Below are 57,671 nucleotides of genomic sequence, written 5' to 3'. Positions count from 1 at the left end.
GGCAGTCAGAAGCAAGGAATACTGCAGTTGAATATTAGTGAAGAATCACGGAATCCGGCTGCGGGTTCGTAGGGATACAGTACAGGCAGGCTTTTAACTAGTCTGGGGCGGATCAGGCTCCTGGAATACAAAAGATTGCGAGGAAACAACAGAAGTATAGGGAGGGAATAAGAGACGGCTCTCATGTGGTGCAGCCAGATGCTGCTTTTCTACCGGTATTACCTGTAAAGATATGTTGCAGGTAGAGGAAACAGCAGTTGCTCCCTGAGAAGGAGTTGACTGTTCCTCATTTTGCCGAACTCCGGATGGGTGATTGTTAGCTTTCACGAATGAAGCCTGAAGTGCATTTATACACAGGGAGCCTTGCTGGCTGGAGTCATAAGAAACAGCAACAGATGGGGATACGCCTTCCATGCTGTATGAGAGCAACACTGCTGTCATCAGAAAGGGGAGAAGCGCGCCAGATATATTTTCCGTATTCATATATTTTTTCATTGCTGCCTGTTAGGCCAGAAAGATACTAATATTTTAACTTGAAGCCTATTTTGTTAACTTGTGTCATACAGATTTATTTTGATTTTATTTAATTTCCACCCCTCCGGACAATAGAGAAAGCGGATCAAAGACCTGCCCAGAGACGGACAAATTGCAGCCTGTTGCCGGGGACCTTTGTGTGCGATGGCCGATAAAGCCGTAGAACTGCGCAAGCAGCACAGTTTCAAATAAAAGCGGTTGGAAGACGGTTGTCCCGGGTGGATGTTGCAAAATCCAGCTGTTGAATAAATGGTTCTACGGCGGAGTTGTCTGAGTGGACGACCGAAAGTGACAGGATGCTCACTTTTTTAATATAATCAGTATAATTACTATGGAATCGCTTCTTCAGCAGTTGCAGCAAACCCAGGTCATCCTGATGGGAGCCGGACTGGTTGTGTTATTTATGTGGGAAAGCGTCCAGCCGTTTTATGCCTGGTTTAATAATTCGTTCAAGATCCGCGGCCTTCATGCATTTCGAAACCTGGTAATTGGTGCGATTAATGCGCTGCTGGTCAGTGTGGTATTTGTCGGATTGTGGATGGTTGCCTCGGTTTGGGCAGAAGAGAACGGCTTCGGAATGTTGCATTGGTTGGGATCATTTATCACCATGCCCCTGTGGATCCATGGCATAGGAGCCGTACTCTTGCTTGATTTTTGGATGTATGCCTGGCACCGGATCAATCATGAAATCCCCTTTTTTTGGCGTTTTCACCGGGTGCATCATTCAGATACCGAAATGGATGTAACCACCGCCAGCCGTTTTCATCTGGGTGAAATTTTCTTCTCTTCCCTGTTCAGGATACCCCTGATTGCCTTCTTCGGAGTCTATCTCTGGGAACTGGTGCTCTATGAAACGATCATGTTTGCCGTGGTTCAGTTTCATCACGCCAATGTCGGGCTGCCGGAAAAGTTTGACCGTTACCTGCGGACAGTCATTGTTACGCCCAACATGCACCGGGTGCATCATTCCCGGTGGCAGCCCGAAACCGACTCCAATTACAGCTCGCTGTTTTCGTTTTGGGATCGCCTTGCCCAAACCTTCCGCCTGAATCCCGAACCTAAAAACATCAGGATCGGACTCGATGAATTTGATAAGGATGAAGACCAGACCATAAGGGGCATGATGAAAACTCCATTGGCAGATAATGAGCCGGATTAGATTTTGACATTGATTTTAAAAACCGATGGCATGCCCAGCCCTTTTTAGCATGGAGGGCTTAACCCCGATGATCCGCAGCACAATTTATATTTCCTGGGGAGGAGCCGGTGTTCCCCGGATCATAGAATCGTCTCCGCCGTCATATAAAAATGTATCAAATCCATTAATGCGATTGCCAGTGATATTGTTTTCTGATGTTCCCGGAAATACATAAACACCAATTGCCCCGGTACTTTCTTCACTGTTAAAATTGTTGCCGGCCAGGTGGTTATCTGATCCGCCAACCAAAGCGCCATATGCTTTAAAGTTATAACTGGACTGACTCTCTATTTCAGAACTTGTCCGGTTTCCGGTCACTCTGTTATCGTTGCCCACAAGATAAATACTGAATTCGTTGTTGTGTAACGTATTATTGGTGACTTTGGAATTCGTCCCCAATATCAAGAGCGCAGTAGAGCCGAAGTTCGATTCCCCGTCCCACCAATGTCCGGTAATTTCATTATTAATTACTTCTGCAGCGGCCCCCTGGTCAATCTGAATACCATTTTCGGCCCATCCGCTTGTTTTAGCTCCACTGCCGACAATGGAATTGCTTTTGATTCCTACACTGGTTTCAGTCCCTCGTGCAAGTATGCCCACGCGATGAGTGCCGGTAAGCTCATTTGACGATATTGTTCCCTTTGCTCCCTCGTCGAATCGAATAGGAACAAACCGTCCGCTAAAATCAGTGATAAATGTGGAGCGTGTAACGGTGACATCCGCTCCGTTATTCCAGACACCTGTACTCTCGCCGCTGTCGCCGGTTTCCTGTATAACCGTGGTATTACGGACAGATGCTTTCCTGGGAGCATTCTCATCAAAATAGATGGCCATATCACAATTGTGATTATCAAAATCGATGGTGACATCCTTTAACGATTGGTTTACATATACTGCCGTCATACCGGTATCACCGGCATTTTTACAAGTACTCAGGGCGCTTGTTGTCTTGTTACTATTAGCTTTGCCGGCAATGGATTCTATGTTATTTGCATTATCTGTACTGCCTGAGCTACTTGTGACATTGTCGCAACTTAAGGTAAGAAAACCGGTGATTGTGAATATTCCTATGGACATGATGAAATGTTTAGCGATCATATTTATACCCCGTTAGTTTGGTTTTTGTTTTTTGAGCGTAACTGTGAGCGAATAGGAAACCGCATCCCTGAATGTAGACAATACAGCCACTTTGAGGATTATTTGTTCATGTAAGCAACTGAATTATTCACTCCAATGTTTGCCCTCTCATAATTTTAAGTATAACCAATGTAATAATAAGGACTTAGCCCTCCAAATTCTTATAGAGCCTTTGCAAAGTCGCTGTTTTGCCCAATTGCTATATTTTCGTGATTTCAACATCCTCATGTATCGTCTATACACTGCGGTTTTGACATCGATCAGGGGTTGTTGTTGAATAAAACCCCAGGTTTTTCCAAGACCTCTTAAAATTTTAGAATTTATAATCCCAACATTCCAGGAGTGTGAGCAAGAACCGGTCTGATAATCGGACGCAGGCTTCCGTACTTCGGAACGACTGTTTGTCCGCAGATAAAATTGTCGACTCCCGCAATTTCAGTTATCTTATTGAGTTATGTATTATATAGACTGATTTTTTAATTCTGATACGATTTAACTATGATTTGGCAGCAAAGCCTCTACCTGTGGTTACTGTTGATTATTCCCCTTCTGATCGGGCTGACTTACTGGTACAACAGGCGATTGGATGAGAGGAGAAAATCTTATTTCGGCGAGCAATTACTGCAGAAGTTGCGTAAGGGATTTTGGCCACTGGGTAAACGAATCCGGCATATTTGTCTTTATGTGGGACTGGCTTTACTTATCATTGCTGCAGCGGGACCGAAGGTTGGGACGGAAGTTCGCGAGGTGAAACGACAAGGTGTAGATCTGCTGGTAGCTCTTGATCTTTCCGCCAGCATGAATGCGGAAGATGTTAAGCCGAGTCGACTTGAAAAGGCCAAATATGAAATTACCCGCATGGTTGAAAAATTACAGGGGGATCGGGTGGGACTCATCGTCTTTACCGGGGAGGCCTACCTGCAGTCGCCGATGACGCTGGATTACTCGGCTTTACGACTGTTTTTGAATATTGCGGAAACGGACCAGATGCCAACGTCATCTACGGATTTCAGCGCAGCGATGGAAACCGCAGCTGAGGCCTTTGATTCCGGGGACGGGGAAGAACAGAGCTCAGGTGCGGCCAAAGTATTAATGATTATCTCGGATGGCGAAAATCATGGTGATGATTACAGCTCGGCACTTGAACAGTTGAGAGAGCAAAACGTATCGATTTATACGTTGGGGTTGGGTACGGAGTCCGGATCGACCATCCCGTTGTATGACGACTCAGGCTCCCTGATGGGGTACAAAAGAGGAGAGGACGGCAAGGTGGTAAATACGCACCTCGAGGCAGAAGTTCTTCGATCGATTGCGAATGAGGGGGATGGGGAATATTATGAGATCCGGAGTGGAAGTTCGGGGATCGATGCGTTTTTGGGACGTCTGGATGAACTTCAACAGGGAGAATTTGCCAGCCAGGAGTATGCTGATTTTAAAAACCAATTCCAGTGGCTGGCCGGCTTCGGACTGTTGTTTGTCATCGTCGGCATCACCTTTCCATACTATACCGCTAAAGAATCTTGAACACGCGCTTTTAAGTATTTGGAAGAAACAGGCAGCGACCAAGCATAATTTTATTAAACGTAACTTTTTTAACCAATGATCAAACTCTTTATCACGGACCTCGATGGTTGTGTTTCCACTCCTTTTAAATCACCCGATTGGAATCTTCTTTCCGAAATCCGGAGGCTGAATGACCAGCATGTCAATGATATCGCTGTTCCGCCACTGACTATCTGTTCGGGACGCCCGCTGCCTTATGTAGAGGCGGTGGCGCAATGGCTGAATGTTACACATCCGGCGGTATTCGAAAGTGCGGGTGTATGCAGTATTGAAAACTATGAAGTTCAATTTTTGCCGGTCTTTGATGAAAAGGCGCAGCAGCAGGTGGATGAACTTAAAGCATGGCTTGAACGGGAAATAATACCGGAATATCCCGGAATGATTCTTGAATTTACCAAAAAAATGGATGCCGGGTTGATTCACCCGGAAAAAGAGGTGATTGACGATGCATTTCCCGCTATTAAGGAATATGTCGCAAAGGGTTATCCTATTTTTGAAGTACACAAAACGGAAGTATCGATAAATATCATCCTTGCGGATAACAATAAAGAGAACGGCATCCTCCGGCTTTGTGAACTGATGGACATCACTCCCCGTGAAGTGGCCTATATCGGTGATAGCAGCGGTGATATTCCCGGATTGAAGATTGTGGGACAGCCGTATGCCCCTGACAATGCTGTGTCTGAAGTGAAGGAACACGCAGAAGTCCTCAATGCGAAAGTAACCGAAGCTGTGTTAATGGCTTATAACCGCGTTATTAAAAAAAACAGGGAAGGTCTGTCAGAAAAAATGTCAACGAAGGTATAATAATTTGTATAGTTACTTTTTTCCTTGATAAACTCTTTGCACCTTTTGGCTTGAACCAAAAGGTGCGGAAAAGATCAAGGCTGAGAAAACTCAGCGCCCGGCGGTCGCATCGCCTCCGGAGAAAAATATAAACTCACCCGACACGGTCGGGCTCAGACAAATATTTTTCTTATTCCTCCGCCTTACGCCCGCCACCCAGGGCGCTTACTTTTCAAGGCCGGATTATTTATCCCATGAAAATTATTCTTCCGGCCTCGGGTTGTGAGCCGCCCGGAGTGGAGGACGCGAACCGGCCGTAAATAGGCTTGTTTGAGCGACCGGAGGGAGTGAGTTTTGCCTTTTTACAGGTTCGCGCAGGCTCCGCTCAGGCGAAGAACCCTCAGCCGGTCGTTTTTGCACCACTTTTGGAGAACCAAAAGTGGTTAAGAAAAGCCTAATAACAACCTCATCTACTGACAAAATACATAAAATAAAAAAAGGGGACTCCTTTCCAGAAGTCCCCTGTAGTAGAAAAAAGAAGATTTTTATACCTTCCCGGTATTTTTCCATTCTTGTATTTCCATACGAATTTCTTGTGCTTTTTTCTTCATTGCCTGAAGAGTTTTTCGAGCACGGGTACCGGCAGCTTTATTGCCTTTTTCGTAGAACTTGGTAATGTCAGGTTCCAGCTGATCTAATAATTCATTCATTTCATCGTATCGGCTCATTGTAGACTCCGTTTTATTTTGTATTAATATTAATCAAAATCACTCGATGATGATCATAGCTATCATCATTGATATGGTCGAATCTATGTATATGCAATTGGCGTGTCAAGTTAAAATCCCCATTTTAATACATTATGTAGGCTTTTTTTTGTTTTTAGGTGTTAAAATTGTAAAAATAATGGGTCGAAGAGTTAAAAAGTAATGGCTAATCGATTAAAATAGTGTGATTGGTCCCCGGTAGGCGGTGGAAATCCCGGGCTGTTGTGAGGCGTACGCGGTGGTTGAATGTTTTAAATTCATCGGGAATTTGCGTTTCCCGGAATGACGGCTCCATCGTATCCCATTGGATGTTATCGGGATGATCGGAATTCGTGAAGATTTCGGCCTCATCAGATTTCGAAAAGATAAAAAGTTCATCCGGCCTGATCTCCTCCCGCAAGAAGCGGAGCATGCGTGGCAGTTCAATGGTCGTTTGCCGGTTCCGTTCGAGATCCTGGACCAGCGTAGAAAGCAACAGTACAGGTTGACGGGGGAGATCCTCTAAAAATGAGTGATCCAGGGAAAGCTCATTATCTTGCAGGGTGATGAAGTTTCGCTTATAGGGATTAATACCGATGGTCGAAACCCCCTGGTCCGCGAAGAGTGCCACAAGCCTTTTATTGAGATCTTTGAGACTTCGTACGGTCGCTTTTTCACGCATCACGCCCGTTTGAATGATGCGGTCGGTATAGGCGCTGTCGGTATGTACGATAACAGAGCGCTGTTGCCGGTCTTTTTGTTGTTCCGAGAGCGACCGTGCCAGCGAAGTGAGAAAAACGCCGTTGTCAAGGTGATCATGATCTAACGCAGCAAGATAGCGCATAAAGGGTACGAAAGGTTATGAATTCGAAAGTGAGGGTGAATAAAAGCTAAAAGGAAGCAGATCTTCGCTAAAATGGATAGATCGCGAATGATCAGTGTTATAAAGGTGAACCCGTCGGCTGGACAGATGTTCGTTGATGACTTGCCGGCAGGCACCGCAGGGACTGCTGAATTCACCGTCACGGCTCTGGATATGGAGGTCTCCAAGCTCGGCCCGGCTGTAGGTCAAAGCTTTCATGATGGCTACCCGCTCGGCGCAGAGTCCCATATTCCAGGAAGAGCACTCAATATTCACTCCGCCTATGTATCCCGTTTCTGTTTCGACAAGTGCGGCAACCGGGAAATTGGAATATTCGACAAGAGCGCGGTCCAGCAGGGACGGTAAAACAGCAGCAGGGTCAGATTCTTTATTTATAACGACGCCAAAAAAGTTAAAATCAGGGAAGTCTTCTGCATCCAGCGTACTCAGACCAACGCCATATTCTTCTTTCCAGTAAGGGAGCAACCGGTCGCCGGGATCGGTGGTCATCAGTTCCTTTGGCGTATCCCCCTCACTCAGACAGCAAAACAGTGCATTTTGGGCAGCACCGATCGATAGGGGATAGGAAACATTTTCTATGCGCTTGCCGGCAAAATAGCGTCCCTCGCTGCTGTAAACTACGGCCGCTTCAGGCCGCCGGGAATACGGGACATAGCTTGCTGCAAAAATATTACGGATATCCATATATCAATACCATTACTCAATAATTGAAGAAATTACGGCATCCGCCACCTTTGCCCGTATCTTGCTGATGTTCCTACCATAAGAGCGATAGGGATATGTTCGGTTGGTCAGGATGATAATCGCCAGGTCGCGCTGTGGATCAACCCAGAAGCTGGTCCCGGTAAAGCCGGTATGTCCGAAAGCCTCTTCACTGGCGAGCGTTCCCGCTGTGCTTTCTCCTTCCTCGTCCTTACGGTCAAAACCGTATCCGCGGTTGACAAGTTCCGACTGCCGTTTGGTGAACAGTTCTATCGTTTTAGGCGCCAGGTACTGTTTTCCTCCGTATGAACCTTTGTTAAGCAGCATCTGGGTAAAGATGGCGATATCCGAACCGCTGGAAAAAAGTCCGGCATGACCGGCAACCCCGTCCATGTAGTAAGCGCGTTCGTCGTGAGCCTGGGCCCGTACGGTTTTATGGCGATAGATAGTATCTTTTTCGGTGGGCGGAATCCGTTTAGCGAACGTTTCTCCTGCCTCAAGCGGGTTAAATCGGGTGTTATTCATGCCCAATGGCTGGTAAAAGGTCCGCTGCAAATAGTTATCCAACCGCATGCCCGTTACTTCCCTGACTATTTCCCCCATCAGGATGAACCCCAGGTCGCTGTATTTATAAGTCGCCCCGGGCTCATAGATCAGCGGCTCATTTTTGACTGCCTCGACAAGGGCCCGGCGTGTTTTAAGCTTGTCTATATAGATGCGGAAGGGAGGGAGTCCCGAAGTGTGCAGCAAGAGGTGGCGAATGGTAACCCCGCTTTTTAGACCCGCGCTAAACTCCGGGAAATAGGCACTTACTTTGTCATCCAGGCGTATCTTACCCTCGTCGACAAGCTTCATCATTGCGGTTGTGGTAGCCATGATTTTGGTAAGCGAAGCCAGGTCATAGACATCATTGGTATGCACCGGGTTGAGCTTTTGATAGGTTTCATAACCAAAGCCCTTTTGGTAAGCGACCACCCCGTCTTTCAAGACGGTGACCACCCCGCCGGGAAAGGTTGAGTCATAGATAGCTTCATGCATGATCCTGTCAACCTTGTAGAGGGAATCGGCCCAAAAGTTCACTGATTCCGGCTTGTCGAACCGGACCGTAGTTTGCGGAAGGGATAGTCCCTCATTCATGGCGTACTCCCCCGGTATGTCAATGGGAAGACGACCCCCGATGGCAGAAGCTCCGAAGAGGGCGGGAGCCGTATTTTTAAGCTGGTGCTCGGAACCGTCCCATGCCAGCAATTGTACGTCAGCATCCGGCAGGTCCCCGACGGCATAAGGATTGCCAAAGGTAACCAGCGCTTTGGGAGTTTGGGAGGGAAGCTGGTGGAGTAGCCGGCGCTGGGAGGAGTTGAACTGGTTATTTCCGCTGGCGTTGATATACATATGCGCACCGATGACAATAAGATCGGCCCAGCGGGCCTGTTGCAGGATATTTTGTTTTTCCCTTGCACTAATTCCCCGGTAGAAAACCCGGTGACGGACGGCAGGATGATAAGTGCGCATCTCTTCGGCCAGCGCAGCTCCCTTCTCGTCGTTGTCCGTGTCCGTTACAGATACAACCAGTACCCGTGGGTATTCATTGGGTCTGAGGGGTATGATATCATTATTGTTTTTCAGCAATGTCAGTGACTTCCTGCTTATTTCATCTGCGATTTGTCGGTTTTCCGGGCTGTTAACCCTGAAATTAAGCAGATCGATATCGGTTTGCCTGCTTTGGAATAATCCCGCTTCTTTTTTCTTTGCCAGAATTTTTCGGACCGACCGGTCAATGCGTTCTTCGGTGATATTCCCGCGTTCGACAGCCCGCTCCACCTCCTGGATGGCCGTTATTTCATCCAGGCTCAGCAGCATCATGTCGGCCCCGGCTTTGAGAGCCATGACCACCGCTTCGCCCGGTGAATAGTGAGCCGATATCCCTCGCATCTCAAGGCCGTCCGTTACGATAAGACCGTCGAAATTAAGGGAATCAACCAAAATACGGTTAAGAATGGACGGGTCGAGCGTGCCGGGCAAACGGGGATTGGAACTTATCCTGGGAAATGCGATATGGGCGCTCATCACGCTTTCTATGCCTTCGTCGATAACTTTTTTAAAAGGAAGCAGTTCTACCGATTGCAAGCGCTCGTAGTCGTGGTTGATGACCGGGAGGGAGTGATGCGAATCGGTATCTGTGTCGCCGTGACCAGGGAAATGCTTTGCCGTGGAGACGATACCCTCCGACTGTACCCCCTTCATAAATTGCTGTCCATACAGGGCTACCGTATCGGGATTGCCGGAAAAAGAACGCACATTGATTACCGGGTTGCGGGGATTGTTGTTGACGTCCAGCACCGGTGCGAATATTTGATGTACGCCCAGGGCGTCGGCTTCCCTCGCGGTAACCTTGCCGGCCAGGTAGGCGTAGTCGGGATTCTGGGTTGCTGCAATCCCCATTGCCGGGGTAAGGCGCGTGGTCTCTTCAACACGCATGGCGGCCCCGAACTCCATATCCTGGGTGATCCAGAGAGGAGTATCACTGATGGTTTGGAGCCGGTTGGTAAGGACCGTCTGCCCGTAAATACTTCCTTTGAAGAAGACGATTCCACCTACCTTATAGTGTTTTATTTTTGAAGCCAGCTGCCGGTACGACTCGTCGCCGACGTTTTTAAAATGGCCGTTGGCCCGAATAAAGAATAGCTGCCCTATTTTTTCCCGCAGCGTCATTTCGTCAAGCAGGACATCAACCGAAACATCTTCAAATGGATCCTGTTGCGGGAGGACTTTTTCGGAAGAACGAATCTCTCCCAAGGCTTTTTCCTGTTCTGCAGCCTGTAGAACAGGAATATTCGGGCTGTTTGACTTAGCACTAAATGTGCAAGCCTGGGTGATGAATGTAATCACCAGCATGAAAAAGAACCCCTGTTGATGTCGGTAAAATTGTTGTAACTGCATCGGTCAATTGGTTCTTAGACGTTAATGAATAACATAGCTGAAAGCTGCTGTCAAGTCAACGTTTTTATTTTTTTCGATTGCGGAGGTAATTATTTTTTCCGTCCGGGTACAAGCCTCATGGTATTGTACTGTGTTTCATTAAAAAGGGTACTGTCCTGGTACAGGAATTTGTATTGTCCGTTGAGCCAATCTTCGGTTTGATCACCGTAGTAGGTGGAGAACGGGTTGCCGGATTGGCCTGTGGGCAGAACAGACAAGCTGTAATTCGTTTGGGAAAAATCAATGATTCGCCGGAGAGAGGGACCCAAAATCATTTCATAGGGATCATTCCAGCTGTATTCTCCATTGTTTATACTCATTCCGTGTCCCTTCACGGGATAGGGACCCAGGTTCAGCAGGTTGCGGACAATAAGTTTCAGAGAGGTTGGTGCGGTGGGTGACTGAGCGGCCTCTCCGAAGAGGGGAGGGCGGAGGGTTAGCGTATGCAGCTGCTCCCAGCGCCATTCAAACGGCTCCGCTCCGAATCGTTCCCGCAGAAACGAGATTGTTTCCTCCATACTTTGCGTGATCACCTGAGCCCGTGTCTCCCGTTTCGTGGTCGAAACATCATCGAAAAGGGATCCGTTGTCCCTCAGTAGACGCAGCATGGTCCGTTCCGGGAGGGCTGAAAACCGTATGAACTTCTGGTAGACCGATTCCGAGAAGTCATCCTTCAGGGTATTTTCAGCGAGATGAATCAGAAATACATCGATGATGGATGCGGCCGTTTCGGAGGCGTCGTAGGAGTAGTCCCAGTTTTCCAGGTACGAGATTACAGTTTCAAACTGTTCCTTGTGCTGCTTTAGAACCGGCAAAATGCTGCGGGTAATATCCCGGGCGTACAGTGAGTGGGAATCGTACTGCATTTGCCGGAAGTTTTCGAGCGAAAGCTGATCAAATTCCGTCAAATACTGACGGATTCGTTCATACCGGGCATCGGGCTCCCAGTAAACGGAAAGATAGTACGGGTAATCGTCGCCGGCCGGGGGATTATTGGCATTGGCAATCCAGTTGCGATCGGGATTGATGACCGAGGGCAGCTCTTCATAGGCAACATATTCCTGCCAATCCCGGGAAGGGTCCCAGCCCTCGCGCAGGGTTATAGGATTACCGCTGCGGACAGGCACATTTGCCAGGGAGAGCTGGGCGATGGTTCCCTCCCTGTCGGCATAGATGACATTTTGGCCGGGTACTTTGAAATTGCGGGCCCCCTCCTGGAATTCATCAAATGACTGGGCCCAGTTCATGGCAAGAAGTGCTTCAATTTCCCGGCTGACCTCATGGCCGGTCCATTTCATGGTAATAACCCGTTCTTCTGTAAGCTCCTGGTCGGGATGGATATCCGAAATGACGGGGCCGTGGTTGGTCAGGCGGCGCGTAAAGACCGTATCGTCCCGGTTTTTAATGCTGATGACTTCGCGCTGAAGGCTGAAATTTTCATATAGTGGTTCGCCCGCAAGCGTATCAAGTACAAACTGGCGCTCATTTTGGGGATTTACGGCCTCCGCAAAAAAGTCCGTATCGTCAAGCATGATATTGGTCATCGACCACGCCAGGTGGTCATTTTGTCCCAGTACCAGCATAGGCGCCCCCGGGATTGAAGCCCCGGAAAGATTTTGTCCCTCCACATTCAGATGCACCTCGTACCACTTGCCCGGGACACTGAGTCCCAGGTGCGGGTCGCCGGCCAAAAGCGGAGCCCCTGTGGAAGATTTTTCGCCGCTGACGGCCCAGGCGTTGCTTCCCTGGTGGCTGCCCCGGGAGCCGGTGATTTTGCGGAGCTGCTCGTCGGTTTGCAGCATGGGAAGGAGGGCCGCCGTTAACGTATCCGCCGTATCGGAAGGCACCGGATCCGGTAAAAAGCGGTTGTTGGGACGAATTTGGAGGTATTTTTCGCGCGGGAGCTGTTCGGAAAGATAGGCATAGATCAACTCCGACTTCCAGGCCAGATTTAAATCCCAGGCCATCAGCCGGGCAAGGGCAATGGAGTGAGTGGGGGTCCAGGGAATCGGCTTCATATCCGCCAGTGAAAACTGGATCGGCAGGCTGTTCGGATGCTGCCGGCTATAGGTATTGACGCCGGCGGAGTAGGCTTCGAGATAGCGCATCGTCGTATCGGAGAGCGTCGCCTCAATTTTTTCCGCAATCCTGCGGAACCCTATGGTTCGCAGCATAATATCCAGGGAAAGCATGTCCTTGCCCAGGAATTCCGCAAAACGTCCCTCTGCGGCCATCTGTGAAACCGTCATTTGCCAGAGTCGATCCTGCGCATGGGCATAGCCCAGGCTATAATACAGGTCCACTTTGTTTTGAGCATAAATGTGGGGGACGCCGTAGCTATCCCAGTGGATAGTGACGGGTTTCCTGAGTTCCGGCTGTACCAGCGTAGCATTGTAGTCGGGAAGTGGCTGGTAGAAGGTCCAGTACATGCCAATGGCAACAATGCCGGTGATGAAGAGGAACAACCCGAGCAGCATGCCCAAAACTTTTTTCATGGAAACGATCTGTCGTTAACGTTAAGCGGGAAAGTAGCAAACATAGTGATTAATCAATAACGCTAAAAATGGTTTCCGGAAAGTGCTGAGAATTTGGTTACACGACGCCCTCAGCTATTGATAATGACGGCAAAATTCGATACCCTCTGCAAGGATATCAATATAGATTTTGCTAAACCCGGACTATTCACGTATGAATGTGAAATAATCTTAACTGTGTAATATTATTGAGCTTATCTGATAGGTGAGTTAACTTAGATTTGAGGAAATAGCAATGCTGTGAAGTGTACTCGTGAGCGGCGTTGAAGTATACCAGGTGTAATCAATCTATAGATTTTATGGGATTTTATTTACTGGTTTGACTTCGTCTTACCATAATTCAATTTTTTGGTGAATAATCCGGATTAAGCAGGATTATAATTTTAAAAAAACAGAACGGATATGAAAAAAATCAGGAAAGCGGCGGTCATTGGTGGCGGCACGATGGGCAACGGCATTGCGCATGTCTTTTCAATGCATGGTATTACCACTCACCTGGTGGAAAGGAACCTGGAGCTGGCTGAGAAAGCCTTAGAGACGATCTCAGGGAATCTGGATCGCATGGTTGGCAAGGAAAAAATTGATGCTACCCAAAAAGAAGAGACGCTGGATCGCATCGTCACGTTTACAGATATCGTCAAGGCAGTGGATGAGGTTGAACTGGTCGTAGAGGCAGTGTCCGAAAATTTTGATCTCAAGAAAGAGGTTTTTACCGAGATCGACAGGGCTGCGCCCGCCGAGGCGATTCTGGCTTCAAATACCTCATCCATATCTATCACCAAGCTGGCGGCTGCTACCACGAGGGCTGACAAATTTATCGGGATGCATTTTTTCAATCCCGTGCCGGTGATGAAGCTGGTGGAGGTGGTAAAGGGATTGCAAACCAGCGCCGCTACGGTAGCAGCGATTGAGAAGACGGCGCGAGGGCTGGACAAGAATCCGGTGGTCGTATCCGACTACCCCGGCTTTGTATCCAACCGCGTGCTGATGCCGATGATCAACGAGGCCATATACTGTGTGTATGAGGGAGTGGCCGAGCCCGAAGAGATAGACCAGGTGATGAAGCTCGGTATGGCGCACCCGATGGGACCGCTTCGGCTGGCGGACTTCATCGGGCTGGATGTGTGCCTGGATATATTACACGTACTGCATGAAGGATTTAAGGATCCCAAGTACCGGCCTTGTCCTCTGCTGGTGAAAATGGTGGAAGCGGGCAGGCTGGGTGACAAAACCGGTGAGGGATTTTATAGTTATGATTAAGATTGTTTTGCCCTTTTTGGCTTGACCCAAGGTAGAGTTGTCCATTTTTTGTCACCAAAAAATAGACAAAAAAAGTGCTGGGGAATAGCAAGATTTTGTACTCCTTATACTTTTTCGTCAGGGATAGCTCTTCGGCACAAGTCATCCTTAACACAGGTCTTCCGCTATTCCCCAGACCCCAAATTGGAGCTTTCTTGTATCCGTTTTGAATACAGCTATCATAGGAATGGTCATGTGTTCTGTTCAATACAAAAGACAAGCCCGGCTAAAGTAATCGCTTTTGGAATTTTGGCTATTCGTTGATTAAGAGAGCTATCCTTCAGGCCTGGACTGTGAGCCGACCGGAATGAGTATGCGAAAACCGGCTGTACATAGGTTTGTCTGAGCGACCGGAAGGAACGAGGGGCGCTTTTACTTGCGTAAGAAAATTAATCCATGTGGCTAAGGTACGATTTTATATGACAGCCTTTAAAATCTATGGTTATATTATGTTACGAAATGCCACAGAGCAGACGCAGAGTCACACAAAGTAAGTATGAATTAACATAAGAGACAGAAGCTATGGTCGACCTGAGAAGTGATACCGTGACCAAACCAACCCCCGGAATGCGAAAAGCGATGTCAGAGGCCGAGGTGGGGGATGATGTTTTTGGAGAAGACCCCACGGTGAATGCCCTTGAGGATAAAGTATCGGCTATGTTTGGTTTTCAGGCCGGCCTGTTTGTACCCAGCGGAACAATGGGCAATCAGCTGGGTCTTAATGTACTTACGGAAGCGGGGGATGAAGTCCTGATCGACGAAACGGGACATATTTTCAATTACGAATCCGCCGCTGCGGCTCATCTTTCTTCGGTTCAGCTGCATCCGCTCAGGGGAGAAGGGGGAAAGCTTTCGGTAGTGATCCTACAAAATATGGTGCGCGGGGGACACGACTGGGAACCCAACACCAAAGTGGTGGCGCTTGAAAATAGTACCAATAAAGGCGGAGGCTGTTGCTACAGGAGGAAGGAGCTTGAGGCTATTCGATCGTATGCCGACAACCATCAGCTGTTTATTCACCTGGACGGCGCACGAATTTGGAATGCGATGACTGCCACGGATATTAGCCCTGGCTTTTTTGGCTTGATTGCTGATACGATGTCGGTTTGCTTCAGCAAGGGACTTGGAGCCCCGGCCGGATCCATGATCCTTTCTTCCCGTGATCGCATCAGGAAGGCACGACGGAGGCGCAAGATGTGGGGAGGGGGCATGCGGCAAGTGGGTGTGCTGGCTGCTGCAGCGGACTATGCGGTGGATAAGCATCTTTCGCTGCTGAAAGAGGATCACAGGCGAGCCCGCGAGCTGGCCCGAACCATTGATTCCTGTGACGGGCTGTCTATTGATCCGGGTGGTGTGGAAACCAACATACTCATCTTCGATGTCAGGGAAGGCACCGCCAAAGCAGCCACCCAAAAGTTACAGGAGAAAGAAGTTTACCTGTCACCTTTTGGTCCCGGGAAACTACGAGCCACTTTTCATTTTCAGGTTACGGATGAGGATCTCAAAAAAGTAAAGGAGGCCGTTCAAATCTGTTTTGGGTGAGTACGGCTACTGGATTTCATCATCATTGGTATAGGACTCGAAGAGAGGATTATCGCGATCGACCGTAGAATTCATATCATAGATCTGGTAGAAGCCGAACTCAAATTGATTATTGATGAAGGGGCTTACTGTTCTCATAAACTGGCTGAGCCAATCGGGACCGATATGCTTTTCCAGCTCTTTCCGGTAGGCTTCTACAGCCATATCCAGGTACTCCTGTCCCTTGAAAGGCAGCTGGTAATACTCGGTCTCTTCCGGCACCTCATAGCTCCCCATGTCTGTCATCACCCCGCCCGCGGCCGGCCTGTCAAACCCGGGACGGAGATACTGTGGAGTAGGCGTTTCCCGCTCCAGCTCCAGTTCCTGACGCGTCGTATCAGTCTCCTGGGCTGCCGCCATAAGCGGGATAAGGGAGAGTGTCCCTGCAAGGAGAACGAATACAACCTGATATGGATATCTATTGGTCTTTGACAAGTCGTCCCGATTCAGTTGGTTTTAGAGCGCTTTACAAAATAGTACCTTTAACCAGCTTCTGCATTTTCGCGCATTCAAGACCCTCACATACGTTACGTGCAGTGGTTTTGGATGCATTCGGGCTTTGTTATCGACCAACGGTCCTGGTTTTTAAAGCCCTGTTTTAGATAAAATAACAGAATAATGATCAAATTGTTGTATTGCCACAAATAAAAAATGGGAACCCAAAGCTTTGGATTTTAGCCGGTTGTCCCTCTCATACAGCAGTGGGCCCGGAGATTGCGGGGAGTCATGATCTGCAAATCAAGGCGAATAGCCGGATAGATATTCGATTTTTTATCCGATGCACTCAAAAAAAGGATCAGAAAGCCGGTTTTAAGGAAGAATCTCGGTCAGAGGCATATATAACATCAGGCAAGACTGTTTAAAAGCTCTCAGGCGATTATATAAGGTTATTTTTCGCTGTTTGGCGGTTTTTTTGGGATGAACCAAGGTTATTCACGTTAAACTCCCCCATTTTTATAATGCCGGCCGATTTTTCATATGCCATTAAATGTGTAAAGGTTGAGCATTATCAAGACATGAAATGTCTGTTAATCCTCATTCTCATTCGCCTGGAACAGCCGGAATCACCGCCGTGAAGCCGGTCCCTATCCTGCATGAAATACTTGCGATTACCCGGGGACTTTCAGAGTGTTTTTGTCGTGAAAGTTTATATAGTTGTTCGCCGAATTCATGATCTCAAATCCTTCAGAAGAAATAGGGTCGAGCAGGTTTGGAGCACCCGCAAACAGATTAATTTGAGGAGATATTACTGCGGGAGAATTCAGGCTGCCAATACGGAAAAAACCAGCACCGATCCAAAATTTCCTGCCGGTAAAAAAAGGAAAAAGCATCGCAAATCAGATAAGATTTCCATAGCAAAAGAGAAAATGGATCCTTTAAACAGGTGCTTCAAATTGCGCTTCTAACCGGTGACGGACAGCGTAATTTTACGAGTTCATCGGCATCCATTTGAGAACTCGATTCTTTAATTATTACGAGCGGAGTGAAGGGAGAAGTTACCGTCCTATGCAGAAATCAGGCGTAGCACTGGGCAGGAGAGAGACCGGCTATTTATATCGTCGACCCTATATAACGATGAGGGAAAAATTTTAGGATGGAAGACAGGTATATCAGTTCTTGTACAAGATAGGTGATTCGGTAGAACAGATAGTAGGTATGCTCCGGATTAAATAGTAGAGAAGAAACGGAGCTGTAAAAAAATAGTCGTTTATTATTATCGAAAGACAGGATGCGGGGTCGGAAATAGAGGGGAAAACCGAGGGTGGAGTGGGGACTGGCAATTTGACACAGAGATAAGGGTTTGATGAAGTTATAATGGTCTATCTCTTTGGTTACCAAGAGATTATGGGTATGATATAAAATATGGGTAGTTTGGTCCCCGTAACTCATTAAAAAGCATCGAAAAAAAATGAGTCAAGCTCTAATTTTCACTGTTATAATATAGTGTAAATATTTTTGTAACAACAAGTTGCAAGGTTTATATAATGTATAATTATATAATGGTCCAATACCCCTTCTGTGCGCTGCCTAAAAAAATAAGGCGGGATTTTATATGTAAATGGAATGGCAAGATATGCATAGAAGTACTTATAACGTAAATTATTTAATATCAATAAGTTATGGGAATATTATCTCCTGAAGAATGCGGTAAAGAAACGCTGTGTTTTCAGCCTAAATAATTTAGGTTTTTAAAAATTATGATTGTCCCGACAATTATTCATAAGGTTTTAAAAATATGTAATTATATGTATAACAGTAAGTTACAAAATTTACATAAAATTTTTTTAATATAAATCTTATTTTTTGGAAGAATAAAACGGTTTAATTTGGTTTGAAGGAATTAAAAAAGGTCGTCAACCGGAGCGGGTCAACGACCTGGTAAGAGAAAAGAGTGGTTATGAGTCTTCGGTATTATCCCGAAAGTATTACTTGATCGCCAGACCTATGCGACCGCGCTCGAGATCGAGAGAAACAATTTCAACTTTAACAATATCTCCCACCGAGACGATATTGTGAGGATCCTCAACCTTCCGGTCTGCCATTTTTGAAATGTGAAGCAGTCCGTCTTGCTTGACCCCGATATCGATAAAGGCTCCGAAGTCAACGACGTTTCGGACAGTCCCCTCTACAACCTGCCCGGTACTGAGATCTTCCATCTTCATAATGTCATCCCGGAGTACCGATTTGGGCAGCGATTCCCTCGGGTCGCGCCCGGGTTTCTGCAGGTTTTCAATGATCAAGTCCAGCGTCGGGATACCCACATCCAGCTGCTTCGCGACCTGCTCTTTATCGATGCCGGAAAGTTTTTCAGCAACTGTATCCTGTTGCTGTTTTAGATTTTCGAGATCGATGCCAAAGAGGTTGCAAAGTTTTTCGGCCGCGGCATAACTTTCCGGGTGAATGGCGGTATTGTCCAGCGGATTTTTCGACTCCGGGATCCGCATAAATCCGGCGGACTGCTGGAAGCGAAAATCACCGACGCCAGTGATCTCCCTGATCTGATCGCGGCTCAAAAAAACACCTTCGGTTTCGCGGCGTTTAACAATGTTTTTAGCCACGCGACGGGTGAGCCCGGAGATGTGCGAGAGCAGCGGTGCGCTGGCCGTATTCAAATTTACGCCTACTTTGTTTACGCAGCTTTCCACCACATCATCGACGGACTGCGCCAGCTGGTTTTGATTGACGTCATGCTGGTACAATCCAACCCCGATCGACTTGGGGTCGATCTTCACTAGTTCGGCCAGTGGATCCTGTACCCTTCGTGCAATGGAGATGTTCCCCCGTTGGGCCGCTTCCAGATCCGGGAACTCCTCGGCGGCTACTTTGGAGGCCGAGTATACCGAAGCCCCGGCTTCATTCACGATCAGGTAATTCAGCTCTTCTCCGGGATGATTCTTTTTTCGCTTTTGAATAAAACTTGCTACAATCTGCTCGGTCTCTCGGCTGGCGGTCCCGTTGCCGATAGCAATGAGGTTGACGCCGTATTTGTCGATGAGCCTGTCGTAAATCTCCTCTGCTTCCGCCACCTTATTTTGAGGGGGCGTGGGATAGGTGGTGGTACCCTCCAGGTACTTTCCTGTTTCGTCCACAACCGCAACCTTGCAGCCGGATCGGTAAGCGGGATCGATGCCCATCACGACTTTGTGATCCAGCGGCGGCTGCATCAGCAAGCTGGAAAGGTTCGTGGCAAACGTTTCGATCGCGTGCGCGTCGGCCCGTTCTGTAAGATTATTGCGAAGCTCTCGCTCCAGCGAGGGGAAGAGCAGCCGCTTGTAGGCATCCTCCACGGCATCCTGCAGGTGGGGGACAAAAACACTCATGTCGTTGGTTATGACGATGTCGTCAATATTCTCCAGCGTCACTTCGTCCCAGAGCTCCACGTTTACGAACAATACGTTTTCGCGCTCGCCGCGATTGATAGCCAGGATTTGATAGGGTTTCAGCTGTTTGGCCTTGGCTGAGAAATCGTAGTAGTCCTCAAAATTGGTGCGTTTGTCCACAGCGGGATTCTTTTCCGTTTTTACCACGGCATGTTCCTGAAAGATCTCCCGCAGTTTATTCCGGACGTCCACCGATTCATTGACCCACTCGGCGACAATATGGAGGGCGCCGTCCATCGCCTCCTCGGCAGAGGCCACTTCCTGTTCCTTATCCACAAATTTTTCGGCATGTTCCATAGGGTCGCCCTGTTCGATCTCCTGCTCCCAGATAAGCTCGGCCAGGGGCTGCAGTCCTTTTTCCCTGGCCATATCGCCTTTTGTGCGGCGCTTCGGCTTATACGGAAGGTAGAGATCCTCCAGCGTATTGAGGTCGGTGCAGGAGGTGATCTGCTCCCTGAGCTCATCGGTCAGTTTATCCTGTTCATCAATGGTTTTGAGGATCGTCTTTTTGCGATCCTCCAGCGTGCGGTGGAACTCCAGCTGATCCCGTACCCTGCGGATCTGCTCTTCATCGAGTCCCCCGGTTGCCTCCTGGCGATAACGAGCCAGGAACGGGACGGTGGCGCCGTCGTCCAGGAAGTTCGCCACGGAACTCACCTGTTTGGATGTGAGGTTGAGCTCCCGGGCAATACTGCTAAAAATTTGTGAGTCGGTCATACGTGAGATTGGAAGTTGAAGTTGGGAATTAGAAAATGAGTATTACTTTGGATTATTCATGAATAGTATGGAATCATTCGTCATACTGTTATTTTTTAAAGCATATAGCATATAGTTAAGTCTTCTTTGTGAATAATCCTGGTTAAAGAATGTTCAAAAATTCTGAATTCTGAATTCTGTATTCTATATTGCAACCCTGAAAATAATCACCTTAAGACAATAATACACATGAAAGCGGATCTTGATCATATTCACCAGTCAGCCATTGATATTGCCCGGCAGGGGGGACAGCATACGCTCACCTATTTTAAAAAATCAGTAGACATAGAACGCAAGTCGGATGATTCGCCGGTGACCGTTGCGGACCGGAAAACAGAGTCTGTCATGAGAGAAGCCATAGAAGACCTGTTTCCGGATCACGGGATCATTGGCGAGGAGCATGGTCACACGAATGCATCGAGCCCGGTACAGTGGATTCTGGATCCCATCGACGGCACGAAGTCGTTCATCCACGGGGTGCCGTTTTACACCACTCTGATTGGCATCGTGGTGGACGATGACCCGGTGGTAGGTATCGTTTATGCCCCCGCGTTGGATGAGCTGTGCGAGGCGGCCCGTGGAAAGGGTACCCGCCTGAACGGGACTGCCTGTTCGGTCCGCGAATGCGAGACCCTTTCCGAAGCCACGTTTCTGAGTACGGATGTCTATACGGCGGCCGGGAGCGGATACGGGGATGCCTTTGATACGCTGATTGAGAAGACGCGCATCCACCGGACCTGGGGGGATGCATACGGGCATATGATGGTGGCGACCGGGCGTGCGGATTTGATGTTTGATCCCGAGCTGCATATTTGGGATGCCGCCCCGCTGTTGCCTGTTCTCCGGGAAGCCGGCGGGATTTTTTGTGATACCGACGGACAGGAAACCATCGAATCGGGTAATGGGTTTTCATGCAGTCGGTCACTGCTGCCGGAGGTGCTGGAGGTGTTTAACCCGGATTATTCATGAATGGGTTTCTAAGGCTTCTGTTAATAAATAATCAGGCTTATTTAGGGTGGAATGCAGAATATAGATTTTGATTGTAACAATGATATTAAATAGATTTTCGTTATTACAACAAGCGTATCTTAGGTTAAATTAAGAAATGAAGCTATGATAACTGTAATAAAAAAAGGTAGTTCCGCAGAAACCGTCCGGGAACAATATCGGAAGCATAGAAAGAGTGAGACCAAAAAAAAATAATATCAGAAGACTTTGTGGAACTATTTCTCTGGAAAAAGATCACCTTGAGCTGCAAAGAGAGTGGCGGGATGAGTGGAAATAGTCTGTTACTTGCTTTGTCCTGAAATAGATTATCGAATTTAATTCTCATATATGCAGACTTCCTTATATCTCATCGACCTCTTTGAAAAGACCCTTGCGGCTTGCTCTCCCGGGAACGCGGTCTCACAGAACTTATCAGTGAACGGGGAGCAGGTGAGGGTAGGAGAATCGGAATTTTCCATGGACGATCATCCCGTATATCTGCTGGCGGTGGGCAAAGCGTCCGTCCCGATGTATGAAAGCGCACGGGATATACTGGGTGAGCGGGTAGCGGGCAGCCTGGTGATCACCCCGGATGCCGGGGCAGCGTCGGGCTGCAGTGCCGATGAGGTGATTACGGCTGCCCACCCTGTACCGGATGAGCGAAGCCTGGAAGCGGGACGAGCGGCGGCCGAATTCCTGGATCACGTGCCGGAAGAGGCCCTGGTGATAACACTCATCTCGGGGGGCACCTCATCGCTCATGTGCCGGCCGGCCGAGGGCATTGGGATCCAGGAGCTCAACAAAACTTATGATCTGCTGAACAACTCCGGGGCTACAATTCACGAGATCAATACGGTGCGAAAGCACTGCAGCCGGATAAAAGGGGGACAGCTGCTCCGCAGTGTGCCGGAGGGAGCCACGCTTGTTGACCTGATTATTTCCGATGTGCCGGGTGATGACTCCGCCATCATCGGAAGCGGTCCCACGACCCCCGATTATTCTACCTTCCAGGATACCTATCATGTGCTGCTGGAGTATGAGCTGTGGGATCGTATCCCCGATGCCGTGCGGCTTCATATGGAAAAGGGGATTGACGGTGAGATACCGGAAGTGGTGCGGCCGGAAGAGGAACCGGTACGGGAGCACAGGCAGTATATCATAAGCTCGGCCCGGAAGTTTGTCCGCCGCGCAGCAGATTTTGCGCGGGACGCCGGTTACGGGACCGTAGTCGCTGACGAGCCGTTTAATGAGGACGTGGAGAGGGTAGCACTTCATATCACGGACGTAATAAACTCCCATATCTCACAGGATATGACTGACCCCCAGCTAATGCTCTTTTACGGAGAAAGCACGGTGCAGGTCACCGGCGGGGGCAAAGGGGGACGCAACCAGGAGCTGGCGCTGCGCGGGGCGCTGAAGATTGCGGATATCGATAAACATATCAGCTGGCTGAGCGCCGGCACCGATGGCGTTGACGGTCCCACGGACGCCGCCGGCGCGGTGGTGGACAACAATACGGTCCGAAGGGCCCGGGAACGGGGACTGGATCCGGGTGAGTACCTTCGAAATAACGACGCCTACCATTTTCATCAGCAAATGGACACGTTGCTGAAAACGGGTCCCACAGGCAATAACCTTATGGATGTGGTTTTTGTAGCCGTGAAGTAAGGTATGTTCCATTTTTTTCAGCGACGAAAAAAACGGAACCCAAAAAAAGTCGCCGGCTGAATACATTGTGCTGACGTTCCCTTCGTCTCTGCTAAAATCATTTAACTCGTCCCTCACGGTCCTCAGACAGAAATGATTTTTGCGATTCGGCTCCGGTCACTTGTTTCAGCACAATGTATTAGGCCGGAATTGAATCTTGTCCGATCGTAAAAATGCGAGTTCAATTATAGCGTCTTTCCTTGCGTCCGCCACCCGGGACGCTGACTTTTCAAGGCCATGGTTACTTTCTCTTGAAAAAAGTATGTCCCACCGGGAGCGTTCTGTCTGAATACGGACATGAGATTAGGACAAAGGAAAACATCCCCACGGCCTTGGATTGTGAGTCGCCCGGAGAGGTTCATCCTCCCATATCCAGGACCACGCGGAAACGGGCTTCGTTGTTGATCATGCGATCATAGGCTTCGTTGGCTTGCTCCAGCGGGAAGGTTTCAATTTTGGGAGTAATATCCTGGAGAGCGCTGAAGTGAAGGGTCTCTTCGGAATCCCTGGCATCGCCGCTGGGCCACCCGGACACGGACTTGCGTCCCATTATTAGCTGCAGGGGCGTCACTTCAATAGGATCATTGGCTGCAGCAACGACCATGAGCTGTCCATTGCGTCCCAGCCCGTCTACCACCGACGAAATAGCCTCGCTGCTGGGAGCCGTAGCCAAGATGACTTTGGCACCTCCCATCGCTTGCAGCTTCTCCGCGGCGTTGTTCGCTTCAGTGTCGATGTACTGGTGAGCCCCCAGTGCAAGAGCGAGTTCTTTTTTACCGTCGCCGCGAGAGAGGGCCACCACCTTGCATCCGAATTTATTCGCATACTGAACGGCCAGGTGTCCCAGTCCCCCGATGCCCTGTACGGCTACCGTGTCGCCGGGTTCGAGCCTGCTGTTGCGCAGGGCGTTAAAGGTCGTAATACCGGCACAAAGCAAGGGCGCCGCTTCAGCCGCGTCGAGCGATTCGGGAATGGCAGCAAGCGCGCTCTCGGGAGCGACCAGGTATTCGGCATATCCGCCGTCGAAATGAATGCCGGTCACCCGGCCGTTTTCGCAGTTGATGAAATCACCGTTCCGGCAGGATTCACATTTGTAGCAGTGTCCCCCGTGCCATCCGACGCCTACCCGCTGTCCTATTTCCCAGCGGTCGATGGTATCGCCGCGCTCTTCGATGGTCCCGATCACCTCATGTCCCGGTACCCGGGGATATTCAATGCCGGGCATCAGCCCCTCTTTTACAAAAGCATCACTGTGGCAGATGCCACAGGCTTGAACTTTGATCAGAACTTCATCGTTTCCTGGTGAGGGGATCTCCTTTTCAACGGCTTCAAAATCAGCGCCAGCTGCCGGTACTTGCATTGCTTTCATGGTACTCATAGGTATTAAAATTATTTAGAGTTACATTCGTTGATGTGATACGATAACAACAAACAGCCCCATATCATTTGGACAGGCGGAACAAACCAGATTTTAAGAGCTTAAAATTTATGCAATTTCGTCAGACTCCTTATATTCTTTTTTTCAATAACAGGAAATAATCTCAAAAACTATTATGAGCCGTACCCATTCGCTTTCGGAACGTTTCAGACGAAGCCTGCTGTCCCTGGCCTTGCTGGGAGGGGTTTTGCTGGGGCTCGCGCCAGAGCTTGACGCCCAATCCTTTGATCATGAACCCTACCCAAAGCTGGATTTTAATTTTACGGAGCTGGAACTTGAGCTGGGGGTCCAGCCGCAGAACCTGCGCTTAGACGCTGCCGCAACGTACCAGATTGAAGCGAATGTAAGCGGGGCCGATACCGTCATTTTGTATGCTTCCCATATGGATATCAGCTCAGCTTCCGTAGATGGCGAGGCGGCGGAGTTCCGGATGCATAACGATTCGCTGCTTATTCCGCTTGCTGAAGCTGCTGAGAAGGGACAGGCATATGAAGTACGGATTCGCTATAGTACCGATCCCCGGTTCGGATTGCTTAAAAACAGCAATAATACCGTCTGGACCTCCCTGCTTCCGCGGTCCCAGCGCCACTGGGTGCCGGTGATCGATAACCCGCATGTTACGCTGAAAACAACCTTTAATATCTCAGTGCCTGCGGGCTATACCGTCTGGGCGACGGGACGTAAAACCGGGGAGGAAGCTGTCACGGAGGAAGTGGTACAGTACCAGTTTGCCTCAGAGGCGGAAGTACCCGCATCCGATCTGGCTTTTGCCATCGGAAACTTCGAAAGTCAATCGACGACCTACGGGATCAAGGGAATCAACCTGGCTGTTGAACAGGAGCTTGCCGGCGAAGTGGATCTCCAGCAGCTGCTGCAACAGGCTTATGACGGGCTGGGGAGCGTTGAAAAGCAGATGCAGTCCGAATTCCCATACGATCGTCTGAACGTTGTGGTTTTGGAAGATCACGGGTGGGAGACGAAATCGTGGGGCGGCTCAACGGTCTTTCTTTATCAAAACAGGGGAGATCTGCAGCAACAGCTGTTGCGCGGAATTATAGCCCAGTGGATAGGCAGCAAACAGCGTGCGGCCCAGTGGAGCCAGGCTGATGCCATCATGGTATACCAGACGCTTCTCCAGCAATCTCTTACGGGAGAAACGCAAGAACTGGAAGTCAAAGATCAGCCTCAACCGTCCCGGAAAAGCATTTATGAGCTCTTCGGACCGCAGCGATGGAATGCCTGGCAGCAACGATGGTCCCGCTGGGAAGAGCAATCGAAAGATTGGATAATCAAAGAAACCCATCCGGAGATGATAAAGCAGCTTTCTCCTGTAATAAGCTGGAGGGACTATGCCGGCTTGTGGTACCGGTCGAGCGGACAGCCGATGTTTGATGTTTCCGAGGTTTTGAACACGGAACGGGCGGATACTTCCTCATCCGGAGCTGCTGATCAGGCGAAGGCTGACAGCGTGCGGTATCGGGTATCCTATCAGCTGGATGAAACCGGGGAACAGTTGGCGCTTGGCTTCAAATCTGTGCAGGGCGTGTATGATGAACTTAAAATGCTCCGGTTGCACAAAATATATGGCGAAGGAAGCGAGACCGAAGATATATCCTTTACCGGCATGACCGACGCCATTTCGGTAGGAGTGTCACCGGATATCCGCACGGCCTGGCTCGAAATTCCGGGTCAGCTCAAGCTCAAGATTGAGGAGCACAAACCCGTCCCGTTTTTGCTATATGAGCTCCGCAATGCCGAATCGCTGGATCAGCGGGCACGTGCGGCAAAGAATCTGGGAGCGCATACCGACAATCCCGACCTGCAGCTCGCCATTACGGATGCCCTGGAAAGCGGGGTGGATCCGGAGGTGCGCGCGGCCCTGCTGACATCGCTTGCCGATATTACCCGGGGTGCGGCCGGCACGGAGCAGCTCTTCCTGGATGCCCTCCGGCATGAGAGTCGCGTGGTGCAACGGGCGGGACTCAAAGCCCTGCGAAACTACCCGGAGAATCCCGATATCCGGAGTACCGTCCAGCAGTTGACGGTCAATACCGATCGTCTCCCCGTGTTCAAGCAGGGGATAGCCACCCTTTCGGCCATCGCTTCCGCAGAACAGTTAGAGGGATTTATCGCTGATATCGTCCGCCGGGATACCGTGGGACACCGCTCGGTGGCAGCCATACGGCAGTTGGCTGACGAGGGACAGACAGGCATTCTCGGTGAAGCTGAGCGTTTCCTGGATGAGGAGTATGATTACGGTGTGCGCCAGGCGGCCCTGAACCTTTTGATCGAATATGAGGATACGTCCGGCATCTGGGAGGAAAGAAGTCGGGAGCTGCTGGCAGAGTCGGCGGATCCCCGCATCCGGTATATGGTTGTTCGGGGACTGCTTAATAACCGGAACCCGGAAATTATTTCGTTTTTGGAAGAGTACATGGAGGATGAATACGATGCCCGGGTGTATCATGCGATAAGGCAGGGGATAGGGGAGTGACGGTGATGTAAAAGATCTTTTGCATCATAGGAATATTCCAATTTTGGAACGACGCTAAAACGGACCCAAAAACGTAGCCGGCTGAGAAAATGCAGCGCCCGGCGGTTCCTTCTGACCTCCTCTCCATAATTTAACCCGACTGATGAAAGCTTGCGCTGGCCGACTGCAGGTGTTGGCTGTTGGGACAGAACAGGTTTTGTTTGGCATTCAATCACTTCTTTATCTGTATGCTGCTCATCCTTCGGCTTTTTGGATTGAACGGATGCGGGTACAGGGGGGGAGGAGTATCCGGGACTTCGGAAAGCGCTACCGGGAGATACCTGCGAAATAGTTCGATTGATTTATTGGGCGGCTGATATTTACTTACGGGTAGCAGCCAATCACCCCTGTTGAAAGAACAGATGGCATATTCTGTATATGTCCCAGGCCTTGGTTACAGCGAGGGAATTTTGAAACTTAATACTTCATTCCAGCTGTCAAGATAGGTTATGGATATGCATGGCACGAAAAAATGAAAGAATTAACCATAAAATGATTAATCCGTAGTGCATAGCATAGATTATTTTGTTGTATGCTTTTTTACTGTTGCTGTTGTTATAGCCGGCTTGTCTTTCGGCAGAGGGAATTCTGACATGGAGTCCTTTTTTGCAGCCGGTGGCGCAGTTCCCTGGCCAATCAGTGGCTTGTCTCTTTTTATGAGTTTTTTTTCTGCGGGTACATTTGTGGTATGGGGTTCCATCGCTTATGAATACGGTTGGGTTGCCGTTACTATTCAATGGACTATGTGTATTGCCGGCCTTATCATAGGGATTCTGATTGCCCCGAAGTGGAGAGAAGCAAATGTTTTGACTGCAGCAGAATTCATCAATAAGAGATTGGGCATTTCTGTCCAACAGTTTTATACCTATCTGTTTTTAGTACTCTCTTTATTTACCACGGGAGCTTTTTTATACCCTGTGGCCGTAATTGTGAATGTAGCTACAGGATTTGGAATCTCCGAAACTACTATTGTTCTGGGATTACTGATCATACTTTATACAACGGTGGGTGGCTTGTGGGCCGTTGTAGTTACTGATGTCTTGCAATTTGTTATTCTTACTGTGGCGGTCCTGATAGTTGTACCACTTTCATTGGAAAGCGCAGGAGGAATAAGTGGCTTTATGACGAATGCACCAGATGATTTTTTCAACCTTCTTAATGGAGAGTATACATTTGGTTTTATGGTGGCCTTTGCACTTTATAACCTTATTTATATTGGCGGCAACTGGGCATATGTACAACGATTTACAATGGTGAAAGATAAAAAATCAGCCCAAAAAGTGGGATATCTTTTTTCTGCCTTGTATATAATTACTCCTGTTATTTGGATGTTGCCCCCAATGCTGTATCGAATAACCGAACCGGGCTTGGCTGGGTTAGAAAATGAGGGTGCATATCTTATGATGGTCAAAGAAGTCTTGCCTGTAGGTATGCTCGGACTTATGCTCGGAGGTATAGTTTTTGCCACCGCAAGCTCGGTAAATACTACATTGAATCTGGCAGCAGCGGTAGTAACAAATGATATCTACAGGAATTTACAACCTTCTTCTTCAAATAAGCAATTAATGTTTATAGGAAGAATAGCTACAATCATTTTTGGAGTGGGTACCATTGGGGTGGCATTGCTGGTACCTGTTGCCGGAGGTATTGTAGAAGTGGTATTGAGCATAGGAGCCATCACAGGAGCTCCCCTGTTTGCACCTCCCATTTGGGCCCTTTTTTCAAAAAGGCAATCAGGGAAATCAATTATTTTAATCACGCTTCTCAGTCTTGGAATTAATCTTTTCTTCAAATTTGTGACCCCTGTTCTTTGGGATTTTAGCCTGGATAGGGCAATGGAAATGATATTTGGCGTGGGAGGTACTCTGTTGATGTTGTCCTGTTATGAAATTTGGGCGATTTATAAGGAGCGAATAAGTCCTCAATATATTGCATACATCCGACAAATTAGAAAAGAAAAAGATGTAAATGAAAAATTAAAAGCATCAGTGGATACTTCATCAGAACAGAATAGGTATGGATTACAAGTGATTAGTATTTCACTGGCATTTACCGGGGGATTAATTGTTTTGTTAAGCCTGTTGGCCGATAATGCTAACGTATTGGTGGGATCGATGGGCGCTTTGATTTTAGTTATCGCTTATATCATATGGAAATTGAACCGCCGTCGATATGAAAAAGTACCAGAGTACCATGATACAAAAATTTAAATACAAGGATGTAGGAGTTGATGATTAAAAAAGAATTTGTAACCGAACGTTCCGTTAAAACTGCAGAGATAGAATCTGACCTTGTTGTGGTCGGTGGTGGGATGGCGGGGGTTTGCTGCTCTCTGACCGCCGCCAGGGCGGGTATAAAGGTGACGCTCGTTCAGGATCGTCCCGTTTTAGGAGGCAATGCTTCAAGTGAAGTACGGCTTTGGATACTCGGCGCTACTTCAAGCATGGGAAATAATAATCGTTGGGCCAGAGAAGGAGGGGTGATTGATGAAATCCTTCTGGAAAATGTTTATAGAAATCCGGAAGGTAACGCCGTGATTTTTGATACCATACTTCTTGAAAAAGTTTCGGAAGAATCCAACATAACATTATTGCTGAATACCGCTGTCTATGAGGTGGAAAAGGCAGGAAAAAAATCCATAAAAAGAGTTATTGGATTTTGTAGTCAGAATTCAACCAAATATGAACTTGCCGCTCCCTTGTTTTGTGATTCGTCAGGAGATGGAATCATGGCTTTTCAGGCTGGAGCTCCATTTCGAATGGGAGCAGAAAAAAAAGAGGAATTTGACGAAGGGTTTGCTCCTGATGTAGAGGATTATGGAGAGCTTTTGGGGCACTCAATTTATTTCTACACAAAAGATGCAGGCAAACCCGTCGATTTTATTGCTCCGAGTTTTGCCCTGCAAAATCCAGAAGAATTTTACAAGATCAGAAATTTTGATATAAACGAACATGGTTGTCAGTTATGGTGGGTTGAATATGGCGGCAGATTGGATACCGTACATCAATCCGAAGAAATAAAGTGGGAGCTTTGGAAGGTAATTTACGGGATCTGGGATTATGTGAAAAATAGCGGGAACTATCCTGATGCGCAAACCCTAACATTAGAATGGGTAGGCACTATTCCCGGTAAGCGGGAGAGCCGCAGATTTGAAGGCGATTACATATTAACCCAGAAAGATATTGTTGAGCAAAGTCAGCATTACGATGCCGTGGCTTTTGGTGGATGGTCACTTGATTTACATCATGCCGATGGAATATATAGCGGTGAAAAAGGATGCAATCAGTGGCATTCAAAAGGAGTTTATCAAATTCCTTATCGATGCTATTATAGCCGAAGTATCGACAATTTATTCTTTTCCGGGCGAATTATTAGCGCCAGCCATGTAGCTTTTGGTTCTTCACGGGTTATGGCTACTTGTGCACATGGGGCACAAGCGGTGGGAATGGCTGCTGCTCTTGCAACCAAACATGGTATAATGCCAAAGGAAGTTGGAGAAAAAGAAACTATAAAGCTTTTGCAAAAGGAGTTAAACAAACGGGGGCAGAGTATTCCGCTTGTTCCTCTTGAGGACGAAGAGAATTTGATTAATAAAGCAGAGTTATCCGCTTCTGATGAATTGAATCTTACGTCCTTGCCTAAAGATGGTCCCTGGCTTGATCTTAACTATTCATCTGCACAGATGTTGCCGTTTAAAAAGAACACGGGATACAAAATTAATTTTGATGTAAAAGCCTCCAAATCCACCACTTTAGAGATTGAATTGAGGACAAGTTCAGAGCAAAACAACTATACACCGGATATAATGTTGGAAGAAAGGGAAATCCATCTTGAAGGAGGGAAACAGAACATTGAACTGGAGGTCTCTTCGATTCTGGACCGAGAGCAATACGTGTTTATCTGTTTAATGAAAAACGAAGATGTTTCAATAAAAACAAGCGAGAAAAGAATATCCGGATTATTGACAGTCTTCAACAAACCCAATAAAGCAGTTTCTAATAATGGGAGACAAGATCCACCGGATGATATCGGCGTGGATTCTTTTGAATTCTGGATACCTGAAAGACGTCCAGGGGGGAAAAATTTTGGGTTTGATATAAACCCGGGTATTACTTCATTTAATGTGAGCAATGTAAATAATGGATATACCCGTCCGACTTTCAAACCCAATGCCTGGATCGCTCACTGGGAAAACAAGTGTGCAAATATAGCTGTTAAATGGAAACAGCCGGAAAAAATTAACACCATCATTCTAATGTTTGATACTGATTTTGACCATCCTTTGGAATCTACTTTGAGAGGCCACGAGGAGCGGGTCATGCCTTTCTGTATACAAAATTTTAAGGTCTTTGATAACGAAGAGAATCTTCTTTATGAAAAGGAAGATAATTATCAAACCATAAGTAGAATCGATTTTAATAAACCTATTATAACCGATTCACTTAAAATTGTAGTAGAGCGTCCGAGTAAGCATACAGGAGCTGCTGTATTTGAATTATTATGTTATGGTCAGGAATAAATGAAAGGGGGCTTTTGCAAAACCGTTCTTTTGGCCAATATCTGCATTTTTACATACTTAAAATCCTTACATATGTTTTATATGCTGCGATTTTGAATTCGCTCAGGCTTTGATATTGTCCAAAACTCTCGGTTTTTCAAAGGTATTATAATCAGAAAAATCTCTTTGCCGGTTGTCAAGTATATGAGCACGATTTTGAGAAAAAGATAGCGATACTTCCGGCCTGTATATAAGATACTTTAGCTCCCCCTGACCCCATCACTTCAATTTATTTGATAACTTTTTGGTAAAAAAAATAAAATTAATTGATTTATTAGTAAAAAAAAGTAAATTTAGAAGCGCTCAAATGCTAAAGGGACTTCTGACGGGATATGGAGAATAGATACATCTATTGATATTGAATGTTATTATTAGCTCAATTTAAGCAAAGAAAAAATAGTAATGAGAAGGATCAAAATCTTTGGTCCGCCTTGAGGAGGGGGCAACGGGAGGCATTATCCGAGCTCTTCCGGTGTCACCACAAGCACCTGTACAATTACGGGATTAAAATAGTATCGAATACAGAAATAGTGGATGGAGCCATCCAGGAACTGTTTCTGAATATATGGAAGAGTCGAAACAGGCTTTCCCCGGCCTCATCGGTCAAAGCCTACCTGTTGTCCTCGCTGCGACGGTTGATTATGAAGGAACTCAAGCGAAACAGGAAGCGTGCTGAGCGGAACCGAAATTATATAGAGAATGAGGAAGCGTTAACCTTTCCTGTTGAGGATTTGTTAATTCGAAAAGAAGTTGCCCAAAACAAAAGAGAGCAATTAGAGAAAGGACTGGAGACGCTCACCCCCCGACAAAAAGAAGCTGTATTTCTAAAGTATTATCACGGCTTGACCAACAGGGAACTGGTAGAAGTGATGGAAATCAATTACCAGTGCGTTCGAAACTTGCTGTATGAGGCACTTGAGCGCCTGCGTTCCCATATAGAGTCCGTTTCCTACCAGGAGTAAATGGACGTGCACTTTTTTGAATGAGCAAAAAAGTACCCAAAAAAACTCACCGGCTGAGAAAACTCAGCGTCTGGCGGTCGCGTCGGCTCCGGAGAAAAATATAAACTCACCCGACGGGGCCGGGTTCAGAGAAATATTTTTCTAAATCCTCCGCCTTGCTACCGCCACCCCGGACGCTGACTTTTCAAGGCCGGTTTTCTTCCTTCAGTAATGGGTACATTGTTTAAAAAAATAATTCAGGGCCGTCTTTGGGATGTGAGCCTTTACTAGGCGCAAGGAACGCCGACATAAGGTATTTAGCCGGTCATTTTTTTGGTTCCGTTTTTTCATGAAAGAAAAAATGGAACAAGCACTTCAAAAAAATTCATTACAGATCATTTCTGACTCTCTCTTACCCAACGAAGACAAAGTACCAAAGAGGAATTGCCTGTTTCTCATGAGGTCGATTCTATTTATTTGGTATAGATTTTTAACCCGAGTTATTGCATAGTGTCTAAGCAGAACGATCAGATTACGCAGTTATTAACCGATGATTCATTTCTACGATGGATTAATGACGAAGCCACACCGCTGGAACAGCAGAAATGGGATCGCTGGCTGGAAGAGGACCCGGCCAATATCCAACTTCTCAGGGAAGCCAGGGAACTGTACCGGTCCCTGCAGTTTGAGGAAGAGCAACCGGATACTACTGCCCAACTCCGCAGGTTAGAGGAGGCACTTGATGCCGAAAAAAAGTATAGGCAAAGGATACCGCTAACAGGGAAGAGAAGCCCCAAAAACTATTGGATGCGTGCCGCGGCCGTTATTGTATTGCTGGTGGCCGTACTTGCCGTCATAGAATATGCAGGATGGGGTCCCGAACAGCAGCCGGTAAAAGAGGAAGTCGCTACAACCTTCGAGACTGTACAAACCGATTATGGAGAAACCCGGATTCTCACCTTCTCCGACGGATCCGAAATTACATTGAATGCTCATTCACAGCTCACCTATCCCACTACGGCCCGGCCCGGGGATGATATGGAAGTGGAATTAGAGGGCGAAGCCTACTTTTCCATAGATCGCAAGTCAGGCGACCGGCAACGCACCTTTTCCGTGAAGACGCCGGAGGGAAGAATAGCCGTACTGGGTACCAAGTTCAACGTGAATACCTATTCTCAAGATACGGAGATCGTGCTGGAAGAGGGTAAAGTGCGGGTGGAAGCAGGTGAGACTTCAGAGGGTTCCGATCAGGCCTATACAATGAGCCCAAACGAGCTGGTCCGCCTGCAGCCCGAAAATCTGGGTCTTGAGGTCGAAAAAGTCGATACGGAATTATATACCTCGTGGACCGGATTTGAGCTGAAGTTTAGGAACACGCCCCTCATTCAAATTGCAGGACGGATAAAACAACTCTATGGGGTGAATGTGGAGTTCAAAAACGAAAATCTGAAAAAAGTGAGGTTTTCAGGGTCGGCGCCCAACAAGAATTTTGCGGTGCTTTTAGAGGGACTCAGAACTCTCCTCGACATTCCAATAGCGTATGATGAAGATACGATCACATTCGGAGGCTAAATGATAACAATCAAACAACCAATGAATAGAAAGTTAAACGATAAGAGAATGGGAAACATGACAAGACAGATAGGGCTAATGTTGGTATTAGTAGGGATGATGTTGCCATTGGGAGCATTAGGCCAGGATACAGACGAGATACTGACCATGAAACGGCAGCAGATGGAGGCTGTTGAACGAAAGACACCACTGGAACAAACGCTCCGACAGCTTGAAGAGACTTATGATGTAAATATCTTTTACAAAAGCCGGGATATTGAGGATAAATTTGCAAACAAGATCACCCAGGAGCTCCCTAATATACAGGTAGAGATCCATCTCAATCTTATTCTCGAGCCTTTGGGTTTGACCTACCGGAAGCTAACGGAAGACAGTTTTGTAGTCTATCAAAAAGAACAATTGAAAAAGAAAATTACTCAACAGGAAACCATAACGGGTCAAGTAACGGACGGGCAGACCGGTGAAACGCTTCCGGGCGTGAATATATTGGTTAAAGGAACTAATATAGGGGCTTCGACCAATACGGAAGGGGAGTTCAGCCTTGATGTACCGTCACTCACAGATACGCTGGTCGTATCTTTTATCGGTTATGAAACAAGGGAAGTGCCTGTAGATGGTCGTACTAATCTGGAAATTTCTTTATTGCCCGAGGCTGTTACTGGAGATGAATTGGTGGTCGTGGGATACGGTGAACAGCGAGAAATCAGTTTAATTGGCTCACAATCTTTTATTGAAAATACAGAAGAGTTGAAAGTATCTTCGGGAAGTTTAACAAATTCATTGGCAGGCCGTCTTTCCGGGGTTGTGGGTGTGCAGCGTTCAGGGCTGCCGGGGGCAGATGCTTCCGATATATGGATACGGGGGATTTCCACATATGGAGATAGCAGCCCGCTTATCCTGGTGGATGGTATTGAACGTCCCATGAACAGTCTAAATCCGGATGATATTGAAAGCTTAACGGTGTTGAAAGATGCTTCTGCTACCGCCGTGTATGGGACCAGAGGGGCAAACGGGGTTATCATTATTGAAACAAAAGAAGGACAGAAAGGAGAACCGACTATTAATGTGGATTTCTTTCAGGGAATAACAGAGCTGACTCAAGTCCCGGAAATGGCTGACGGTCCCACTTACATGAGGCTGGCCAATGAAGCCCGGACGACCCGGGGGCAGCCTGCGTTATATACCGAGGAAGAGATGCAAATGACGGAGAATGGCACAAACCCATTGATTTACCCCGATGTGGACTGGATAGATCAGATATTTAATGACTTTGGTCAAAACCGGCAATTTAATGCCCAGGTTAACGGAGGAGCGGAGAATACACGGTATTTTGTGTCACTGAGCTACTATAATGAGAAAGGATTACTTGTAAATAACGATACAACCGACTACAGCACCAATTCCGATTATAGCAGATACAATCTTCAGTCGAATGTAACGCTGGATGTTACCCCAACGACCGAAGCTAAACTGGGGGTAGGGGGATATTTGGAGGACAGGCAGTATCCGGCGGTAGGCGTAGGAGGAATATTTTTTCAGGCAATGGACGCCTCGCCGGTAGCCTATCCCGTCATCTATCCCGGGGGACTGACTCCGGGCCGAAATCCCAATGGCGGGGAACGGAACCCGTATGTGGAGGCTACCGGACGGGGGTACTCGGATCAGTTTAACAGCCAGTTGTTTTCTACCCTGGAACTCACCCAGGAGCTGGATATGCTCGTGGAGGGACTGTCATTTAAAGGGTTATTTGGCTTTGACACCTATAGTGAGAATACGATTAACAGAAGTAAACGTCCCGATACCTACTATATCGACCCCAGCGATCCCTATGATGTAGACGGGAGCTACTATTATAATCTTACATACGAAGGGGATAATTCGCTGGGGTACGATCCCGAAAATGAAGGAAATCGTGAATACTATCTGGAATCTTCATTGCGCTACAGCAATGATTTTGGGGCAAGGCACCAGGTTTCGGGATTATTTGTATACAGCCAGTCCGATGAGCAGGGAGCGTTTGCCGGTAATTTTACCGAATCGATTCCGCATCGCGAGCAGTCGGTAGCATTGCGCGGAACGTATTCGTATGATGACCGCTATTTCTTTGAAGCCAACTTCGGATACAGCGGATCAGAGAATTTTGCCCCGGAAAACCAGTTTGGCTTTTTCCCCTCGGCGGGAGTCGGCTGGGTGATTTCCAATGAAAAGTTTTTTGAACCTTTGAGCGGCGCCATCGATTTTCTGAAGGTGCGGTACTCCGATGGATATGTTGGCGCCAGTGGGGATGCAGGCGGCCGCCGGTTTGCCTACCTTACGTTTGTTACCGGCGCAAATGGATATACCTATGGGTTAAACAACCAAGCTGGTCGCGATGGGCTTAATATTTCGGATTATGGCGTGAATGTGCAGTGGGCTGAATCGCGCAAGCAGGACCTCGGTATTGAATTGCGGACGCTGGACGACCAGCTTTCGCTTACCGTTGATTTCTTTAAGGAGCGGCGGGATGGAATTTTTCTGAACCGGGCTTCGATACCGAATTTTATTGGACTGGTCAGTGATCCTGTTGGTAATGTGGGAGTTGTTGAAAACAGAGGCGTTGATGGGCAAATCCAGTTTAATGGCAGATTGGGCAAGGACTTTAGCTTAGGCCTGCAAGGTCAATTCACCTATAACAGAGACGAGATCATTGAAAACGATCAGCCGCCACAGCCTTATCCCTGGATGGATCGCAGGGGCGATAACATTCTTGCGATTTATGGGTATGAAGCTGCTGGACTCTTTGAAAGCCAGGAAGAGATTGATAATCATGCTCAGCAATTTGGCACCGTACTGCCAGGAGATATCAAATATAAAGATCTCAATGATGACGGGGTTATCAATGCTTTTGATCAGAAAAAAATTGGTCGCGGTGACGTGCCCTACCTTACACTCGGAGCGGGCATTGAACTGGGGTATAAGGCTTTTGATATGCAGGCCTTCTTCCAGGGGCAATTTGGAGCAGAAGACCAGATAGGGTTTCCCGATGCTTCCAGCATTCTGCCGTTCTCGGGGGGAGGCGGACGCGGTAATCTCTACGCGATTGCCACCGACCGGTGGACCGAGGAAAACCCCGACCCTGATGCGTTTTACCCGCGACTGGCGTATGGAGATGCTGAAAATACGAATAACTTCAAGAATAGTTCTTACTGGACGCGCAGCCTGGATTTCGTACGCATGAAAGAGATGGAAGTGGGTTATACACTGCCATTGTCCATTACCGGCAATACCACCATCAATACGGCCCGTATCTACTTTAGGGGGCGGAACCTGCTTCTGCTCAGCGATTTTGATCTGTGGGATCCCGAGCTGAACACTTCCAATGGTACTTCATATCCCAACACGCGGGTTTACGCTATCGGACTCGATATACAATTTTAAAAAATTAGACGAACACTGTTATGAATAGATTTAAACGAATTGGCATATTTTTAGTGGTTGTGTTGTTTTGTGTATCCTGTTCTGATTACCTGGATCAGGTGCCTGATGATCGCTTAACCCTGGATGAGACGTTTACAAGCGAGAACCGGGTATTGGATTTTCTGGCGAATGTTTACTCAAGATTGCCCAGTGAAAACCAGCGGTGGACAGGCGGCAATAATGGTCCCTGGACCGGGGCGTCCGACGAGGCAGAATTTGTATGGGCGTATTATTATCAAAATTCCGTAAATCTTGGGGCCTGGGATGCTACGACCGGCCATGTAAATGACGTTTGGTCCAATTATTACCAGGGCATTCGGGCTGCCACCTACTTTATGGACAATGTGGACCAGTGTCAGGAGTGCGCTCCCAGTCGTATAGAACGATATAAGGCAGAAGCACGGGCCCTGCGTGCTGTGTTTTATTACAACCTGATGCGTATATTCGGACCGGTGGTGACTTTAGGCAATAAAACGCTCCCGCCTGATGCCAGTCTGGAGCAAGTGCAAAAAGCTCGAACGCCGTTTGATCAGGGCGTGAATTTTGTGGTCAACCAGCTGGATTCTGCGGCGGCAAATCTGCCCGCAACGCCTCCGACGAATGCTTATCATGGCCGAATGACCAAGCCCTATCTGCAGGGAGTAAAAGTGGATTTGCTGCTGATCGCGGCAAGTCCGCTCTTTAACGGCAATACGGATTATGCCGATTTAATCAACCCCGATGGCACGCAACTGGTCAGCCAGCAATACAATGAAAGCAAGTGGAAGCGCGCGGCCGATGCAGCCAAAGAGTTTATCGATGCGTATGTGCCCGGCACGTTCTCATTGTACAGGAAAAATGGCCCCGATGGCGAATTTTCTCCATACTTATCTACTCGGGATGTAGTGCTGGATGAATGGAACAGGGAAATTATTATGGCCCGTCCCGGTGCGACTGTCGACCAGTATGCCAGATATCCCTATCATTCCGGTGAAGATGGTAATAACAGAGGAGCCGGAGGGTTGGGGGCTACCCAATCGATCGTTGACGCTTACTTCATGGAAAACGGCCGCCCGATTGATGATCCCCAGTCGGGTTACCAGGAAACGGGTTTTTCTCAATTCCAGGCTCCGTATGATACCGAGGAGCGAAGGACCTTTAATCAATGGGTCAATCGTGAACCCCGTTTCTATGTCGGTATTACCTATAACAACAGCCTCTGGCTGAATACCGACCCGGAACCTATAATCACGGAAACATGGTTCGAGGGGAATTCCGGTCAGCAGATTGGCGGGAACGATTATACTCCAACGGGTTATATTGTTCGGAAACATGCCAGTACGGGAGGATATAGTAGTGAACCGCAAACGATTGTGATGATGCGCTTGGCCGAGATCTATCTCAGTTATGCGGAAGCACTCAATGAGTACGATCCCGGGAATCCTGATATCCTGGAATTTCTGAATCGTATTCGCAACCGGGCGGGTATTCCTGAGTATGGCTCTGATGAGTTGGAAGCACCATCCTCACAAGAAGAAATGCGGGAAGCTATTCATCACGAGCGACAGGTTGAATTAGCGTTCGAAGATAAGCGCTATTTTGATGCCCGCCGCTGGAAAACAGCCGAAGAAGAATTCGGAGGCCCCATGTATTCCATGGATATTTTTGCTACACCGGAGTCTGAATTTTACAATAAAATAGTGTTTGAAGAACGGGTATTTGAAATGAGGCATTATTTATATCCCATCCCGCAGGATGAAGTAAATATTAACAGTAATCTGGTGCAAAATCCCGGATGGTAATAATTGAAATGCTTCTACGGTTCACTTTTACCAGTAAGAGGGAAGGCATCGGGCAGGTGGACTCATCATTCGGCAACCCCGTGCAGGGCTAACCGGTAACCGCGTTAAATTAACGGCTAAAAACTACAAGTTTTAAATTAAAGCAAATTGACTCATGTTAGAATTAGTACGGAATATTAGATTTATAGTGAGTGTGGTTGTTTTTGGGCTTATGATTACAGCCTGTAACGATGAGAGTCCACCCACCGCAGCAACCACTGAACCCGATGTTACGGATTTATCTGAAAATGCGACCTTAACGGTAAGTGATGAAAATCCCGGGGGACCATTTGCAGGGGAGGGATCGAGCAAATCAATCGACGGTGATAAATACACCAAGTTTTTGATCTTTGATTACGATCCTGATTTTTGGATGCAACAGGATTTCGAAGAGTCCGTAACCATCAATGCCTACACAATTACATCCGGTAATGATGCGCCTGATCGCGATCCACATGATTGGACTTTAGCTGGTTCTAATGACGGAGGTTCAACCTGGGAAACCATACATACTGTAACGAGTGCCTCGTTTACTGGCAGAAATAAGGTGAATATCTATGGACTGGATTCAGAAGCAACCTATAGCTCATTTCGCTTATCTATCACTGACAATGCCGGCGAAACTTCATTGATGCAATTAAGTGAATGGCGGTTACTTTACTACAACGGTGAGGTGCCAGAGTTATAATAATCAACTATCTTTTAGTCAGCTCATAGTTTGAAGTACATTTCATTTTCTATAATGGCCCTGCTTGTGTTGATAATCAGTAGCTGTAGTAATAACGGGGCTGATGGCGATTCTCCTCCGGTTGTACCAACTGAATCGACCTATACGATTAATTGGTATGTTGCCGCCGATAGCAGCACTCGTACCGGGTTAATAGAAAATTACTGGAATTCCCGGCAACACTACTTCAATTACGGAAACAGAGATGATAGGGAATTTCAGTATTGGCCCCAGGCTCATGCCTTGGATGTATTGGTTGATGCATATATTAGAACAGGGGATTCAATATTTGAGCAGTACATTGATGTATGGTATGAGGGAATCTATCAAAAAAATGGTAACACTTTTCTGAATGATTTTTATGACGATATGCAATGGAATGCTTTAGCAATGTTGCGTACATATAATATTACTGGCAAAGAGAAGTTCAAGACTTCGGTTGATACTATTTGGGAAGAAATAAAAACAGGTTGGACTGATGTAGCAGATGGAGGAATTATGTGGGCTAAACATACTCCACATAGCAAAAATGCCATTTCCAATTCTCCGGCCAGCATCTTAGCCTCCCGTTTATACCAGCTTAACGAAAAACAGGAGTATATGGACTGGGCAAAAAAAACGTATCAATGGGTAAGAAATAAACTTGTAAATAAAGAAAATGGAGCTGTATGGGATCATATTGAGGTGTCAGAAGATGGAGAAGAGGATATAGCGAAAGATTGGATATTCACCTATAATCAAGGAGTTTTTTTGGGAGCAGCTTTAGAACTTTATAGCATTACCGGTGAATCAGGTTATTTGGATGATGCTATTAAATCAGCAGATTATACATTGAACAATATGATTAATGATGATGGAGTATTTAAAGAGCGAGGGACGGGGGATGGAGGATTGTTTAAAGGAATATTTATACGCTACCTTACGCAATTAATATTTGAGGAAGAGCTGCCTGACACAACGCGAGAACGTTATGCCCAGTTTCTGGAACACAATGCGGAGGTATTATGGAATAAAGGGACAAATAAGAAGCAAGTCATTTTTGATCCCAGCTGGCAAAAAAAGCCCGGCAATGATGAGGAAATAGATTTAACAGTACATCTCAGCGGAGCCATGATTATAGAAGCCGCTGCTTTGTTGGAACGTGAAAATATTTTGGAATGATAGATTATATTATACACATGATATGAGATATATCACGATCGACAGATAGAATCAAGAGCTGGAATACTTTCACTCAAACAAATTTTAAAATTTGAAGGTAATGCTGAAAGCGCCAAATATATATCGAAAGCTCATTATCAAATAACATCTCATGCAGCAAGGTAGGAATTTCTTTCTTTTTTTATTCTTTATCTCTTTGGGAGCGTGTAGCGCGAGTGATCAGAATACCGAAGAGCCGCCGGTAGATCCACCGACTCAAGAGACCGCATATACCGCCGAAGACGCTACAGAAGCCTTCGAATCCTTTAACAACCACTTTTATGATCATCGCGTGAAACTATATCACGCAACCACAGATCAGGCAGAAATCGGCTCCATATGGACTCAAGCTATTTTTTGGGATATCGTAATGGATGCCTATCAGCGAACGGAAAATCCCGATTATCTGCAGATGATTCACGACATCTACGAGGGGGGATATAAGGAGTATGACGGCTACAACTGGGAGAACAAGAAAGAATGGTTTATATATGACGACATCATGTGGTGGGTTATCGCCTTGGCGCGGGCTCATACCATCACCGGGAAAGAAAAGTATTTGGATCAATCCATAACCGGCTTCGACCGGGTTTGGAGAGATTCCTATGATCCGGAGAATGGAGGGATGTACTGGTCGTTTGATCACAGTGGCAAGAACGCTTGTATCAATTATCCGACCGTGATTGCGGCCATGCGGTTGTACCACATCACAGGTGATGAAGCCTATCTTGATAAGGCTAAAAAAATATATAGCTGGGCCCGGGAAAACCTGTTCCAGGAAACGACGGGACGTGTGGCCGATCACAAGGTGGGGGATGACCCGCCAGGTTATGAAGATTATACGTACAACCAGGGGACGGCTATCGGCGCGGCCGTAATGCTTTATGAGGAGACAAACGACCAATCGTATTTGGATGACGCTGTTTTGGCTGCTGACTATACCAAAGAAGAAATGTCGAATAGCAACGAAATACTGCCGGCCGAAGGCGATTGGAATGAGCAGGGGGTACTGAAGGCCATATTTGTTCGATACATGGATATGCTTATTGAAGACGGGGGACAAGATCAATATCTGCCGTGGCTGCAGAAAAATGCCAATACCGCATGGCGCAATCGGGATAAAACCCGCACGCTGATGTACCGGGATTATGATGTCCCTTGTCCCGATGGCAAAATTCAGTCGTATGAAGCCAGCAGTGCTGTGGGTTTCATGCAGGTTATTCCGCCACCCGCGGACTAAATTAATTGCAATATTATTTTTGCTGCCTATATGTCTACTCAGATAAGAAAAATAACTCCAAGATCTAAGAAAAGTTTTTTAATTTTTATACGATTACTTCTAATTAGTGTCCCACTTAGTGCCATTGCCTATTATTATAATTTTATTCAAATTCAACGCACGGTATTTGGTCACTATTGGTGGGCTTGGATTGTTGTATTTCCTATTTTTTTGTCAATTAGCTTATGGTTTCTGGAAATAAACAGATGGAATTATCGCTTCACGGCGTGGGTCCTGGGTCGCACTGTTACCGTGAAAGAAGCAAATGAAAAGTGAAGATGAAGATTAATTTTTGCAGAAATGTTGCTGAATAAGTTGGGATTAAAGTACTTCTAACATAGTTGTTATCGTTAACATAATTTTAGTAATTTGAAACCAATCAGTGAGGCTGGTAGGGCCGCGGGGTCATGCCGGGTCGTACAGCCTCCATGCGAACTAAAATCCAGAATACTTATAACTCCATAGCAAAAATTAGCTACATGAAGAGCGTAAAGAAATTTATTTTTCTGCTGACACTGAGCCTTTTTTTAGTTCCCTTTCAGTCGAGCGCACAACCTGAACAACAACTGCGTCCCCCTGCCTACCCGTTAATTACCGTGGATCCCAACTTCAGCATCTGGTCCATGCAGGATACTCTTTATAACGGTCCGACCAGGCACTGGACCGGGCAGGAGCACTCGCTGCAGGGTATCATACGGGTGGACGGAGAATCGTATTATTTTATGGGTCAGTCCATTCCCCGTTATAATGTGTTACTGCCGATGGCCCAAGACAAAGGCCAATGGACATTTACTACCTCTCAGCCCAGCGATGGATGGCAAAATAATAACTTTACTACCCAAAACTGGAAGGAGGGAAGGGGCGCGTTTACTGATGGTGAAGAGGTTCCCAATCCATGGAATACCCGTGAGATCTGGGCACGCCGTACGTTTGAGATTGATGACGTGAATGAGGTGGATGCTGAGAAACTGCTGCTGAACGTGCAGCATGATGATGACCTTGCCGTCTATATTAACGGCGTGCCTGCCTTTGAACGGGAAGGCGTAACCAACCCGGCAGCACTGGTTCAGGTTAATCCGGAGGCGTTGGATGCCCTTCGGGAAGGAGAAAATATTATCGCTGCACACTGTATTAATACCGGGGGACTTGCGTACCTCGATGTGGGCCTGGTTGAAGAATTGGAGTCGGCGGTTCAGATCTCCAATGCCAGGCAAACAAATGCGGAGGTGAGTGCCACACAAACGGAATATACCTTCGAAAGTGGTCCGGTGGAATTAAAGGCAACTTTTACCGCGCCCCTTTTGCCCGATAATCTGGAACAGATCTCCCGTCCGGCCAACTATATTTCCTTTGATGTCCGATCCACGGATGGAGCATCTCATGATGTGCAAATTTACCTCAGCGCTGCTTCGAATATTGCGGTCAATACCACCGACCAGGAAGTAGTCTGGCAGCGCATGCCCTCCCGCTCGCTTGATATTATGCGTGTGGGGACTGCGACCCAGCAGGTATTGGGACGAAAAGGCGACAATGTTCGTATCGACTGGGGACACCTCTACATGGCGGCTCCCGGGGTAGAGGGACTAAGCAGCCGGATGACGGCAAACGGGACGTCTGTTGCTGATTTTGTTGACGATGGTAAGCTGAGCAGCCGGGACGAGGGGGCTATGCCGCGGGCGGTCCGCTCCGATCCCCTGACCCTTGCCGCGGCCTATGATTTAGGTCCCGTTTCAAAGGATCCTCAAAGCCGGCATATTACGCTGGCTTATGATGATCTCTATGCCATTGAATATTTCCACCAGCCGTTGCAGGCCTGGTGGAAAACGGGAAGCGGCTCGGCCATAGACATGCTGCACCGGTCTGAGGCGGAATATGACAGCCTGATGCAGGCAGCCACTGAATTTGATCGGAATTTATTCGAAGAGGCAAGGCAGGCCGGCGGGAGAAAGTACGCTGAGCTGACCGAATTGGCCTACCGGCAGTCCGTAGCCGCGCATAAGCTGGTCGCCAGTCCCGAGGGTAAGCCGTTGTTTTTCAGCAAGGAAAATTTTAGCAACGGCTCGATTGGTACCGTGGATGTAACCTATCCCTCATCACCCCTGTTCCTATACTACAACCCGGAGCTTTTGAAGGGCATGCTGCGCCCGATTTTTTATTACCGGGAGAGCGGGCGCTGGGATAAGCCGTTTGCCGCCCACGATGTCGGCACGTATCCCATTGCCAACGGACAAACCTACGGGGGGGACATGCCGGTCGAAGAGTCCGGAAATATGCTTATTATGACGACGGCTATTGCCCGGGCAGAAGGCAACGCGGAGTTTGCCGCAAATCACTGGGAATCACTCACCGAATGGGCCGACTATCTGATGGAACACGGCATGGATCCCAAAAATCAACTTTCCACGGATGATTTTGCCGGCCACCTGGCCCGAAACGCCAATCTCTCCATAAAAGCGATTCTGGGCATTGCCGGTTATGGACAGCTGGCTGACCGGCTTGGCAAAGCGGAGGTAGCCGAAAAATATACAAGTGCTGCTAAGGATATGGCCCGAAAATGGATGAATATGGCCGACGCGGGTGATCACTATATGCTGGCTTTTGGCAATCCCGATACGTGGAGTCAGAAATACAACCTGGTATGGGATCATCTGTTGGACTTGAATGTCTTCCCCGATAGTATCGATGAGCGTGAAATAGCGTATTATCTGAAACAACAAAATGAATACGGCCTGCCGCTGGACAATCGTGCTCTTTATACCAAAAGCGACTGGATTATGTGGACGGCAACGCTTGCCGAAGATCAGGATACCTTCCGGGAGTTTATTTATCCCATGTATCGGGCCTTTGACACGACCGAAGACCGCGTGCCGATGACGGACTGGTACTGGACCGACAGCGGGGATCAGCGCGGCTTCCAGGCGCGATCGGTCGTAGGGGGCTACTTTATCAAAATGCTGGAGGAAAAAATGAAATAGCCTGATCCAACTCCCTATTATTAATTAAACATTCATCGGTAAACAATTTTAACATGTTGGTGGCTGCAGCTTTTGCACAAAATAGTTATGATAAGATTGCAAAGTTTACCTATTCGTCCGGCTGCTTCTGTTTTAGCATACAAAGTAAAACAATAAATAGTTAGAGAACTTTGAAAAACAAGAAATCTTGTTCAGGATCAAGGCCGGAGGAGGTTGATACCGGACATATAGCTTATATGTGAGGATTTCGACCGACCAATAAGTCTGACATCGGGCAAAAGTCGGGTTTTACAAAGCTCTCTGTTAAAAGAAGAAATACAGTTATATGAATAGAAGGATATCTGTTTTGGGAGGGATGCTTATCTGTATGATCCTCTTGTTTGGTTTGAATCATGTTACCAGCGGCCAGCAGGCCCCGGACCCGGAACTATCGCTGCAGGATTTGTCGGCTTTTGAGGAGCCCGGCCAGAGCTGGCGGGTTGCGGGAGGCGTGGCGGCCTCGCTGGACAAGGCCAATCACCTGGAGGTGGAACCGGGGACCGGCATCCTGGTGAACACTCCCGGCGATCGTCAGGGGAGGGATCTGTTTACCAGGCTTGAGCACGGGGATATGGACCTGGAGCTGGATGTCATGATGGCGAAGGATTCCAACTCCGGCATCTACCTGCAGGGACGGTATGAAGTTCAGCTGCTGGACAGCTGGGCGACCCAAACCCCGACGTCGGGGGATCACGGCGGCCTATACGAGCGATGGGACGAGAGCCGGCCGGAGGGACAAAAAGGTTACCAGGGACACCCGCCGCGACAAAATGCGAGCCGGGCACCGGGGCTGTGGCAGCACCTGGAAATTTCGTTCCGGGCGCCTCGCTTTGACGATGAGGGGAACAAAGTGGCGCATGCGCAGATTATCCGGGCGACATTGAACGGGGTTACCATCCATGAAGGGCTGGAGCTGCGGGGACCAACCCGCGGGGCGGTCGGGGATGGCGAGGTGGCACAGGGACCGCTGCGTTTGCAGGGGGATCACGGGGCCGTGGCTTTTCGCAATATAAAGATTACACGGTACGACCAGCCTGCGCCTACTGTTAGCGGGCTCGAATACAACGTCTATGAGGGCGCTTTCAGCGAGGAACCTGACCCGGATACCCTTTCAGCCATGCAATCGGGTTCCCCGGAGCTGCTCACGGCGCAACTGGGACAGCTGCCGGACCAATTTCTGCTGCGCTATACCGGGACCCTGCAAAACAAGAGCACCGGTGATTATACATTTCGCCTGGATGCCGCCGGCGGGGGCGGGCTGTTGCGTATTGACGGGGAGGAAGTGATCCCGATTGATGACAATGAAGGCGAAGTACGTCTGACAGAGGGAGAGGTGTCGTTCGAACTTTTCTATGCTCGTCAGGCCGACTGGGCGGAACCGAACCTCGTATTTTCGGTTTCGGCAGCGGGACTTCCTTCCCATATGCTCAGCGACAGCCGGCTGAGCGGCCAACAGGGCCCCCGTCCCATTTATGTGGAGGCCCGGGATAAGCCGCTGCTGCGGAGTTTTATGGATCTGCCCGCCGGCGAGCGGCTGACACACGCCGTTTCGGTAAGCAGTCCCGAGAAGCTGCATTACACCTATGACCTCAACCGGGGCAACCTGGTGCAGCTGTGGCGGGGACGCTTTTTGGATGCGACACCGATGTGGCACAACCGGGGCAACGGGACCTCCCGGCCGAATGGATCGCTTGAGCATCTGCTCGAAGATCCCTCGCCGGCTGTAAACCGGTTGGAGGATGAACAGGATGCGTGGACCAGCGATACAACAGGAACGGGCTACTGTTCGAAGGGATATACGATGGACAGCAATGATAATCCCACTTTTGTATACGAGATGTATGGTACGAAAGTAGAGGATGAGATCCGGGTGGTCTCCGGCGGCCGGGGCGTCCGGCGTACCCTGGACTTCTCGGAGCCGTGGGATGATCTGTATGTTCGCCTTGCGGCCGGAGACTCGATTACCAGAGAGGAGGGAGATCGCTATCAGGTTGATGACCGCTCCTATTACCTGGAAGTCGATTCGGGGCTCGATCCTTTTATTCGTTCCACGGGCAGCCTCCAGGAACTTCTGGTACCTGCCCGGTCGAGCGTACACTATACCATTCTCTTTTAAACCTACCTGAATAAATGAATTTGTTTATGTATTCCATACGTCGCTGTTTTGCTGTTTTGATTCTGTTACTTGCTGTTAGCGGGGGAGCTTCTGCCCAGGACACTCCCGCCGAAGAGGATTTCTTCCCCATTTTAGATGTTAACAGTCCGGAAGGATACGTGCTCGAAGTGGGGGGACTTGCGGTTCTTCCGAACGGGGACCTTGGGGTTGCTACGCGGCGCGGTGATATCCTGATCGTTGAAAATCCGACCAGCAATAACCCTTATTTCCGGCGTTTCGCCTCCGGTTTGCATGAGGTGCTGGGACTGGCTTATAAAGACGGGGCGCTGTATTGCGCCCAGCGCGGAGAGCTCACACGCCTGGAAGATACCACGATGGACGGCAAGGCGGATGTGATCGAAACCGTCTATTCCTGGCCGCTGTCGGGACACTATCACGAGTACAGCTACGGTCCGCTCATCGCCCCGGACGGCTCCTTTTATGTCTCGGGCAATGTCGCATTCGGCGATCAGCAGTGGTGGCGGGGAGAAAGCCGGGTGCCCTGGAGAGGGTGGATGATGCGCATAAGCGAAGAGGGACAGATGAAGCCCTGGGCCACGGGGATGCGCTCACCGGCCGGACTGGGATGGGTAGACGGGCAGCTGTTCTATGCCGAAAACCAGGGAGACTGGATTGGGTCGGGGGGACTCTGGCACGTGGAGGAGGGAGACTTTATGGGCCATCCGGCCGGTCTGCGGTGGACCGACAGGCCGAATGCCCCGCTTAGCATGACGATGGAAGATCTCTACGCGCATGTGGATCCCCGCTATAACAAGGATGAGAACGGCAACTATATCAAGCCGGAGAACATCCAGCATGAAGAAGACTACAAAACGATGTTTGAACTGCAGGAGCAGCTGCCGGCCCTGAAAACGCCGGCCGTTTGGCTGCCCCATGGCATCCTGGGTATTTCAAACTCCGATATCCTGGAGATTCCGGAGGGACACTTTGGTCCCTTCGAAGGTCAGCTGCTGGTGGGCGACCAGGGACAAAGCAAGATTATGCGCGTGGATATGGAGAAGGTGAACGGCACCTACCAGGGGGCCGCCCTTGACTTCCGCAGCGGCTTTCAGTCTGGGGTGCTTCGGATGGCATGGGCCGATGACGGCTCATTGTTTGTAGGGGAAACCAACCGGGGATGGGGATCGGCCGGCGAGGCGACCGAGGGACTGCAGCGGCTCGTTTGGAACCAACAGGTGCCCTTTGAAATGAAGACGGTCCGCGTCAAGCCCGATGGTTTTGAAATAACCTTCACCAGGCCTGTGGATAAATCTACCGCCGAAGATATTGCCTCCTACGCGGTCTCGAGCTTCATTTATAAGTATCACCCGGTCTACGGCAGTCCGATGGTGGATCCGGCCCCGGGCGATATCCGGGGCGTAAAAGTGTCCGACGACGGACTGAGCGTGCGTCTGCTGGTGGATAACATGCGCAAAAACTACATTCACCATATCGAACTGGATGGCCTCCGCTCCGAGGAGGGCAATCACCCGCTGCTGCATTCCTCCGCCTACTATACGCTGAAGGAGATCCCGGAGGGATCCACGCTGTCGCTGAGCGAGGTTAGCCGGAAAAATACCGACGCCGCCGACCCATCCGCTGCCGGGAAACAGCCCGAACAAAAAGAAGCAAAAGAAGGGGATGACAGTGGTCCTCCCACCTACGAAGAGGTAAAACCACTGTTGTCCCAATACACCTGTACCTCCTGCCATCAGACCGACAAACGCCAGGTGGGACCGCCGTTTGCAGAGATTGCCCGGCGGAATTACAGCAATGAAGAGATGGTCGAGCTGATGTATAACCCGGACCTCTCGAACTGGCCCGACTACGCCACGGCGATGCCGCCGATGACGATCGTGCCGGAAGAGGAGGCCCTGAAAATCGCCGACTGGATCAATTCGCTGGATTAATCTACTCCCATAGTAATGGATTTAGATCTGATAAATGCAAGATAATGGAATATAATTTTGATTTTCAGGTTAAATTATAGAATTTAAATTGGAAAAAAATGAAATAAGTTTAAATGTTAAAAAATATTTGATTCTTTTAATGCATAATTAGTTCACGCAGGGAATGGGTTTGACAGAAAAACAATTGCTGGTGAAAAGGCTTAAAAAAAGTGATAGAAAAGCGTTTGATCGTTTGTATCGAATATATGAAGAAAAGTTATATGCCTTCGCCTACAAGCTGACCCGATCTCATGAAGAAGCCAGGGAAATAGTACAATACACTTTTTTTAAAATATGGGAGAAGCGATCGACCATTGATGAGAATAAAAATTTTGAAGCCTTTCTCTTTACGATTGCCCGCAATAAAGTATACAATAAAGCCCGCAAGCGTACCTATGTTCATGCTTATGAACATTATCTCAAAAATAAGCTCAGCCACCAGCAAAACAACGGCACGGAAGAATCACTGCAGTATCGCGAGACATGGGAAGTTGTCGAAAATGCGATCGAACAACTGCCTCCCCGAAGGAAAGAAGTATTCACATTGAGCCGGATGAATGGCCTGACAAATAAAGAAATTGCCCACCTTACCGATACCTCCGTCAGCAATATCGAAAACCATATTCACAAAGCTCTAAAAGTGTTGCGAATCTACCTTTCGAATCACGGGATCATTAGCCTTTTCATCGTCATAGTATGCTTTAGCTGGTTTCTTATTTAACGGATTTTGGAGCATATTTCCCATGGCGGGGAGTGGATTCAGCCGGAAAGAAGGCTAAAGGTTGGTATGAATATTTTTTACATTCCCGAATTAATTTATTGGTGTCTCTTTCGGAGATGGTACTTTGGTCTGTTTATGTGTATTTAACATAGATCACAGTCATAAAGTGATGTAATATCGTCGATGAATAAAGAAATACTCGAAAGATTTTTTAACAACGAGGCTTCCGAAGCCGAAGTGGAAGAGGTCCTCAAGTGGTTTGAGGACCGGCAGCTGAATCCTCAAAAAAGTCAGTCTCTGGAGGAGCTTTGGCATGAGATCGGTGCATCGGACTATGTGTCGCACGATGGAGACCAGCTTCTGCATGATATTCATCAGGATATAAGAAGGTCAGAGGTCAGCCACCGGGATAAACGTTTATATAGATATAACCGAACATCTCGCCGCCGGGACTACGGTTTTCCCATGTGGGCCAAAGCGGCAGCCGTACTGGTTGTGGCCGTCGGGCTGTTTGCTTTTTGGTCGGTCAATAACTCGCATACCGGTAATAGTGTCGGGGAAAACAGAGAAGTAACAAAAATAGCTGAGCCGGGAGAGAAAAAAACGCTGACCCTGTCAGACGGAACGGTTATACAATTAAATGCGGATAGTCGCATTACCTTTCCGGAAAAGTTTTCGAAAACGGAGCGGGAAGTTTTTCTGACCGGCGAAGCTTTTTTCGAGGTCACGGAAGATTCAAGTCGCCGGTTTGTCGTTCATACGGGAGAACTTACAGCGACTGTTTTGGGCACATCATTTAATATCAGAAACTATCCGGAAGATAAACAGACGGATGTTTCCCTTGCCAGTGGTAAACTAAAGGTGGAATCCGGCGACAACCGTAGCAGATTAAAATCGCATGTCTTGAATCCCGGCGAGGCTGCCGTGCTGGACAAGAGAGATAGTACCCTGACAAAAGGACGGTTTGATCCCGAATTAAGCCTGGGATGGACCCGGGGAATGCTGGTATTCCGGGATGCCGATGTTGACGAGCTTATTACCCGTATTGAGCGCTGGTACGGGGTTACTGTCAAAGTCAAAAACCGGGAAGAACTTGCCCGTCAAAAGTGGCGATACCGGGGGGTATTTAGGGATGAACCGCTCCGTAATGTTCTGGAAGGCATCAGTTATGTCAAGGATTTTACGTATGAAGTTGAGAATCAGATTGTTAATATCACTTTTTAAGGTAGGTAAGCTAAACTCTCGTTTCTTTTCCCATTCTTGCCGGTCTGTTTTGAAACACAATGAGGTCATTTACTAATGAATGTCCCACCGTCTGATTCAACGCGAGTTTGAGCGAAGTATCTCTTCTCATTTTTAGAAATCCAGCCGGGACAATAATTCAAAGTCAACCTCATTTGACCGGGCTCATATCGGATTAAATGGTGTTTCATTTAACTTCATGAGACAAAACAGATATCGGTAGTCAGAAAAAAATAAAAAAAGAGGTGGTGTTACTTCTTCTCTGGTTGTATTTATACATGAACGGGCCCGGTACAGGGATTTTTAAACAATAAGAATCGAGTGGTACAATAGCACAAGGGGATAACAAATGCTGATATGCCATTCAGAATTTAAAAGCTGACTACAATGAATAGAACATTACGGAAGATGTGGTTTTTGGTATCAAGAGGAGCAGTAAAAAAAGTGTTCACCCTGCTCGTTTTGGGTACCTGCCTGGTTTCAGCTGCAGAGGGATATCAACAAGAGGTTGCCACTATACAAAAGGAACAGGTATCGTTAGTGAATTTGGATACTGAGGAAATTTCTGTTTATGAAATGATAAAAATAGTTGAGCGCCAGACCGGCTATCGCTTTTCTTTTGATTGGAATCAGATCGATACGGAAACCTCCTTCAGTGCGGGTTCGGGTGAGCAGAAAGTCGAAAGTCTGCTATCCAAGATGGTTGCCCAAACAGACTTGGTCTATCAAATTATAAACAGCAATATTCACCTGAGGAGGAGTCCAATGGGTGAGCTGGAGCATCGACAACCGGTACAACAGGAAACCGTACGGGGGCAGGTGACGGATGCTGAGTCCGGCGAAACGCTCCCGGGGGTGAATGTGGTGGTCAAGGGGACGACAACGGGTACCTCCACAGATGCAAATGGTATTTTTGATCTGACGGTGGAATCTCTTCAAGATACACTCATTTTCTCATTTGTTGGATATCAAACCCAAGAAATACCTATCGATAGACAAACAGACATTAATGTGGCTCTGCAGCTTCAGGCGATTGCCGGTGAAGAATTGGTTGTTGTCGGATATGGTACACAACAAGCTAGGGAAGTTACGGCTTCAATTACGACTATCAATAGTGAAGACATTACTGATAGGCAACAGGTGCAAGTTACCCAGGCATTACAAGGGACTGTTCCAGGCTTGACTGTGACTCGAAATGGGAATGCGCCTGGTTCGACAGCAGATTTAAAAATAAGGGGTGTTACTACACTTGGAAATAGTGATCCTCTAATCATTGTAGATGGAGTTCCTGCTAATAGTCTTGACAATTTGAATGCTAATGATATAGAAGAAATTACTGTATTGAAAGATGCTGCTTCCGCTTCAATATATGGTGCCAGAGCGGCTGCCGGAGTAATCTTGGTAAAGACAAAAAGAGCAAAAGTTAATGAATTTAATTTGGATTATAACTTTAATTATGGTTTTCAAAGGCCAACGGCTCGCCCTGACTATGTTGATGTAGTGAGATATCTCGAAATCACAAATGAACTTAGATGGAATGATAATGGTAATGCAGGAACAGAGTATCCTACTTATCCTAAGGAAATAGTAGACAATTATTATCAATTGAATCAAGAGGATCCGGATCAATATCCTATTACAGATTGGAATGAATTAGTATTCAATGAAACCGCACCTCGTCAAAGCCATTTTTTAAGTGTATCCGGAGGCTCCGAGAGAATAAGTTCCAAAGGTAGCATCGGATTGGACAGGTCCGATGCTTTATACCCGGGAAGAACCTACAGAAAGATTACAGCAAGAATAAATAATAATTTTAATATTAATAATTATTTGTCTGCTGAACTTGATATCAATTATAAGCATTCAGATTCTGACCAACTATCCTCACCTATTGAGAATATATTATTTTTTCAAACACTAATTTCCGCCCCTATCTATCCAGCTGTTTGGCAAAATGGAGCTACGGCACCAGGAAAAACGGGTACTAATATTTATGGACGTGTAAAGAATGGCGGATTTAATGAAATAGATCGAAATACGGCAGGTGGAACTATATCATTAGACTTTCATCCGTTAGAAAATTTAGAGATTTCAGGCATATTCTCAGCTAACCTTAATTTTGTTTCATCAAAAGATTTCCAAAAACAGATTCCTTACTATTCTGCCAGTAATGAGTCCCTGATACAAGGATATCTTCAAAATTCAAATACAACTGATTTATATGAGTCAAGATATGATGATCAAAACTATACAACACAGCTTTTAGCTACCTATGATAGAAATTATGGAGAGCATTCATTCAAGATATTAGGTGGTTATGAAAATTTTTATGCGAGGTTCGAAACGCTTGGAGCTTCTAGTACGCGTTTCCCCCTTTCATCATTTCCATATTTAAACAATGGCAATAATGATTATCAATTTGTCAATGGAAATGCCTATGAAAATGCATATAGATCCTTTTTTAGTAGAATCAATTATAGCTTCCAGGAAAAATACCTGTTTGAAGCAAGTATTCGCAGAGATGGTTCCTCCAGGTTTGCCGAAAATTATAGATGGGGCAATTTTCCTTCTGTTTCTGCAGGATGGATTATCTCGAACGAACCATTTTTGCAGGAGAGTTCTCCTCTTTCCTTTTTGAAATTGCGGGCATCGTATGGAAGTTTGGGAAATGAACGGATTGGCAATTATCCTTATCAAGCATCAATAGATTTTCGCAATGTATTATTATACCAGGGGGGTGATATCACTTCTGCTACCGCTGGTAATCAAAATACTTATAATATTGAAGATATCTCTTGGGAAACCACTACAACTGCAGGAATAGGTTTAGATGCCAATTTTCTTGATGATCAACTACAGTTAACGGCTGATTATTACCAGAAAAAAACTGAGGATATGTTGTTGGCATTAGAAATTCCAGATTTTTTGGGGTTTGAAAATCCGGATCAAAATACTGGAACAATGGAAACAAAAGGTTGGGAGTTCCAGGCTATTTGGAGAGATAAATTCGGTGATTTTGACTATTCAGTATCATTTAATCTTTCTAATTCAATAACTGAAATGGGTGAGCTGGGAGGGACTGAATTTCTTGGAGATCTAATTGTGACAGAAGGCAGCGAATACAATGAATGGTATGGTTATAAAACTGATGGCCTTTTTCAAACAGATGACGAGGTTGCGAATTCACCGACAATCAATAGTAACGTTCGCCCTGGTGATATTAAGTATGTTGATATCAGTGGACCCAATGGAAAGCCTGATGGGCAGATTACACCGGAGTATGACCGTACTCAGCTGGGAGGATCTTTACCCAAAATGCAATATGGCGGGAATATAAAAGTAGGATATAAAGAGCTTTCATTACGTATAACTTTTCAAGGGATAGGAAAACAGAATAGTCGAACCTATCCATTGATGGTACAACCGTTAACGAACGGGTGGGGGAATATTCCGGAAATAATAGATGGTAACTACTGGAGCACTTATAATACTTCCCAGCAAAATATTAATGCAGATTATCCCCGTCTCACCCAGGTAAACGCAGGGAGTAATTATTTGATGTCTGACTATTGGCTGTTTGATGGCTCCTATTTCCGTTTAAAAAATGTGACATTGGGATATGCCCTGCCCAATTCACTTGTTCAAAAATTAAAGCTTAAGGGACTAAATTTGAGTGTGACTGCCTCAGATCTATATACGATAAGCAGTTATCCGGAAGGGTGGGATCCTGAAATATCTGTTACAGGTTATCCCATTACTACACAATTATTATTTGGAGTATCCATACAACTTTAAAAGTAAAATTTAAAAAAATGAAAAATCTCCTGCTCATAGTTTTATTGACTACATTTTTGGGATGCACGGATTTAAATATGTCCCCACTATCTTCTGCATCTACCGAAAATTGGTACAACAATAAAGAAGAAATAAATATTTCACTAAACGAGTTATACGCTTTCAAATATTGGCTTAAAGCATCTGATTCCAACACAGATGATTGGTTATTTAGATCAAGTTTAACGCCAGTTACATCCGGAACCGTAACATCAGAGTGGGGGGTAGCAAGTCAGCGTTGGTCGGATAGCTACGAAGCCATTACAAAAGCAAATACAATCATAAATCACCTTCAAAATTCTGGAGATATTGCTATTACCGAACAGGAAAAACAACAATATATTTCTGAAGCAAAATTTATAAGAGCTGCCCAATATGCAAAGCTTATTTTTAATTTTGGTGATGTTGTTTACTATACAGATAAGATTCCACTTGAGGAAGCGTATACGACGGGAAGAACGGGTAAAGAAGAAGTGTTACAACATATATATGATGATTTTGATGCTGCCATAGCTAATCTGCCCGTTGAATACCCAAATTCCGAATTAAGCCGGGCTACAAAAGGTACTGCTTTGGCATATAAAGCACGCACCGCCTTATATAATGAAGATTGGAATATTGCGCAACAAGCAGCAAGACAAGTCATAGATATGGATACGTATCAATTGTATCCTGACTATGGCGAACTCTTCCAGCCTTCCACGCGAAAAACAGTAGAAACCATTTTTACTCTACCTCGTTCTGATGAATTTGGAGTTAATAATTATGCCGGTCGTTTACCCTCAAGGAATAGAGGGGGATACGCTGCAGAAAACCCATCATTTGATTTATTCTACACATATTTATGCACGGATGGCCTGCCAATTGATGAATCTCCATTGTTTGACCCTGAGAAGCCATTTGAAAATAGAGATCCCCGTTTGAGTTATACAATTGTTCCTTTCTCGACTTTACATTTAGGTATAGTTTATCAGCCTCATCCTGATACTTTAAGAGTATACAGTTCTTTAACTAATGGTATGATAGATAACCATGATAACCGTGCGGTTAATCAATATGCTTCATTTAATGGCTTACTTTGGAAAAAAGGAATTGATGAAAGTTTCGTTGATGATTATAGCGACGATTCTGATATAATATTAATGCGATATGCAGACATACTTCTAATATATGCCGAAGCTAAAATAGAACTTGATGAAATAGATGGTACAGTATTAGATGCTATTAATAAAGTTAGGGCGAGGGCTTACAAAGTTGATCCGTCAGCTATTGGTAAATATCCAGCAGTCACAACTACAAATCAACAAGAATTAAGAAAGATAGTACGGACGGAAAGGAGGATGGAATTTGCATTTGAAGGGTTACGATATAAAGATCTCATTCGATGGAGGATAGCTGAGAAAGCACTTAATAGGCCAAACTATGGATTATTGGATCCCGAACCGTTAAGACAGAGAGTCGTAAATCAAGGAGATTGGTTCCTCCCCTATGGCCCGGAGATAGATGAAGACGGTATACCCAGTTACACTCAGTTGGTCAATGAACAATTAATTAAGCAGATTACCGATCGTAATTTTGATTCAAGGCAATATTTAATGCCAATACCGGCCAGTGAAATACAGATTAATAAGAACTTGGAACAGAATCCTGGTTATTAATGAATTTTTAAAAGGTAAGGAAGATTGAAAGATCAATTTTAAATTATGTCAGTCTCCGCTATTTGTATTTGTACCAAACTGTAAAAGTCCATTTTTCATACAATTCTCTGAATGAAACTATCTATTTCGTTGATCATTTTATTTACTTTATTTTCTGTGGATTTAATGCTTGCACAGAAGAATTCTTCAAAAATCGAGCAAAAGGATAAAACCAATATTAGCGGTGTTGTCCCAGAGACGGCCATGGTAGCGGATCATGCTCCCCGAACGGAAGCCGGGATCGGGGCGTTGATGCCGTGGG

General features: G+C 47.1%; 35 protein-coding genes and 1 pseudogene. 26 read left to right on the top strand and 10 right to left on the bottom strand.

Annotated elements, in window-relative coordinates; genetic code table 11:
* Nucleotides 1–93 precede the first annotated feature (93 nt).
* Entirely contained in the window at nt 94–495 is a 402-nt protein-coding gene (locus BUB16_RS21250) for a hypothetical protein (protein WP_139240319.1), read from the bottom strand.
* Nucleotides 496–865: 370 nt separating this feature from the next.
* On the opposite strand from BUB16_RS21250, the gene BUB16_RS14415 reads away from it, so the two are divergent.
* The gene (locus tag BUB16_RS14415) at nt 866–1,693 is read left to right on the top strand and encodes a sterol desaturase family protein (protein ID WP_073065890.1); all 828 of its coding nucleotides are present in this window, start codon (nt 866–868) and stop codon (nt 1,691–1,693) included.
* Between the two features lie 84 nt (nt 1,694–1,777).
* Here BUB16_RS14415 and BUB16_RS14410 read toward each other — a convergent pair whose 3' ends face one another.
* On the bottom strand, nt 1,778–2,830 hold the full coding sequence (locus BUB16_RS14410) for a hypothetical protein (RefSeq protein WP_139240318.1): 1,053 nt from the start codon (nt 2,828–2,830) through the stop codon (nt 1,778–1,780).
* 537 nt (nt 2,831–3,367) lie between these two features.
* Here BUB16_RS14410 and BUB16_RS14405 point away from each other — a divergent pair.
* Complete coding sequence (locus BUB16_RS14405; protein WP_073065883.1) at nt 3,368–4,393, top strand: VWA domain-containing protein; 1,026 nt, start codon at nt 3,368–3,370, stop codon at nt 4,391–4,393.
* Between the two features lie 75 nt (nt 4,394–4,468).
* Nucleotides 4,469–5,239: an HAD hydrolase family protein gene (locus tag BUB16_RS14400; RefSeq protein ID WP_073065880.1), complete on the top strand. Its 771-nt coding sequence runs from the start codon at nt 4,469–4,471 to the stop codon at nt 5,237–5,239.
* Nucleotides 5,240–5,763: 524 nt separating this feature from the next.
* On the opposite strand, the gene BUB16_RS14395 is transcribed toward BUB16_RS14400, so the two are convergent.
* The 5 genes from BUB16_RS14395 to BUB16_RS14370 all read right to left on the bottom strand — a co-directional run bounded on the left by BUB16_RS14395 (nt 5,764) and on the right by BUB16_RS14370 (nt 13,023).
* Nucleotides 5,764–5,946: a histone H1 gene (locus tag BUB16_RS14395; RefSeq protein WP_073065877.1), complete on the bottom strand. Its 183-nt coding sequence runs from the start codon at nt 5,944–5,946 to the stop codon at nt 5,764–5,766.
* Between the two features lie 205 nt (nt 5,947–6,151).
* Nucleotides 6,152–6,808: a hypothetical protein gene (locus BUB16_RS14390; RefSeq protein WP_073065874.1), complete on the bottom strand. Its 657-nt coding sequence runs from the start codon at nt 6,806–6,808 to the stop codon at nt 6,152–6,154.
* Between the two features lie 15 nt (nt 6,809–6,823).
* On the bottom strand, nt 6,824–7,531 hold the full coding sequence (locus BUB16_RS21115; RefSeq protein WP_084088313.1) for a cytidine deaminase: 708 nt from the start codon (nt 7,529–7,531) through the stop codon (nt 6,824–6,826).
* Nucleotides 7,532–7,543: 12 nt separating this feature from the next.
* Nucleotides 7,544–10,489, bottom strand: coding sequence for a serine hydrolase domain-containing protein (locus tag BUB16_RS14375; RefSeq protein WP_073065871.1), 2,946 nt, complete (start codon nt 10,487–10,489; stop codon nt 7,544–7,546).
* Nucleotides 10,490–10,578: 89 nt separating this feature from the next.
* Complete coding sequence (locus BUB16_RS14370) at nt 10,579–13,023, bottom strand: penicillin acylase family protein (RefSeq protein WP_073065869.1); 2,445 nt, start codon at nt 13,021–13,023, stop codon at nt 10,579–10,581.
* Between the two features lie 441 nt (nt 13,024–13,464).
* Between BUB16_RS14370 and BUB16_RS14365 the strand changes: the two genes are divergently transcribed.
* Nucleotides 13,465–14,322: a 3-hydroxyacyl-CoA dehydrogenase family protein gene (locus BUB16_RS14365; RefSeq protein ID WP_073065866.1), complete on the top strand. Its 858-nt coding sequence runs from the start codon at nt 13,465–13,467 to the stop codon at nt 14,320–14,322.
* 561 nt (nt 14,323–14,883) lie between these two features.
* A complete protein-coding gene (locus BUB16_RS14360; protein ID WP_073065864.1) occupies nt 14,884–15,903 on the top strand; it encodes a threonine aldolase family protein in 1,020 nt (339 codons plus the stop codon).
* A gap of 6 nt (nt 15,904–15,909) precedes the next feature.
* On the opposite strand, the gene BUB16_RS14355 is transcribed toward BUB16_RS14360, so the two are convergent.
* Nucleotides 15,910–16,377, bottom strand: coding sequence for a hypothetical protein (locus BUB16_RS14355; RefSeq protein ID WP_139240317.1), 468 nt, complete (start codon nt 16,375–16,377; stop codon nt 15,910–15,912).
* Nucleotides 16,378–18,368: 1,991 nt separating this feature from the next.
* Nucleotides 18,369–20,540, bottom strand: a complete 2,172-nt coding sequence (locus BUB16_RS14340) for a Tex family protein (protein ID WP_073065852.1) — start codon at nt 20,538–20,540, stop codon at nt 18,369–18,371.
* A gap of 228 nt (nt 20,541–20,768) precedes the next feature.
* On the opposite strand from BUB16_RS14340, the gene BUB16_RS14335 reads away from it, so the two are divergent.
* Together BUB16_RS14335 and BUB16_RS14330 are read left to right on the top strand one after the other, a co-directional pair.
* On the top strand, nt 20,769–21,548 hold the full coding sequence (locus BUB16_RS14335; protein ID WP_073065849.1) for an inositol monophosphatase family protein: 780 nt from the start codon (nt 20,769–20,771) through the stop codon (nt 21,546–21,548).
* A 366-nt stretch (nt 21,549–21,914) separates the two neighbouring features.
* The gene (locus BUB16_RS14330) at nt 21,915–23,234 is read left to right on the top strand and encodes a glycerate kinase type-2 family protein (RefSeq protein WP_073065845.1); all 1,320 of its coding nucleotides are present in this window, start codon (nt 21,915–21,917) and stop codon (nt 23,232–23,234) included.
* 397 nt (nt 23,235–23,631) lie between these two features.
* Here the strand turns inward: BUB16_RS14330 and BUB16_RS14325 are convergent, their stop codons facing one another.
* On the bottom strand, nt 23,632–24,651 hold the full coding sequence (locus BUB16_RS14325; protein WP_073065842.1) for an alcohol dehydrogenase: 1,020 nt from the start codon (nt 24,649–24,651) through the stop codon (nt 23,632–23,634).
* Between the two features lie 175 nt (nt 24,652–24,826).
* Here BUB16_RS14325 and BUB16_RS14320 point away from each other — a divergent pair, with 175 nt between their 5' ends.
* The 19 genes and pseudogenes from BUB16_RS14320 to BUB16_RS14230 all read left to right on the top strand — a co-directional run.
* Nucleotides 24,827–27,205, top strand: a complete 2,379-nt coding sequence (locus tag BUB16_RS14320) for a hypothetical protein (RefSeq protein WP_073065839.1) — start codon at nt 24,827–24,829, stop codon at nt 27,203–27,205.
* Nucleotides 27,206–27,347: 142 nt separating this feature from the next.
* The gene (locus BUB16_RS14315; protein WP_073065836.1) at nt 27,348–27,536 is read left to right on the top strand and encodes a hypothetical protein; all 189 of its coding nucleotides are present in this window, start codon (nt 27,348–27,350) and stop codon (nt 27,534–27,536) included.
* A gap of 214 nt (nt 27,537–27,750) precedes the next feature.
* Entirely contained in the window at nt 27,751–29,454 is a 1,704-nt protein-coding gene (locus BUB16_RS14310) for a sodium:solute symporter family protein (protein ID WP_073065833.1), read from the top strand.
* 20 nt (nt 29,455–29,474) lie between these two features.
* Complete coding sequence (locus tag BUB16_RS14305; RefSeq protein WP_073065829.1) at nt 29,475–31,763, top strand: FAD-dependent oxidoreductase; 2,289 nt, start codon at nt 29,475–29,477, stop codon at nt 31,761–31,763.
* 401 nt (nt 31,764–32,164) lie between these two features.
* Nucleotides 32,165–32,764, top strand: coding sequence for an RNA polymerase sigma factor (locus BUB16_RS14300; RefSeq protein ID WP_073065826.1), 600 nt, complete (start codon nt 32,165–32,167; stop codon nt 32,762–32,764).
* Nucleotides 32,765–33,253: 489 nt separating this feature from the next.
* The gene (locus BUB16_RS14295) at nt 33,254–34,315 is read left to right on the top strand and encodes a FecR family protein (RefSeq protein ID WP_073065823.1); all 1,062 of its coding nucleotides are present in this window, start codon (nt 33,254–33,256) and stop codon (nt 34,313–34,315) included.
* A 57-nt stretch (nt 34,316–34,372) separates the two neighbouring features.
* Complete coding sequence (locus tag BUB16_RS14290; protein ID WP_170864408.1) at nt 34,373–37,732, top strand: SusC/RagA family TonB-linked outer membrane protein; 3,360 nt, start codon at nt 34,373–34,375, stop codon at nt 37,730–37,732.
* Nucleotides 37,733–37,752: 20 nt separating this feature from the next.
* Nucleotides 37,753–39,552 carry a RagB/SusD family nutrient uptake outer membrane protein gene (locus tag BUB16_RS14285; RefSeq protein WP_073065816.1) on the top strand — a complete coding sequence of 600 codons (1,800 nt, stop codon included), beginning with the start codon at nt 37,753–37,755 and terminating at the stop codon, nt 39,550–39,552.
* A gap of 154 nt (nt 39,553–39,706) precedes the next feature.
* On the top strand, nt 39,707–40,279 hold the full coding sequence (locus BUB16_RS14280) for a discoidin domain-containing protein (protein WP_073065813.1): 573 nt from the start codon (nt 39,707–39,709) through the stop codon (nt 40,277–40,279).
* 30 nt (nt 40,280–40,309) lie between these two features.
* Complete coding sequence (locus BUB16_RS14275) at nt 40,310–41,479, top strand: glycoside hydrolase family 76 protein (RefSeq protein WP_139240316.1); 1,170 nt, start codon at nt 40,310–40,312, stop codon at nt 41,477–41,479.
* A 151-nt stretch (nt 41,480–41,630) separates the two neighbouring features.
* Nucleotides 41,631–42,758 carry a glycoside hydrolase family 76 protein gene (locus tag BUB16_RS14270; protein ID WP_073065806.1) on the top strand — a complete coding sequence of 376 codons (1,128 nt, stop codon included), beginning with the start codon at nt 41,631–41,633 and terminating at the stop codon, nt 42,756–42,758.
* A 518-nt stretch (nt 42,759–43,276) separates the two neighbouring features.
* Complete coding sequence (locus tag BUB16_RS14265) at nt 43,277–45,772, top strand: glutaminase family protein (RefSeq protein ID WP_073065803.1); 2,496 nt, start codon at nt 43,277–43,279, stop codon at nt 45,770–45,772.
* Between the two features lie 325 nt (nt 45,773–46,097).
* A complete protein-coding gene (locus BUB16_RS14260; protein ID WP_073065801.1) occupies nt 46,098–47,927 on the top strand; it encodes a 3-keto-alpha-glucoside-1,2-lyase-like domain-containing protein in 1,830 nt (609 codons plus the stop codon).
* A 26-nt stretch (nt 47,928–47,953) separates the two neighbouring features.
* Nucleotides 47,954–49,876 carry a c-type cytochrome gene (locus BUB16_RS14255; protein WP_073066084.1) on the top strand — a complete coding sequence of 641 codons (1,923 nt, stop codon included), beginning with the start codon at nt 47,954–47,956 and terminating at the stop codon, nt 49,874–49,876.
* A gap of 163 nt (nt 49,877–50,039) precedes the next feature.
* Nucleotides 50,040–50,636 carry an RNA polymerase sigma factor gene (locus BUB16_RS14250; protein ID WP_073065798.1) on the top strand — a complete coding sequence of 199 codons (597 nt, stop codon included), beginning with the start codon at nt 50,040–50,042 and terminating at the stop codon, nt 50,634–50,636.
* Nucleotides 50,637–50,819: 183 nt separating this feature from the next.
* On the top strand, nt 50,820–51,860 hold the full coding sequence (locus tag BUB16_RS14245; protein WP_073065795.1) for a FecR family protein: 1,041 nt from the start codon (nt 50,820–50,822) through the stop codon (nt 51,858–51,860).
* Nucleotides 51,861–52,265: 405 nt separating this feature from the next.
* On the top strand, nt 52,266–55,673 hold the full coding sequence (locus tag BUB16_RS14240) for a SusC/RagA family TonB-linked outer membrane protein (RefSeq protein ID WP_073065792.1): 3,408 nt from the start codon (nt 52,266–52,268) through the stop codon (nt 55,671–55,673).
* A 17-nt stretch (nt 55,674–55,690) separates the two neighbouring features.
* Nucleotides 55,691–57,370, top strand: a complete 1,680-nt coding sequence (locus BUB16_RS14235; protein ID WP_073065790.1) for a RagB/SusD family nutrient uptake outer membrane protein — start codon at nt 55,691–55,693, stop codon at nt 57,368–57,370.
* A gap of 111 nt (nt 57,371–57,481) precedes the next feature.
* Nucleotides 57,482–57,671 (top strand): annotated as a pseudogene (locus tag BUB16_RS14230) (hypothetical protein); the annotation flags it as partial.

The sequence above is a fragment of the Fodinibius roseus genome, from assembly GCF_900129315.1.
GTDB classification, from domain to species: Bacteria; Bacteroidota; Rhodothermia; order Balneolales; family Balneolaceae; genus Fodinibius; species Fodinibius roseus.
Note: the sequence above shows the minus strand (reverse complement) of the source record. Positions and strands in the feature narration are given on the sequence as shown.

Excerpts from the sequence above, each read along its gene's own strand:
- BUB16_RS14360 (WP_073065864.1), top strand. The coding sequence starts at position 14,884 with ATGGTCGACCTGAGAAGTGATACCGTGACCAAACCAACCCCCGGAATG.
- BUB16_RS14395 (WP_073065877.1), bottom strand. The coding sequence starts at position 5,946 with ATGAGCCGATACGATGAAATGAATGAATTATTAGATCAGCTGGAACCT.
- BUB16_RS14330 (WP_073065845.1), top strand. The coding sequence starts at position 21,915 with ATGCAGACTTCCTTATATCTCATCGACCTCTTTGAAAAGACCCTTGCG.
- BUB16_RS14410 (WP_139240318.1), bottom strand. The coding sequence starts at position 2,830 with ATGATCGCTAAACATTTCATCATGTCCATAGGAATATTCACAATCACC.
- BUB16_RS14260 (WP_073065801.1), top strand. The coding sequence starts at position 46,098 with ATGAATAGAAGGATATCTGTTTTGGGAGGGATGCTTATCTGTATGATC.
- BUB16_RS14265 (WP_073065803.1), top strand. The coding sequence starts at position 43,277 with ATGAAGAGCGTAAAGAAATTTATTTTTCTGCTGACACTGAGCCTTTTT.
- BUB16_RS14240 (WP_073065792.1), top strand. The coding sequence starts at position 52,266 with ATGAATAGAACATTACGGAAGATGTGGTTTTTGGTATCAAGAGGAGCA.
- BUB16_RS14390 (WP_073065874.1), bottom strand. The coding sequence starts at position 6,808 with ATGCGCTATCTTGCTGCGTTAGATCATGATCACCTTGACAACGGCGTT.
- BUB16_RS14290 (WP_170864408.1), top strand. The coding sequence starts at position 34,373 with ATGACAAGACAGATAGGGCTAATGTTGGTATTAGTAGGGATGATGTTG.
- BUB16_RS14305 (WP_073065829.1), top strand. The coding sequence starts at position 29,475 with ATGATTAAAAAAGAATTTGTAACCGAACGTTCCGTTAAAACTGCAGAG.
- BUB16_RS14235 (WP_073065790.1), top strand. The coding sequence starts at position 55,691 with ATGAAAAATCTCCTGCTCATAGTTTTATTGACTACATTTTTGGGATGC.
- BUB16_RS14400 (WP_073065880.1), top strand. The coding sequence starts at position 4,469 with ATGATCAAACTCTTTATCACGGACCTCGATGGTTGTGTTTCCACTCCT.
- BUB16_RS14325 (WP_073065842.1), bottom strand. The coding sequence starts at position 24,651 with ATGAGTACCATGAAAGCAATGCAAGTACCGGCAGCTGGCGCTGATTTT.
- BUB16_RS14280 (WP_073065813.1), top strand. The coding sequence starts at position 39,707 with ATGTTAGAATTAGTACGGAATATTAGATTTATAGTGAGTGTGGTTGTT.
- BUB16_RS21115 (WP_084088313.1), bottom strand. The coding sequence starts at position 7,531 with ATGGATATCCGTAATATTTTTGCAGCAAGCTATGTCCCGTATTCCCGG.
- BUB16_RS14245 (WP_073065795.1), top strand. The coding sequence starts at position 50,820 with ATGAATAAAGAAATACTCGAAAGATTTTTTAACAACGAGGCTTCCGAA.
- BUB16_RS14320 (WP_073065839.1), top strand. The coding sequence starts at position 24,827 with ATGAGCCGTACCCATTCGCTTTCGGAACGTTTCAGACGAAGCCTGCTG.
- BUB16_RS14335 (WP_073065849.1), top strand. The coding sequence starts at position 20,769 with ATGAAAGCGGATCTTGATCATATTCACCAGTCAGCCATTGATATTGCC.
- BUB16_RS14315 (WP_073065836.1), top strand. The coding sequence starts at position 27,348 with ATGAAAGCTTGCGCTGGCCGACTGCAGGTGTTGGCTGTTGGGACAGAA.
- BUB16_RS14375 (WP_073065871.1), bottom strand. The coding sequence starts at position 10,489 with ATGCAGTTACAACAATTTTACCGACATCAACAGGGGTTCTTTTTCATG.
- BUB16_RS14250 (WP_073065798.1), top strand. The coding sequence starts at position 50,040 with ATGGGTTTGACAGAAAAACAATTGCTGGTGAAAAGGCTTAAAAAAAGT.
- BUB16_RS14340 (WP_073065852.1), bottom strand. The coding sequence starts at position 20,540 with ATGACCGACTCACAAATTTTTAGCAGTATTGCCCGGGAGCTCAACCTC.
- BUB16_RS14300 (WP_073065826.1), top strand. The coding sequence starts at position 32,165 with ATGTTATTATTAGCTCAATTTAAGCAAAGAAAAAATAGTAATGAGAAG.
- BUB16_RS14270 (WP_073065806.1), top strand. The coding sequence starts at position 41,631 with ATGCAGCAAGGTAGGAATTTCTTTCTTTTTTTATTCTTTATCTCTTTG.
- BUB16_RS14365 (WP_073065866.1), top strand. The coding sequence starts at position 13,465 with ATGAAAAAAATCAGGAAAGCGGCGGTCATTGGTGGCGGCACGATGGGC.
- BUB16_RS14370 (WP_073065869.1), bottom strand. The coding sequence starts at position 13,023 with ATGAAAAAAGTTTTGGGCATGCTGCTCGGGTTGTTCCTCTTCATCACC.
- BUB16_RS14255 (WP_073066084.1), top strand. The coding sequence starts at position 47,954 with ATGTATTCCATACGTCGCTGTTTTGCTGTTTTGATTCTGTTACTTGCT.
- BUB16_RS14285 (WP_073065816.1), top strand. The coding sequence starts at position 37,753 with ATGAATAGATTTAAACGAATTGGCATATTTTTAGTGGTTGTGTTGTTT.
- BUB16_RS21250 (WP_139240319.1), bottom strand. The coding sequence starts at position 495 with ATGAAAAAATATATGAATACGGAAAATATATCTGGCGCGCTTCTCCCC.
- BUB16_RS14415 (WP_073065890.1), top strand. The coding sequence starts at position 866 with ATGGAATCGCTTCTTCAGCAGTTGCAGCAAACCCAGGTCATCCTGATG.
- BUB16_RS14405 (WP_073065883.1), top strand. The coding sequence starts at position 3,368 with ATGATTTGGCAGCAAAGCCTCTACCTGTGGTTACTGTTGATTATTCCC.